At 60.3% G+C, this 41,055-nt stretch carries 34 protein-coding genes, 1 tRNA gene and 6 pseudogenes (1 of these 41 only partly in view); 27 read left to right on the top strand and 14 right to left on the bottom strand.

Annotation, left to right across the window (positions count from 1 at the left end; genetic code table 11):
- Positions 1 to 194 precede the first annotated feature (194 nt).
- Positions 195 to 1,427 (bottom strand): annotated as a pseudogene (locus AC5ZGW_RS09245) (IS1182 family transposase); the annotation flags it as partial.
- 898 nt (positions 1,428 to 2,325) lie between these two features.
- Between AC5ZGW_RS09245 and AC5ZGW_RS09240 the strand changes: the two are divergent.
- Positions 2,326 to 3,327: pseudogene (locus AC5ZGW_RS09240) on the top strand (IS30 family transposase).
- A gap of 148 nt (positions 3,328 to 3,475) precedes the next feature.
- Here AC5ZGW_RS09240 and AC5ZGW_RS09235 read toward each other — a convergent pair.
- Positions 3,476 to 3,712, bottom strand: coding sequence for a hypothetical protein (locus tag AC5ZGW_RS09235; protein ID WP_130229660.1), 237 nt, complete (start codon positions 3,710 to 3,712; stop codon positions 3,476 to 3,478).
- Positions 3,713 to 3,775: 63 nt separating this feature from the next.
- Between AC5ZGW_RS09235 and AC5ZGW_RS09230 the strand changes: the two are divergent.
- The 5 genes and pseudogenes from AC5ZGW_RS09230 to AC5ZGW_RS09210 all read left to right on the top strand — a co-directional run.
- Positions 3,776 to 3,922, top strand: a pseudogene (locus AC5ZGW_RS09230) (integrase); the annotation flags it as partial.
- Between the two features lie 1,613 nt (positions 3,923 to 5,535).
- A complete protein-coding gene (locus AC5ZGW_RS09225) occupies positions 5,536 to 5,805 on the top strand; it encodes a metal/formaldehyde-sensitive transcriptional repressor (RefSeq protein WP_130229661.1) in 270 nt (89 codons plus the stop codon).
- Positions 5,806 to 5,821: 16 nt separating this feature from the next.
- Positions 5,822 to 7,789, top strand: coding sequence for a heavy metal translocating P-type ATPase (locus tag AC5ZGW_RS09220; protein ID WP_130229662.1), 1,968 nt, complete (start codon positions 5,822 to 5,824; stop codon positions 7,787 to 7,789).
- A 50-nt stretch (positions 7,790 to 7,839) separates the two neighbouring features.
- Positions 7,840 to 8,775, top strand: a complete 936-nt coding sequence (locus AC5ZGW_RS09215) for an alpha/beta fold hydrolase (RefSeq protein ID WP_130229663.1) — start codon at positions 7,840 to 7,842, stop codon at positions 8,773 to 8,775.
- A gap of 300 nt (positions 8,776 to 9,075) precedes the next feature.
- Positions 9,076 to 9,423: a hypothetical protein gene (locus AC5ZGW_RS09210; RefSeq protein WP_165435550.1), complete on the top strand. Its 348-nt coding sequence runs from the start codon at positions 9,076 to 9,078 to the stop codon at positions 9,421 to 9,423.
- 326 nt (positions 9,424 to 9,749) lie between these two features.
- Here the strand turns inward: AC5ZGW_RS09210 and AC5ZGW_RS09205 are convergent, their stop codons facing one another.
- Both AC5ZGW_RS09205 and AC5ZGW_RS09200 read right to left on the bottom strand, forming a co-directional pair.
- Positions 9,750 to 10,745: a hypothetical protein gene (locus tag AC5ZGW_RS09205; RefSeq protein ID WP_130229670.1), complete on the bottom strand. Its 996-nt coding sequence runs from the start codon at positions 10,743 to 10,745 to the stop codon at positions 9,750 to 9,752.
- 93 nt (positions 10,746 to 10,838) lie between these two features.
- Positions 10,839 to 11,777: a metal ABC transporter substrate-binding protein gene (locus tag AC5ZGW_RS09200; protein WP_245475055.1), complete on the bottom strand. Its 939-nt coding sequence runs from the start codon at positions 11,775 to 11,777 to the stop codon at positions 10,839 to 10,841.
- A gap of 314 nt (positions 11,778 to 12,091) precedes the next feature.
- Between AC5ZGW_RS09200 and AC5ZGW_RS09195 the strand changes: the two are divergent.
- The 6 genes and pseudogenes from AC5ZGW_RS09195 to AC5ZGW_RS09170 all read left to right on the top strand — a co-directional run bounded on the left by AC5ZGW_RS09195 (position 12,092) and on the right by AC5ZGW_RS09170 (position 17,406).
- Positions 12,092 to 13,064: pseudogene (locus AC5ZGW_RS09195) on the top strand (CobW family GTP-binding protein).
- Between the two features lie 10 nt (positions 13,065 to 13,074).
- A complete protein-coding gene (locus AC5ZGW_RS09190) occupies positions 13,075 to 13,281 on the top strand; it encodes a hypothetical protein (RefSeq protein ID WP_130229665.1) in 207 nt (68 codons plus the stop codon).
- A gap of 131 nt (positions 13,282 to 13,412) precedes the next feature.
- Positions 13,413 to 13,799, top strand: a complete 387-nt coding sequence (locus AC5ZGW_RS09185) for a hypothetical protein (protein WP_130229666.1) — start codon at positions 13,413 to 13,415, stop codon at positions 13,797 to 13,799.
- A gap of 155 nt (positions 13,800 to 13,954) precedes the next feature.
- Positions 13,955 to 14,590 (top strand): DUF1007 family protein, encoded by a 636-nt coding sequence (locus AC5ZGW_RS09180; protein WP_130229667.1) that lies wholly within the window; start codon positions 13,955 to 13,957, stop codon positions 14,588 to 14,590.
- A complete protein-coding gene (locus tag AC5ZGW_RS09175) occupies positions 14,587 to 15,711 on the top strand; it encodes a nickel/cobalt transporter (RefSeq protein WP_130229668.1) in 1,125 nt (374 codons plus the stop codon). The genes AC5ZGW_RS09180 and AC5ZGW_RS09175 overlap by 4 nt, the downstream gene beginning before the upstream one ends.
- A 334-nt stretch (positions 15,712 to 16,045) precedes the next feature.
- Positions 16,046 to 17,406 (top strand): annotated as a pseudogene (locus tag AC5ZGW_RS09170) (tyrosine-type recombinase/integrase).
- Between the two features lie 218 nt (positions 17,407 to 17,624).
- On the opposite strand, the gene hemA reads toward AC5ZGW_RS09170, so the two are convergent.
- Together hemA and AC5ZGW_RS09160 are read right to left on the bottom strand one after the other, a co-directional pair.
- The gene (hemA, locus tag AC5ZGW_RS09165) at positions 17,625 to 18,872 is read right to left on the bottom strand and encodes a 5-aminolevulinate synthase (RefSeq protein ID WP_130227184.1); all 1,248 of its coding nucleotides are present in this window, start codon (positions 18,870 to 18,872) and stop codon (positions 17,625 to 17,627) included.
- Positions 18,873 to 18,942: 70 nt separating this feature from the next.
- Positions 18,943 to 19,563, bottom strand: a complete 621-nt coding sequence (locus AC5ZGW_RS09160; RefSeq protein ID WP_130227183.1) for an SCO family protein — start codon at positions 19,561 to 19,563, stop codon at positions 18,943 to 18,945.
- A 178-nt stretch (positions 19,564 to 19,741) separates the two neighbouring features.
- Here AC5ZGW_RS09160 and AC5ZGW_RS09155 point away from each other — a divergent pair, with 178 nt between their 5' ends.
- The 10 genes from AC5ZGW_RS09155 (at position 19,742) to AC5ZGW_RS09110 (ending at position 29,029) form a co-directional block, all read left to right on the top strand.
- Positions 19,742 to 20,467 carry a carboxypeptidase regulatory-like domain-containing protein gene (locus AC5ZGW_RS09155; protein ID WP_130227182.1) on the top strand — a complete coding sequence of 242 codons (726 nt, stop codon included), beginning with the start codon at positions 19,742 to 19,744 and terminating at the stop codon, positions 20,465 to 20,467.
- A 113-nt stretch (positions 20,468 to 20,580) separates the two neighbouring features.
- A complete protein-coding gene (locus AC5ZGW_RS09150; protein ID WP_130227181.1) occupies positions 20,581 to 21,711 on the top strand; it encodes a metallophosphoesterase family protein in 1,131 nt (376 codons plus the stop codon).
- An 11-nt stretch (positions 21,712 to 21,722) separates the two neighbouring features.
- A complete protein-coding gene (locus tag AC5ZGW_RS09145) occupies positions 21,723 to 22,187 on the top strand; it encodes a c-type cytochrome (RefSeq protein WP_130227180.1) in 465 nt (154 codons plus the stop codon).
- A gap of 131 nt (positions 22,188 to 22,318) precedes the next feature.
- Positions 22,319 to 23,749 carry a cbb3-type cytochrome c oxidase subunit I gene (locus tag AC5ZGW_RS09140; protein ID WP_130227187.1) on the top strand — a complete coding sequence of 477 codons (1,431 nt, stop codon included), beginning with the start codon at positions 22,319 to 22,321 and terminating at the stop codon, positions 23,747 to 23,749.
- A 146-nt stretch (positions 23,750 to 23,895) separates the two neighbouring features.
- Entirely contained in the window at positions 23,896 to 25,449 is a 1,554-nt protein-coding gene (locus tag AC5ZGW_RS09135) for a cbb3-type cytochrome c oxidase subunit II (protein ID WP_245474804.1), read from the top strand.
- On the top strand, positions 25,446 to 25,634 hold the full coding sequence (locus tag AC5ZGW_RS09130; RefSeq protein WP_130227178.1) for a hypothetical protein: 189 nt from the start codon (positions 25,446 to 25,448) through the stop codon (positions 25,632 to 25,634). Before AC5ZGW_RS09135 ends, AC5ZGW_RS09130 begins: the two co-directional genes overlap by 4 nt.
- Complete coding sequence (locus AC5ZGW_RS09125; protein WP_130227177.1) at positions 25,594 to 25,797, top strand: hypothetical protein; 204 nt, start codon at positions 25,594 to 25,596, stop codon at positions 25,795 to 25,797. Before AC5ZGW_RS09130 ends, AC5ZGW_RS09125 begins: the two co-directional genes overlap by 41 nt.
- 145 nt (positions 25,798 to 25,942) lie before the next feature.
- On the top strand, positions 25,943 to 26,068 hold the full coding sequence (locus AC5ZGW_RS09120) for a hypothetical protein (protein ID WP_283813279.1): 126 nt from the start codon (positions 25,943 to 25,945) through the stop codon (positions 26,066 to 26,068).
- 58 nt (positions 26,069 to 26,126) lie between these two features.
- A complete protein-coding gene (locus AC5ZGW_RS09115) occupies positions 26,127 to 26,852 on the top strand; it encodes a sulfite exporter TauE/SafE family protein (protein ID WP_130227176.1) in 726 nt (241 codons plus the stop codon).
- A gap of 197 nt (positions 26,853 to 27,049) precedes the next feature.
- Positions 27,050 to 29,029, top strand: a complete 1,980-nt coding sequence (locus tag AC5ZGW_RS09110; RefSeq protein ID WP_496113898.1) for a heavy metal translocating P-type ATPase — start codon at positions 27,050 to 27,052, stop codon at positions 29,027 to 29,029.
- Positions 29,030 to 29,038: 9 nt separating this feature from the next.
- Here AC5ZGW_RS09110 and AC5ZGW_RS09105 read toward each other — a convergent pair whose 3' ends face one another.
- The 6 genes from AC5ZGW_RS09105 to AC5ZGW_RS09080 all read right to left on the bottom strand — a co-directional run bounded on the left by AC5ZGW_RS09105 (position 29,039) and on the right by AC5ZGW_RS09080 (position 33,874).
- Positions 29,039 to 30,202 carry an FAD-dependent oxidoreductase gene (locus tag AC5ZGW_RS09105; RefSeq protein ID WP_463327042.1) on the bottom strand — a complete coding sequence of 388 codons (1,164 nt, stop codon included), beginning with the start codon at positions 30,200 to 30,202 and terminating at the stop codon, positions 29,039 to 29,041.
- A 101-nt stretch (positions 30,203 to 30,303) separates the two neighbouring features.
- Positions 30,304 to 30,684: a hypothetical protein gene (locus AC5ZGW_RS09100; RefSeq protein WP_130227174.1), complete on the bottom strand. Its 381-nt coding sequence runs from the start codon at positions 30,682 to 30,684 to the stop codon at positions 30,304 to 30,306.
- A complete protein-coding gene (gene soxZ, locus AC5ZGW_RS09095; RefSeq protein ID WP_130227173.1) occupies positions 30,684 to 31,010 on the bottom strand; it encodes a thiosulfate oxidation carrier complex protein SoxZ in 327 nt (108 codons plus the stop codon). The genes AC5ZGW_RS09100 and soxZ overlap by 1 nt, the downstream gene beginning before the upstream one ends.
- Before the next feature lie 22 nt (positions 31,011 to 31,032).
- Positions 31,033 to 31,509, bottom strand: coding sequence for a thiosulfate oxidation carrier protein SoxY (locus AC5ZGW_RS09090; protein WP_245474801.1), 477 nt, complete (start codon positions 31,507 to 31,509; stop codon positions 31,033 to 31,035).
- Positions 31,510 to 31,685: 176 nt separating this feature from the next.
- Complete coding sequence (gene groL / locus AC5ZGW_RS09085; protein ID WP_130227171.1) at positions 31,686 to 33,323, bottom strand: chaperonin GroEL; 1,638 nt, start codon at positions 33,321 to 33,323, stop codon at positions 31,686 to 31,688.
- Between the two features lie 116 nt (positions 33,324 to 33,439).
- On the bottom strand, positions 33,440 to 33,874 hold the full coding sequence (locus tag AC5ZGW_RS09080; RefSeq protein ID WP_245474800.1) for an Mth938-like domain-containing protein: 435 nt from the start codon (positions 33,872 to 33,874) through the stop codon (positions 33,440 to 33,442).
- Positions 33,875 to 34,255: 381 nt separating this feature from the next.
- Here AC5ZGW_RS09080 and AC5ZGW_RS09075 point away from each other — a divergent pair, with 381 nt between their 5' ends.
- The 4 genes from AC5ZGW_RS09075 (at position 34,256) to AC5ZGW_RS09060 (ending at position 37,577) form a co-directional block, all read left to right on the top strand.
- Entirely contained in the window at positions 34,256 to 34,984 is a 729-nt protein-coding gene (locus AC5ZGW_RS09075) for an SAM hydrolase/SAM-dependent halogenase family protein (protein ID WP_130227170.1), read from the top strand.
- A 296-nt stretch (positions 34,985 to 35,280) separates the two neighbouring features.
- Positions 35,281 to 35,970, top strand: coding sequence for a protein-L-isoaspartate(D-aspartate) O-methyltransferase (locus AC5ZGW_RS09070; RefSeq protein WP_245474799.1), 690 nt, complete (start codon positions 35,281 to 35,283; stop codon positions 35,968 to 35,970).
- Between the two features lie 369 nt (positions 35,971 to 36,339).
- On the top strand, positions 36,340 to 37,299 hold the full coding sequence (locus AC5ZGW_RS09065; protein WP_130227168.1) for a glutamate cyclase domain-containing protein: 960 nt from the start codon (positions 36,340 to 36,342) through the stop codon (positions 37,297 to 37,299).
- Between the two features lie 131 nt (positions 37,300 to 37,430).
- Positions 37,431 to 37,577: a hypothetical protein gene (locus tag AC5ZGW_RS09060; RefSeq protein WP_165435304.1), complete on the top strand. Its 147-nt coding sequence runs from the start codon at positions 37,431 to 37,433 to the stop codon at positions 37,575 to 37,577.
- 618 nt (positions 37,578 to 38,195) lie between these two features.
- Here AC5ZGW_RS09060 and AC5ZGW_RS09055 read toward each other — a convergent pair.
- Positions 38,196 to 38,278, bottom strand: a tRNA-Arg gene (locus AC5ZGW_RS09055).
- 586 nt (positions 38,279 to 38,864) lie between these two features.
- Here AC5ZGW_RS09055 and AC5ZGW_RS09050 point away from each other — a divergent pair.
- A pseudogene (locus AC5ZGW_RS09050) lies at positions 38,865 to 39,935 on the top strand (tyrosine-type recombinase/integrase).
- Between the two features lie 303 nt (positions 39,936 to 40,238).
- Here AC5ZGW_RS09050 and AC5ZGW_RS09045 read toward each other — a convergent pair.
- On the bottom strand, positions 40,239 to 41,055 hold the 3' portion of the coding sequence (locus AC5ZGW_RS09045) for a Bug family tripartite tricarboxylate transporter substrate binding protein (RefSeq protein WP_130227166.1). The gene runs 155 nt beyond the window's last position; the window shows 817 of its 972 coding nt (coding positions 156-972); its start codon lies beyond the right edge, outside the window; the stop codon is at positions 40,239 to 40,241.

Here is a 41,055-nt window from a genome sequence, read left to right as displayed (position 1 = left end):
GCCTCCGAACGCACACCACGCCCGGAGGGGCCTTCAAGCACCTCAAGCCGGCTGACCGCCCCAACTGACGAGCTGTCCAAATGGACGTCCTTTTTGCCGTCCAATCCCATCCCAAACCTCCGTTCAATCCGGACGCTTCTTCGCACATCTAATCTAACCCCGAACCCTGGGTATCGGCTTAGCGCTTACTTTGCATCAAGGCGCTGCTGCACAGCTTCGAGCAGATGCTCATGCTCCCATCGGGGAATCCGCCGCTCTGGCCCTGTCGTGCACTGCGATTTAAGCGAACAATCTTGACAGGCTGTGGTCCAGTAGCGCCGTAGCCGCTTGCCGTCTTCCTCGCTCGTAAAGCGATATGGCAGTTGCTCCCCAGCTGGACAGCGATAGGCGTCCTCCTCTGGCAAATAGACAAAGTCCTGTTTGCCGAAGCGGCCATCTGACTTGGCGCCCGACGTCTGCGGCTTGGGCAGAGTTACCGTGATGCCGGCCTCGTGGCACGCGAGGATCTCCAGGCTGCTGAAGTAGCCGCGATCGGCAACGGCCTCGAGCGTCTCGGTCTTTAGAACAGCCTTCGCCTGCTTGGCCATATTGGCCAGTTGAGCCCGATCTGAGCCGCTGTTCGTGACCTCATGCGTCACAATCAGATGGTGCTTGGTATCCACGGCGACCTGCACATTGTAGCCGACGACGCCGGAACCACGGCCGCTCGTCGCCATCGAACGGCTGTCGGGATCGGTCAGAGAGATCTGCTGGTCGGGCGAAGCGAGCATCTGCTTCTCGTAAACGGCAAGCTTGCCCATCTCCTCCTTCAGCTTCGTCAGCTTCTCGGTAAGCCTTGTTACCTTCGCCGCCAGCGCCTCCGTCGGTTCCTGTCGATCGGCGGTATCAAGTTGGCTCAGATAGCGCGCGACGCTCTCCTCCAGCTGGGCGCGCCGCCGTTCCACCTTCGCCCGTGTGAAGTTCTTGTCCCGGTTGTTCACGGCCTTGAACTTGCTGCCATCGATGGCGACGCTCGCCGTCGCCAGAAGGCCCATCTCACGACAGAGTTCGACGAAACGCGCACATACCTTGCGTAGCGCCAGGCCATTGTCCTTGCGGAAGTCCGCGATCGTCTTGTGATCAGGAGCGAGCCGACCCAGCAGCCACATGACCTCGACATTGCGTCCGGCTTCTCGTTCGAGCCGCCGGCTCGACTGAACCCGGTTTAGATAGCCGTAAATGTAAAGCTTGAGGAGAACCGCGGGGTGGTATGACGGCCGACCAGTCGCCGCCGGCTCAACCCCTTCGAAGCTCATCTCAGCCAAATCGAGCGCATCGACAAACACGTCGATCCCGCGAACAGGGTTGCTCTCATCAATGAAATCATCGAGGCATTCGGGCAACAGCGTCCATTGCCCTCGATCCGCCTCCTCAACGAAGCGCCTCATCAATTCCCCCGCAGAATCACGAGAGAATCATACCAGCGGTCAGCGTTTTCACACAGCCAGGGTCAATGGACTAAACCGCTCGCGCGGTAGAACGCCGCGGCGGGCGACACGGCGAAGCAATAGGCGACAGGTCATCGTGACGAGCGGTGCAATTAGCCCGTTGGCAATGATCGGATGATCGAGGATCTGCTGATCTGGAAGTTCGTGGCGTAGCACCCCCATTGCACAAGAGCCAACTCGAACCCGGCATTCTCGACCGTGATTGTGTGCACCATCGCGCTCGTTGGACCCAGTCCAGGAATCTCGACGCAAGCAGAGTTACAAATGCCGTGATGCTCTTGACGAGCAACTCAAAACAGTTTCGGCTCAGTAGCTCCGGAGGCTTTCCAGATCGATAGAGATCAGTTTGGCTCATGAGATTCGAATATCGAAGAACTCACGTTTAGATTGTGTGGTGTGGTATTTTTACTACGGCCAAGTCCTTGAAAGTACGAGTGCCGCCAAACATTAAATCCCCATAGACGACCCTATCGATCGTCTGAAGGTTGTTTGACACGACTTAGCTCGATCACGCGGCATCGTCCTACGTCCCCCCAGCGCGGTTTCCTCCTTTGGAGGCTTTCGGACGCCGGCCGCCGAATACGCGGCGCCGTCTATCAAGCGGCCGGCATCCGAAACCCTTCACAAAAGGCGAAGAACTCACGTTGAGCAAATGTCGTCCGCAAAGCCCTCAACAGCGGACATGAGGATATCCGAGTGGGATCGCGAGTCGGCATTTTGTGCATCAACACGCTTGAAGAAAGAATCTCGTTTAGAAGCAGGCTCTTAGCAATCTCACAATTTTGGAAGGGGCTTCGGTTCACGATGCAAGTGCAACACCTGTTAAGGTGTTGTTGCGATGGGACGATGTTATGGCCAGCTCAGCCTTGAAGAGCGCGTTGAGATATACCGCCTGCATGCAGGCGGTATATCTCAAAATCGAATTGCGGCGGCCCTGGGCAGGTCGCCTTCCACCATTAGTCGGGAACTTGAGCGCAATTCCAGGCCAACGAAGGCTTGGGCCGGCGGGTACGAGCCGGTCCGGGCCCAGCAATTAGCCGAGCGACGGAGACGGTGGGATTGTCGCTTCAAGCTGGCGCGCCAGCCAGACCTGCGAAGACGCGTGGGCAAAAGCCTTGCGATGGAACATTCGCCGGAGCAGATCGCGGGCCGACTGGCGCTGAAGCATGGTCGCGTCATCATCAGCCATGAGTCAATCTATCGTTTCATCTATCATCGGACGGCCCAGAAGGATTACTGGTACCGTCTGCTGCCACGTCACAAAAAAATGCGAGGTCGCCGGCGACGGGGAGGCAGCTCCGCAAGCCTCATCGAACAGCGGCGCTCGATTACCGAACGGCCCATTGAGGTCGACAGCCGCCAGACGGCGGGCCATTGGGAGGCCGACTTCATGATGTTCTCCCGATCCGGCCAGGGGCTAATGGTTCTCCACGAACGACAAAGCCGCTTCAGCCTGGTTCACCGCCACGTGGATTGAAAAGCTATTCCCACGGCTCGAGCCATCGCCCGCCAGCTTTGCAAACTGCCACCGGCGATGCGCCAAACCATCAGCTTCGACAATGGGAACGAGTTCGCCGAGCACCATCGGCTTCATAATCTCCTCGGCGTCCAGACCTTCTTCTGTGATCCTCACAGCCCCTGGCAAAAAGGCGGCGTGGAAAACTCGATCGGCCGCTTGCGACGCTGGCTGCCTCGTAAGACGGACCTCAATCTCCTCACAGCGGCCGATCTCAGACGATATGCCCAGCGCCTCAATAACACCCCACGCAAATGCCTGGACTTCAAGACACCCGCGGAGGCATTCTCCCAACTCAAATCAACAGTTGCACTTCAACGGTGAATCCATCGGGTATGCGTTTGGGGATAGTTCCTCGTTACAGATCGTGATGGGCCCGCAGTGTCATCCAATCGGCCGTTACGAGACCCCACGATCACGTTGTAGCACGGATTCCGAATCGCTCGCACTTCGTCCGATATTCCACTAAGCGCTAACTGTTGAACTCGGCAGATGTCTTTTCGGCGCTTCCTCCAAAGGAGGTGATCGCGAGGATCGGCAAACAACTAGATCTCTGCGATCCCAGCGCCCCACTCAGGACGCCCTCGACGAGACCGGTAATGGTCTGGCCGATGAAGCCGAACCGATGCTCATGCGCTGTACTCGCGGCGGCGTGAGCGTCAAAGAAACCCGCGATGGTGTGGACCGCCAGTCCCCACAGCGTCCACATTCGATCAGCCCTTCCATTTGACGGCCTTCTTCGCGCTGCGTGAGATAGCCTTAGCCTGCGCCAGCGAGAGGTCGCTCACGACGCTACACAATTGGACTTCACGGAGCTTGGGTGCCAGAGAGTCCACGCCGAGAGGCAAAGGTGCAACTCGGTCGGGTCGCTAGAGGTGAGGATCCCGTAGAAGATCGACAGCTCGATCACAAGGCGATAGTGTGAAGGGGCATTGAGTTCAAGCAAACTGCCTGCGCATTGGACCGAGATTCACGAAAAGCTGCTCTGGCCCGCTTTCTGAAGAGAGCTTCAGGCACTGACCCAGACGAGGCCGAAGTGGAGCGCCGCCTGGCCGCCTAGTTACTGCACCAAGCCTGTCATTTGATTTCAAACCACCTACGTGAAAGAGCTGCGCGATTTTCAGGGGCTCGGGCCAATCTCGGACGTGAAGAACGGAATGGAGACCGCTCCCGATTGACGGGGGTGGCGACCCGGCCAATCTAGGTTGGTGGCGCTCTCCCGGTCGCGGCGGCACGATATCCTACGCCTGTCTACGATCTACTGCGATCGCATTCGCCCCACGGTAGCGCGCGGCAGAACGGGCGCGACGCGCAGGACGTAGTGCGCATCCTTGCGTTCGGTGTAGGCCTTCAGGAACTTTTGGGCGGCATTCGCGAGCCGAAGCCGACTGAGGAAACCTGTGATCAGGGTTGTGAAAACGCTCTGCCATTCCACAGCAGCCGCGACGTGCAGGAATCTCCGCATCGTATGTTGAGTGTCGCTCGTTCAGAGCGGTCGTCTATGTCGATATCCTGCACCAGGCCGTGCCAGACTTCGCGAGCTTGCCTCCCGTGAGACACGAACACGCGGTGCATAGAGCCCGTTGAACCGCAGACTGCCGCTGACCGCTTACAATAGAAATGGTTGAAGTGAAGCGAGATGAACTCCGTCCCATTTCGCTCCGTTAGGTATGTGAGAAACCCTGTCCAAACGCGCGGCTCATCCTCTCCGCAAGCCCCTTTGCGCCGCGCGAATCGCGGAGCCGACTTGTGGAGGAAGTTGTTCGAGCCTTTCGGCTGAGAGTGTCGACCAATTGCTTCGGACACTCAATGAGGCCATAGCGGCGGCCGAAGAGGTAACTGCCAGAGCCAATAATGCGGCAAGAACGAGCGTCGTCTTCATGTCGCTGCTCCTGTCTTGGCCTTCTGCCCAGACTGCACGACATCTGATTGTTATCGATTATAATACAGGGCTCTTGTTCCGCGGAGGAATGCGAGCGATTATCTGGTTCACTTCAGCGTGTCGGCGAAAGTTGCACGCAAAGTCGCATGCGATTCTTTGTCAGAGTTGGGAATTCTGCTGTCCATGGCTCATCAGGCCTGAGCCAGGGTGGCGCGACCGCGACCCCATTACGAATGTGCCGGGTTGCCTTGCGAGTGTCTGCGTGCCTAACGGCGATGGCAGTTGCGTAGTCAACTAGGAATTCTGGCGGTCCTTGCCCTCGGGACAGCAAATGGGTTCGTTGTCGCAGCCCTTGTCGCCCTCGTTTAGTGGGCGAGGAGAGTGGACGGCCATCGCAAGTCAAACCATCCGCGAAAACCCGTCCCTGCTCGGCGGAACATCGGTCTTTGCCGGTTCATAGATCCGAGCTTCGCACTATCGCCGCCTCTCGTGCTTGGCGCCTGTGTTCTCATCGCGCGACAGCCAGCCGACTTTCGGCGTCGTCGCGGCAGGAATGTTCCAGGCCTCCAGTACTCAGGGTGCTTCGGAGGTTTGCGACTTCGGCACAAATATAGTATACCCCCCTATGTCCACCTTCCGGAGCCTTAAAGATGCACACCGTTCGCGGAAAATCCAAGCTGCTGGGTCGTGTCCGCCGCATCCGCGGGCAGGTGGAAGCGATCGAACGGGCGCTAGATCAGGAAATCGGGTGTGCCGACGTGTTGCAGCTCATTGCGTCTGTGCGCGGCGCGATCAACGGGCTGATGGCCGAGGTGATGGAAGACCATGTCCGCGGACACATCCTTGCGGCCGAGAATGATGCCCAGCGGCGCCACGGCTCCGAAGAGCTCCTTGAAGTGGTTCGCGCCTACCTGAAATAAGAAAGGGAGAAATCGCATGGCTTTGCAGGACAGCCTGCGTCCGATCCTCCGGCGATCGTCAGAGGAACACACAGGTCCTCGCGACGCTGGCCACGCAGCGGAGCAGGATCTGCACCATCCGTACTCCCACGAAGATGATCACGATCATGGGCATGAGCATGCGTTCGAATGGCCCGAAGCGGTTCGCATTGCGATTGTCGCTCTTGCCGCCGGTGCGGTGTGGTTTCGGGTCTGGGAGCCTTACCCCGCCGTCAGCGTCATCGGAGTGCTGGGTTTAGCGATCGGCGGATGGCCGATCTTGAAGGAAGCGTTCGAGAACATCGTCGAGCGCCGCATGACGATGGAATTATCGATGACGATTGCCATCGTCGCAGCGGCCGCAATCGGCGAATTCTTCACGGCGCTTGTCATCGCCCTATTCGTGCTGGTGGCCGAGGTACTGGAGGGGATGACGGTCGGTCGGGGACGCAAGGCAATCCGCGACCTTCTGGAATTTCTGCCGCGCGAGGTCTCGGTACGCCGCGCCGGCTCGATCCGCTTAGTCGGGGCAGAGGCGGTGAAGGTCGGGGACGCCATCTTGGTCGCGCCGGGCGGCCGGATCCCAGTGGACGGCATTGTGCTTGATGGCCATTCATTCGTCGATGAATCCCGCATCACCGGCGAATCCATGCCGGTGGAGAAGACGGCCGGTGTCCGGGTCTTCGCGGGCTCAATCAACCAGTCGGGCGCGCTCGAAATCAGTGTCGAGCGGATCGGCCGCGATACCAGCTACGGACAGATCATCGAAGCCGTCGAGCGGGCTGAAAAATCCCGTGCCCCTGTGCAGCGCCTCGCCGATCGCTTGGCGGGGTATCTGGTTTATTTCGCGCTCGCCTCCGCCGTGCTCACCTTTGTGATCACGCGCGACATGCGTTCGACCATCTCGGTTGTCATCGTCGCCGGCGCCTGCGGCATCGCGGCTGGCACGCCGCTTGCGATTCTTGGAGCCATTGGCCGGGCCGCCCGTCTTGGCGCGATTGTCAAAGGAGGCATCCACCTGGAAACGCTCGGGCGTGTCGATACTGTCGTGTTCGACAAGACGGGAACGCTCACGCTCGGCAAACCGGATGTACAGCAGGTCATGGCCGCGCAGGGAACCTCGGCCAACGCGGTTCTCGCGGTTGCAGCTGCGGCCGAACTGAGATCGGAACATCCTCTGGGCAGGGCGATCGTCGCATATGCCCGCAGGCAAGGATGCGACATCGCGGAGCCGAGCAGCTTCGCTTACGTGCCGGGACGTGGAATTCTCGCGAGGGTCAACGATCACGTCGTTCTTGTCGGTAATCAGGCCTTGCTCTCGGATAACGGTGTCAAGGTTCAAGGCTCGGCGGCTGGCGACGCCGAAGCGGGAGCGGAAGTTTTCGTTGCGCAAGACGGATGCTTGGTCGGCTCGATCGTTGTGGCGGATACCGTTCGTCCGGAGGCGCAGCGTGCGGTCGCGGCCCTACATCGCATGAATATCAAGACAGTGCTTTTGAGCGGAGACACACGCCGCGTCGCGTCTGCGGTTGGCGCTAAGCTCGGCGTTGACGAGATCGAGGCGGAACTTCTTCCCGAGGAGAAACTGTCGCGCATTCGCAAGCTGGTTGCGCAAGATCGCGTGGTCGCGATGGTCGGTGACGGCATAAACGATGCGCCGGCGCTTGCCGAAGCGAGCGTCGGGATAGCCATGGGCTCGGGCACCGATGTGGCACGGGAAAGTGCGGACGTGGTTCTGCTCGGCAATGATCTGGCTCGCCTGGCCGAGACACTCTCGCTCGCCAAGCAGACGAGGGGCATCATCTGGCAGAACTTCGCGGGAACCCTGATCGTCGACACGCTTGGCATCGGCTTGGCAGCGATAGGTGTTTTGGGCCCGCTCCTCGCCGCCTTCATCCACGTAGCTTCGGAGCTTGTGTTCATTCTCAATTCCACCCGCTTGTTGCCAGGGCGGAATCCCAGGTAGCTCCGTCAAAGGCCGTCGCCGACAAGGCCAAGGACCTGGTCGAGAGAAGGATGAACCGCACCAAGTTGTGTGGTTCTTTGCGAGTTCGCATCGCGAGGAGCTCGATGGAACGCCGAATTGATTGTCGTTGGGAAGGAGCAACAGTCACGATCGGGATGGAGGAGGGCGGCAATGGGTCATCTCTCGTGCTCTTGCCCGCTCTAAGTTCGATTTCGACGCGCGCGGAGATGCGCCCGCTCTTTGACCGGCTAAGGTCGGACTTCCACGTAACCATGGTCGACTGGCCTGGGTTTGGCGACCTGCCGCGCCCGCGAGCCGATTGGTCGCCCGATGCACTCTCCGCATTTCTCAATTGGGTTTTGAGCGGGATTTTACCGGGATCACACACTCTCATCGCGGCCGGCCACGCTGCAACCTACGCGCTGTACCACGCCGTTCATCGTCCCGAATCGACCAACTGTCTCGTATTGATCGCGCCGACATGGCGAGGACCGCTCCCGACCATGATAGGAGCCTATCGGCCGTGGTTTGCTCGCGTGAGGACAGCTCTTGATCTGCCGATTGTTGGGGAGTTGCTGTATCGGCTCAATGTGAGCCAGTTGGTTTTGAGAAAGATGGCGCGCGAGCACGTCTATAGTGACCCGGAATGGCTCTCAGGCGATCGCCTCTTGGCCAAACTCGCCGTCGTGCGGGCCCCCGGAGCACGGCACGCTTCGGTACGGTTTGTCAGCGGGTATTTGGATCGGGTCACGAGCCGCGATGGCTTTGTCAGCCTGGCGCAGAACGCGGATAAGCGGACGCTGGTCGTTTACGGGGATGAGATCCCTGCGCGCTCGCGCGCCGAAATCGACTCACTGGCAGCTCTGCCGAATGTTCAAATCAAGCGATTGCCCAAAGGCAAACTGGCTCTCCATGAAGAATTTCCAGATGAAGTCGTTTCTGTCATCCGACCATTTCTTTTCGAGAGAGCAGCGAGCGGAGTCTGATTACGACTTCGACCAAGTTTCGGCAGGTCGATCCATGTTTGGCCTGTACCTTCATGGGTTGACAACGTCTCCGATCACCGCTTAGCGGATCGCAACGATCCAATTCCTTTAGGATGACTCGTAACCGGACCGCGCGTGCGAGGATGCCGTGCAGTGCTGAGTTGAGTACGCTCTCGCTCTCCGGCCATACGATGCTGCCAAAATCGCTGTGCCCTGGATTATGAGAGAAAGGCAAGCGTCCGCCTGAAGTCACCAGCCGCTCATCAGGCCATCCGGCAGCTAGGCCAGCGTCAGCGGTCCATGATCGTCACAATGACCGTTGTGTGGATGATGGAGTCGCCCATTGACAAGATAGTCGATGTGGTCCCCGTGAGGGACTGCCTCATGCCCGCAGCCCGGCCCGTGAGTATGATCGGGGCAGGCGATGTTTGGCGTGCAATGCACAGGGTTGGTTTCGTCAACGGCGATCACATGCTCATCAACATGATTTCCATGCATGTGGTGCAAATGACCGTCGTGCAGGTAATCCGTGTGGGCTTCGTGCCGTACCGCCGTATGCCCACAGCCAGGGCCGTGTTGATGGGAATGGTTGGCGTGTTTCGTTTCAGTGCAAGTCGTCATATTTTACCTCCCATCAAGATGGACTAAAGGTCGGTTGCTACAACGGTAACTCTTGCTGCTTAGCTTCGTTGCGTCAGCCAAAGGGAACTTTGATGGCCACTGAGGTGACGCTCGCGACTGAACAGAAGGAATTGGAACGGCCCAAGCCGGACACTCCGGCGCCGCGCCCGAAAGGCGCGCGCCGCCGGCCGCAACATGCCGGCCGGTCGCGCAAGGCGGCGCGAACGCGCCGTTGGTACCATGATCGTTCGCCGTTTGTTGAACCGCGCGGGCAACCTGATTAGGACCGAGGTGACGAAAAGGGCGGTACCGTCGAAGGATGAACGGTCACTCCAATACGTAAACGAGCGAATTTACCGTTCCTTGCAAATCGGCGTTGGCTGTTGCGCCGGTGCCGGATGATCCTTCTTGTATTGAGCCAGAACTGGCTCGAGGGTTTCCTTTGGCCAAAATTTCGGAGCGCGGATTTCGTTCAAACAGGAAGCGTTCCAATACAGTCCCACGCCGGACAGCGACCGGCCGGCCGCCACCGCTCGCGCGACGGCTTCGATGTCGGCAGAGTCAGGATAGATGTAAAGCGTCGTGGGGTTATCCTTCACCATTGCGATGATTTGGCCGGCATCCGATGGCGACCAACTGGTGCAGCCGTTGCTGCGGCCGCCAGTGTAATCCTCCAGTGTTCCAAAAGGAACGTATCCGTCGTGGTTTGCGTACGGACTGCGTGGATCCTTTCGAAGACAGACGTTCCTCAACAACTCGGCCGGATGCCCGCCGATCTCGCGCTGTCGGGCATTTGCGGTCTCGCCCTCGCCATCAAACTGAACAAACGAGCGTACCAGAACTGCGTCTTGTTTCGCCGAGATACGGTAGTAGCCTTTGAAAGACGTCTTCGTCTCGCCGGTTACATAGGCCCCACCAGTCGTCAGAGTTGAATCCATCGCATTGCCGAAGTTCTTCGCGCAGCGTCTTCCGTTCGCGAAATCCGCGACGCCTTTCAAATCGCGACCGCCGCCGTGACCCGCCGAAATTGCACGAAACAATCGCTCGGATTCGCAGATAACGTAGAACCGACGCCCCAATCTGACGCCGCCTAAATCGTTTGGACGCGTCGCGTCCATCGCGAAATAGCAGGGATTTTTAACCGCGCCTTGGTTCACTTTTTGCTGGTAAAGTGTGCGGGCCCTCTGCAAGACCACTTCTGCAATTTGACCTTCGCCTTCGCCGACATGGGTCCTTAGCCAAGCCGGAACATCCGATGATTGCTGCGTAGCAGAAGACCTTGGCGACGCCAACAAAGCAATGGCGATAGTGAACAAGCCGCAGATCAGAAGGACGGATCTTAACCGCACCGGATTAATTCTCCTGTTCCGAACCGTTTTGCCTACAAGTTCAAGCATCGCAGTGCATTCAATCGTTAGCGCTGGATCACGCGGACAAGCGTGTTACTCCATCAGGGCTCTCGCAATCGTGCTGGTATTGTGCCTGATCATCTCGATGTAGCCCGGAGCCTCGCCGTCCTTCGCCGTCAGGCTGTCCGAATAAAGCATTCCGCCGATCGCTGCTCCAGTCTCGGAGGCAATCTGGCGCATCAGTCTGGGGTCGCTGATGTTTTCCAAGAAGACCGCTGGAATCTTCTCTTTCTTGATCTGCGCGATGACGATTGCGATATCCCGTGCGCTCGGCTCGGCTTCGGTCGAAACGCCCTGCGGCGCCACGAACGCGACGTCGTAGGCAGCGGCGAAATAGCCAAAAGCCTCGTGAGTTGAGAACACCTTGCGCCGCTCGAAGGGGATCGGCGCGAGCGCCTCGCGAACATCGTGGTCAAGCGCCTCCAGCTTGGTTAGATATGCCAATGCATTGGCTCCGTACGTCGCAGCGTTGGCGGGATCGGCGGCTATCATGGCATCGCGGATATTGGCGACATAAATCTCGGCGTTCATGACGGATTGCCAGGCGTGCGGGTCCACTGACCCCACGCCGCGATCACGACTCAGTATCTCACCAGCAGCGATTTTGTGCGGCACAATGCCATGGGTTGCGATGACGGTGGTCGCGTTGCTGCCGGATGATTTGACGAGCCGCGGCAGCCAGCCCTCCAGGCCGAGCCCATTGACGATCACAAGTCTGGCATTCCTGATCGCCTCCGCATCGGCCGTCGCCGGGGTATAGACGTGGACGTCGCCGTTGGGACCTACCAGCGTCGTGACGTCGACCCGATCCCCGCCAACATTCCTGGCGAAATCACCGAGGATCGAAAATGTCGCCACGACCTGTAGTTTGGTCGCATCTTGTTGCGCAGAAGCCGGCAAGATCGCTGCGGCCAGCGCAAGACCAATCAAGATCAGCAGCCGAAGCCGTCGAAAGCAGGCTTTTCGCCACACGTAGATATCGTGTGCCGACCGACGGGCCAAATCGAAATCAAACTGCCGTCGAGCATCGGCATGTACTAGGGTGTCGCGACACAGCCGGAACAAGAGGGCCTCTCGGTTGATGGTCCCTTGTGCCTTCTTTCGACCACATGTAACGTTATAACATTACATATCCGGCCGCAACGGGCTCGGGGGTGGCATTTCGCATCAAGTTGCTGAGGCGTCTTTCCGCTCGATCCGGGCCCGAAACAGACCATGCGCAGATCAGCGATCCCGACGATATGGCGAAAAGCGCCGCCCACGAAGCCCGAGGAGAAAACAACACCATGGCCGATGCTGCACCCCAGATTCCCGTCACGGTTCTGACCGGCTATCTCGGCTCCGGGAAGACCACGCTGCTGAACCGCATTCTCTCCGAAACACATGGCAAGCGGTTTGCGGTGATCGTGAACGAATTCGGAGAGGTCGGTATCGACAACGATCTCATCGTCGACGCGGACGAGGAGATTTTCGAGATGAAACAACGGCTGCATCTGCTGCACGGTCCGCGGCGACCTTATTCGCATTATCGCTGGGTTGCTGCGGCGCAGCCGCGGCTTCGATGGCATTGTCGTCGAGACGACGGGGCTCGCAGATCCCGCGCCTGTGGCGCAGACCTTCTTTGTCGACGAAGACGTCCGCCGCAAGACGAAGCTTGACGCTATCATCACCGTCGCGGACGCCAAGCACTTGGTCGACCAGATCGACCGGACCCCTGAAGCGCAGGAGCAATTGGCGTTCGCCGACATCGTTCTCGTTAACAAGGTCGATCTTGTCGATGCGGGCGGCCTCGCAACGGTCGAACGTCGTATCCGAAGCATCAATCCATATACGCAGATTCACCGAACCGAGCGCTGCGGTATCGATCTCGCCCAAGTATTGGGACGAGACGCCTTCAATCTCGAGCGCATCCTCGAAGTCGAGCCGGGTTTCCTCACCGAAGAACACGAGCACGAACACGATGACAGGATCGCCAGCCTATCCCTGGTCGCGGACCGACCAATGAAGCCCAATAAGTTTGTGTCCTGGATTCAGGATGTCACCCAACGCTACGGGACGGACATCCTGCGCATGAAGGGCATCGCATCAATAGAGGATGACGATCGGCAGTTTGTCGTTCAGAGCGTCCACATGCTCATTGAAGGCGGAAGTCGGCGTCCTTGGAAGGAGATGGAGCCGCGCCAGACGCGGCTTGTTTTCATCGGGCGTGACCTGCCAAAGGACCTGCTTAGGCAAGGCTTTGAGGCTTGCTGTGCCTGAGGGTGAGCTGATGGGCAAGATCGTAGAATTTGTCAGCAAATCCGAGCTCGAGCGACTTCGCCTCATTCGCGAAGCTCGCGCGATATATGACAGCATCTTTCCACCGACCGATGCGGTCGGTGAGCGGCCGCACGACCTAGCCGGCAAGGGTGATGCAACCGGACAGAAAGAGCCTGCTCCCTCGAAAGGAACCATTCGAATGACAGGGCGCTCGTAGCCCCTCGATCGCCATATTTTCCTCGTCCGTTGCAGGTTGATCGCCAATTCAGCACGGTTGCGCGGGTTCGGCCGAAGGCGATAGCTTCAAGGACCTCAGAAGGGAACGGCTCCTTGGCGGGGGCGAAATCGATGTCAGCACGGGTCTTCACCCGGCGATGCGGAGCCTATCTCGCGCTGGCGGCGCTTGTGCTGCAGCTCGCGCTGTCGTTCGAGCACGTCCACAAGCACGATCTCACTTTTTCAAGCTTCGGCCGCACCGACGGCGAGAGCCTCAGGCACGCCCGGCCAACAGGGCAATCCGTAACGCAGCTGCCGGCGCGACTGGCCGATCACGATGACAACTGCCCAATCTGCTTCTCGGGCTTCCTGCTGTCGAACTCCTCACTACCGGATGCGCCTGAAGGTCTGAAAGCGCTCCAATTTGCAGAAATTGATCGCGCGTTAAATTCGGTTTCCGATCGGGTGATTAAACCGCGTCACCCGGCATTCCTGTCACGCGCGCCCCCCGCCGTCTGAAGCCTTGCCGTCACTTCCGTGCCGCAGGACTTGTCTTGCGTGGCGCGAGGCAGGGTGCATGCGTCACCTAGTGCGCTATCACGCTCTGATGCGCATTTGAGATCACCGTCCCCGCTGATGCGGGTCCACTCATTACTCGATTCGGCAGATAGACCATGATCAAACGCTCGTGTTACTCCGCCGCGATTCTTCTCTTGTTATCCGTCAACTGCGCCGAGGCGCACCCCCATGTCTGGGTCACGTTTCACAGCGAAGTCCTCTACGCCGCTGATGGCACCATGACGGGTGTTCGCCACGCCTGGACCTTCGACGACATGTTTTCAGCTTATGCGATTCAGGGCATCTCGCACGCCAAAAAGGGCCAGTACACGCGCGAAGAACTCGCCTCGCTCGCGCAGGTCAACGTGGATTCGCTGAAGGAGTATGGCTATTTCACCTTCGCGCGCGCGGACGGTAAGAAAGTGAAGTTTTCGGACCCCGTCGATTATTGGCTGGATTACAAGAACGCCGCCCTGACTCTCCATTTCACTTTACCTTTGAAGGCGGCCGCCACGGCAAAGGCAATGCAGATTGAGGTCTACGATCCCACGATCTTTGTGGATTTCGAATTTGCCAAGGACAAGCCGGTTTCCTTGAGCGGCGCGCCGCAATGCAATCTGACTTACGATCTGCCGCACCAGCCAACGCCGGCGGAACAGTTGCGGCTCAGTCAGCTCGATAGCGATCCGCTCGATGCCTCCAGCACCTACGGGGAAACCTTCGCGAACAAGATGCTGGTAAAGTGCCCATGACCAGACCGCGCGCCGTCTCCGTCACTGCCCTCCTGGCGATCCTTATCGCCTTTGCAGGCGGCATCGTATCGGCCTGGAGCGCGCCGTTTGGTGCGCCGCATCCCGCCGCAGCCGGCATCTCCGCTTCGGGCGTCAGCGGTTGGATTTTTGCGGAGCAGGCCGCCTTCTACCGTTCGATGTCGGGCTTCATCCGGGCTAGCAAGGAGGATGGGGCCGCGATGTGGGGTCTGTTCGGCATCTCCTTTCTCTATGGCATTTTTCATGCCGCAGGCCCGGGGCATGGCAAGGCGGTCATCTCCTCCTACCTCATCGCCAATGAAGAGACTTGGCGCCGGGGCGTTGTCCTGTCATTCGCGTCCGCGGGCATTCAATCCATTGTCGCCATTATCGTCGTCGCCATCGCCGCCGTTCTTCTCGGCGCTACAGCAAAGGCGATCGGGCTGACGGTCCGTCTCGTCGAGATCACAAGCTATGCTCTCGTCATCCTGATCGGGCTCAGGCTTCTCTATGTCAAAGGTCGCGGTTTTCTCATCGCCTCGCGCGAGCTGACATGGAGGACGGCGCCCGAACTGGCTTTCGCGTCGGTTCCGGTGGCCAAAGGCCAAACTGCGAATACCCTCGGGTTGTCCGCGGGGAGGCCTGCCGCGATCGCCATGCGCGGCGGCCAATGCATGGTCGATGGCTGCACCGTGCACGGCTTTCATTGTCACGATGAGCATCACGCATCGGCCTGGGGTCACGCCCATGGGCCGGAGCCCGCTGAGCTCGCAGGCAGCGGCGGTTGGCGCCGAGGTCTGTCCGCGGTGGTCGCGGTTGGATTGCGGCCGTGTTCCGGCGCGGTCATCGTGCTGATCTTCGCGCTGGCCCAGGACCTGTTCTGGACCGGTATCGGCGCCACCTTGATCATGGGATTGGGGACGGCCGTGACGGTCGCGGCGATCGCAACACTCGCCGTCAGCGCGCGCGGACTCGCAACGCGCCTTGCTCTTACGCGAGCCGGGCTTGGCATGCTCGCGATGCGCGGAATCGAGGCTGGCGCCGCAGCACTTATCGTCGCCTTTGGCACATTGCTACTGGTGGGTTACATGGCCAGCGAGCGACTCTGGATGTTCACCGGGTGAGGGCCAGCCTGTGAGCGCACCGGCGACGATTTGATTGAATTGCTTACTCGGGTAAATGAAGCCGAGTTACAGTTTCGGGCTGGGGCGCGCATGGCGCTGCAAAACGAAATGGCGCGCCCGACACGATTCGAACGTGTGACCTTTGCCTTCGGAGCAAGATAACGTGTCCGTCCGAAAAATACGATAGGGCACGCTATGCGACGCTATCACTCTGAGGCAATTGGATATTCTCAACAACAGAAGCGACGCTCCTATCCGAAAGCTCGCACCGATTTTCTCCCGGCTGCTTACGTGCTGCTTACGCGAGAGATCGTGCCCGGAACGAAGGCACGTCATGGTTAAGATCACAAAGAGGATTGTTGAGGCGGCAGAAGCTAAAGAGAAGGACTACGTCATCTGGGACGACGAACTGACCGGCTTCGGACTCCGGGTCTTCAATTCGGGCAAGCGGAGCTACGTTATCCAGTATCGAACGAGGGGTCGCTCACGTCGCTACACAATTGGGCTTCACGGAGCCTGGGCGCCTGAGACTGCACGCCGTGAAGCGAAGGTGCAACTCGGTCGGGTCGCTGGGGGAGATGATCCCGTCGAAGTTCGCCAGCTCGATCACAAGGCGATCACTGTGAAGGAGCTGTGTGCCCGCTATGTCGCTGATCTCCAGGCCGGGCTCATCCTAGGAAAGGGAGGGCGGCCGAAGAAAGCCTCAACGATCGTCACCGACACTGGCCGCATTGAGCGTCACATTATTCCGCTCATTGGGACTCGGCGGGTCAAGGATCTCACGAAGACGGACACCCACAAGGTCCTCAAGGACATCATGGCCGGAAAGACGCGGATTTCGGTCAAGACCAAGAAGTTACGGGGAAAGGCCATCGTCCGAGGCGGCGCTGGAACCGCCACGCGCACCGTTGGTCTCCTCGGCGGTATCCTCACCTATGCCGTCGAGGCGGGCATTATCCATGGCAACCCGGCCCATGGCGTCCGCAAGCCAAAGGACAACGTGCGAAAGCGTCGGCTGTCCGAGGCGGAGTACCGAATACTTGGTCGGATGCTCCGCGACGCTGCCAAGCAGGAGAAATACACCACCATCGTGGACATCATTCGCCAACTCGCGCTGACCGGCTGCCCGCGCAGCGAAATGATCGCCTTGAAATGGACGGAGGCGGATACCGAGTCGAGTTGCCTGCGGTTGGAGGACAGCAAGGAGGGTGAATCCATCCGTCCCATAGGGCTGCCGGTCATCGAGTATCTTGAGCGACGACGCACCGACAATGTCGGTACATACCTCTTCCCGGGGCAGGGTGAGGACAATGCGTTCGGCAACTTCCCGAACCATTGGAAGCATCTCTTCGAGGACTCCCCGCTATCCGATGTGACTCCCCACGTCCTGCGTCACAGCTTCGCAAGCATCGCCAATGATCTAGGCTTTACCGAGGTTACCATCGCGGGGCCCTCGTCGGCCATGCCAAAGGTTCGGTGACGAGCAAATACATTCATACGCTTGACACAGCGCTCATCATGGCTGCGGACACGATCTCGGGCTACATTCAAGGGCTCCTTGATGGCATTGAGTTCAAGCAAACCGCCTACGCCCTCGACCGCGATTCACGAAAAGCCGCCCTGGCCCGCTTCCTGAAGAGGGCTTCGGGTGGTGACGAAGAGGCGATCGAAGAGGAGCGCCGCTTGGCTGCTTAGGGCATGCATCTATTCACAAGATCACCACTGCAGATCAGGCCACGTTCGATGTCCGATATGGCTCCGAAAGCGGCGCGAACGCAGATATCGTCGGGAGTCGGGCCGGACTCGGACCTCACGCGATGTCGCTTTTCGCGCCGCCATTGGAGGCATAGCCGACGTTGAACGCGTCCCAATCGAGGCGCCCGATTTATAAGCCACGCCCGGGGCGCCGTCTTTCAACCGGCGCTGCGAACCAACTCTTCCGCCAGCGTTTGGCCCTTGCGGGGCAGCGCAAGCCGATCCCAGACGTCCGCGAGCGCCCCAACCAACTGATCGACCAGGATATCGTCGTGATACGGCGTGGGCGTGATGCGCAGCCGCTCGGTCCCTCGCGATACGGTCGGATAGTTGATCGGCTGGATGTAGATGCCGTGGTCTGCGAGCAAGAGGTCGGTCGCGGCCTTGCATTTCTCGGGGTCGCCCACCATGACGGGGACGATGTGGGTATCGCTCAGCATGACCGGTAGCGAAGCTGCGCTGAGGACTCGTTTCACGCAGGCGACCAGCTCCTGCTGGCGCTCGCGCTCCCAGCTCGAAGTCTTGAGATGACGGATTGCCGCGGTCGCTGCCGCGCAGATGGCTGGCGGCAGTGCTGTCGTGAAGATGAAGCCGGGTGCATAGGAGCGGACCGCGTCTACGAGATTGGCCGATCCCGCGATATAGCCGCCGAGGCATCCGAAGGCCTTGGCAAGCGTTCCCTCGATAACGTCGATACGATGCATGGCGCCGTCGCGTGCCGCGACTCCAGCGCCGCGTGGGCCGTACATGCCGACTGCATGCACTTCGTCCAGATACGTCATGGCACCATAGCGAGCGGCAAGGTCGCAGATCTGCCCGATCGGCGCTACGTCGCCGCCCATCGAGTACAGGCTCTCGAAAACAATCAGCTTGGGACGACCAAGGTCGACTGCCGCCAGAAGCTCCTCAAGATGAGCAGCGTCATTGTGTCGCCAGATCCTTTTCTCAAGACCAGATTGGCGGACACCCTCGATCATCGAATTGTGGTTCATCGCGTCCGACAGGATGAGGCAATTCGGGATCAGCCGGGCGATCGTCGAGATGCCCGTTTGGTTCGAAACGTAGCCGGACGTGAAGACGAGCGCAGCCTCCTTGCCGTGCAAGTCTGCGAGTTCGCGCTCGAGCTCGACTAGCGGGTGATTTGTACCGGAAATGTTGCGGGTGCCGCCGGCACCGGTGCCCATCCTGGTCGCCGTCTCGACCATGGCGCCGATCACCTTCGGATGCTGCCCCATCCCGAGATAATCGTTCGAGCACCAGATCACCACATTCCAAGTTCCCTGGGGCGAGTGCCAAACCGCCCACGGAAATCGTCCGGCGATGCGCTCAAGATCCGCAAACACCCGGTAGCGATGTTCATCACGGAGCCTAGTGATCGCATCCGCGAAAAATTTGTCATACATCATGAGTTTGGTCTCACGCGGTGCCAAATCATTCCTAGAGATGACCGGTGCTGCTTCCCGGCATTATCTCACGTCAATGCGGCCTCACTTCCTGTTTCACGAGATGGAGCAGATCGTCGGCGATACGATCGGCGGGCGTGTCGGCGTCGAACGCCTGCACAAACTGGCCCTGCGGGTCCATGACGTAGATGTAGGTGCTGTGGTCAATGAGGTAGTCATCGGCGCCGTCACCGTTTTTATGAGCGACATAGTACGCTCCATAATCATGCGCCACGGCGGCGATCTGCGCCGGAGTGCCCGTGAGTCCGACAATTCTTGGATCGAACGACTGGGTGTATTTCCCCAACACGTCGGTTGTATCGCGCTTGGGATCAACGGTGATGAAGAGCGGCTGGACCTTGGCGGCGTCGGGGCCGAGCGTCTCAAGCGCAGTGGCGATCTCCAGGAGCGTTGTCGGGCAAGTATTGGGGCAGAAGGTGTATCCGAAATACACGAGCAGCCATTTTCCCCGATAGGTCTGATCGGTGACCGTCGTGCCGTCGGGCGCTGTCAGACTGAAAGGTCCTCCGATCGTGACAGACGAGGTGGCCGCGCACGAGGCCGGTTGGCTGGTAACCAGCACTGCTGCGAGGACCGCGCCACAGAGACTGCGCCGGAGAGCCGAAGGATGAATGAGTTCATGGCGGCGATTCATTGAACCTCCGCAATCTCTGGTCGCAGCCTTCAGGCCGCGAAGCCGCTCCTCGGCGCCTGCCCTGCGCCAGTCAAACCATTGACTTCAGATAGGTTTAGGTATGCTATAAATTACTAAGGTGTGTTTCCCCTGGCAAGACGATTGGGTCTTGGCCTTGAGAGAATGGGGAGGCGCCGGGATGAAACCCATAAAATCAGTCATTGTGGCCTCCCTGATCGCCACCGCGATCAGCGGTGTGCCGGCGCGCGCGTACGAAGAGGGCCCCGTCCCCCAGGGCGGAACCATCCAGGGCAAGGTCATCTTTAATGGCGCGGTCGAAACGCGGAAGATCATTCCGAACAAGGATGTCCAGGTCTGTGACGGACCTCGCGACGAGCCCTTGATCGACGTTGGACCTGACAAGGGCGTGCAGAACGCGGTCGTGTATCTGACCCAGGTGGCGAAAGGAAAAGCCTGGCCGGCGCAGGCGGGGCAGGCCAAGACGCCCGAGCTCGTCAATCACAACTGTCGTTTCGAGCCCAAGGTTCAGGTGATCCGCGGGGGACCACTCGTGGTCGTGAATAGCGACCCGATACTGCACAACACCCACGGCTATTACGGGAAGCGCACAGCTTTCAATATGGCACTGCCGAACGAGGGGCAGCGAATTCCCACGGAGCTGACGCGGGCCGGAACCGTGCGCATCGACTGCGACGCACACGGCTGGATGGAAGGATGGATCTACGTGGTGGATAACCCCTACTACGCAATCACCGGCGCCGACGGAAAGTTCAGTATCACTGAAGTACCGCCTGGCAACTATACCCTGGTGGCGGTCCAGTCCCTCACTGGCCCCGTGCAGCAGTCCGTCACCGTCGCGGCCGGCAAGCCGACTGAACTAACGATAGAACTAATGAAGCAATAGACTTTTTCACCGCCGGTAATCGCCGGCAGCACTTGCGCAATGCACACATAACCGCGAGGTCCGGCGACAGATCTCAGACACAGAGAGGAACGATCTACCGGGAGGAGGCGCCTATGTCCGAGCTTGACCGTGAACGGCGTGAGTTGGCGGCGGTTCTCCAACGGCCTGGGGTACATCCCGATCCCTCGCTCCGTATTACTCGGCGCACTTTCATCCACAGATCGTGTTTGACCGGCGCGGCTACAGTCGCTCAGACTTTCGCATGGTGGCCGCTACTCAACACCATCGACGTCGCTTACGCTGCCGAGGAGCCCTTCAAGTTCGCCTGGGTTTCCGACACCCACCTGTACCCGAAGTCTGTCAACACGCGCTTCGTCGAGAAGGTGCAGCGCGCCGCGAGGGAAGTCCAGGCCATGAGCCCGCCGGCCGACTTCATGATCTTCGGTGGCGACTTGGCTCAGCTCGGCAGAGCCAACGAGCTCGAGCTCGGAGTTGAACTCCTGAACGAAGTGAAGATTCGGAAAGTCTTCATCCCGGGCGAGCACGATTGGTACTACGATATGGGCGCGAAGTGGAAGCAGCTTTTCGACAAGCCCAACTGGACCTTCGACCACAAGGGGGTGCGCTTTATCGGGCTCGACACGGTTACCCGCGGACCGGACTACTGGACGGCGCGGAAGATGAGCCCCGAAGAGCGCATGGACCATATGGCAACCCTCGACGGCAGCGTCGCCGGCCCGTGGGCCGGCGTGGGCCGCGACCAGCTCGACTGGATGCAGAAGACGCTTACCGACTGGGACAAAGCCAGGCCGGTTGTCATCTTCAGCCACAATCCGCTCTACGAATACTATCCGCCCTGGAACTTTTGGGTGCGCGACTGGCGTGAAGTTAATGAGGTGCTCAAGCCTTATCTCAACGTCACCAATATCCATGGCCACGTCCATCAGGTGCTCTACAACGAAATCGGAACCATGCGGTCGATCGGCATGCTGGCGACCTCCTGGCCTTGGCCCTATGCCCCCGAGGGCGTGCCCAAGCTCACCAAGCCGATGATCCGCGCCGACCCCGGCGATTTCTACGATGGTGTTGGCTGGGAAACCTTGAGCATGAAGAATGATCGGATCGAGACCGAGTACATTATGTGGGGCCGGAAGGAGGTCTTCGTTCAGTCGCCGCCGGACTCCTCGCTGAGTCAGCCTGAGATCCTGCGGCCGCGGATCGCCGACCAAATCTGGCCGTACTAGGGAGAACAGCCATGACAACCAGAACGACATTGCTGTTCGCTCTTTGCATTGCTTCGCTCGTTGGTCTCTTGGCCGCGCTTGCGGTTCTCGTCGGCCCTGCCAATGCGAACAAGGACCCGGTAACACCTCAACAGTTGAAAGCTTACGAGGACGCCTTCATGGAGCAGGTCAAGAAAGGCGACCTGTTGTTCCATGGCGATGCCGCGACCGCGAAGCAGATGAACGTCGTGCTCAGCAACACCGGAATGGCCTGCGCCATGTGCCATCCCTTTGCCTCCGACACCCACCCGCAGGCGTTCCCGAAGTATCAGGCGAGCATGAACAAATTCGCGACGCTTCGCGACATGATCAACTGGTGTATCGAAAAGCCAAATCAGGGCGAGAAAATCGATTCCGATTCGGATGCGATGAAGGCACTCGAGGCGTACATTTATTGGTCGAACAGCGGCTCGGTGCTGGTCCCCGGCAAGTACTAGCCTTCGGAACGCGAAGAAGCGGGTCCCGTGACGAGCGAGTTCGGACGGAGCAACAAATGCCGCAGTGATGCCTGAGGAGCCGCGCGGCGTGAGGCCGCGATGTCGGCAAAGGGCGCGCCATGACAGAAACATTGCAACTACGAGGCAGGTTCGCTGGTGTCGACCTTGATCAACTGGTCGATTGGAGTGTCGTTCGAACTTGGCTTTACCTGGGGATGTTCTGGCTCATGGTCACGCCGTCGATCGGCGTGGCGCTGTCCGGTCTCTTCAACTATCCCGACTATCTTGGTCCTACCTTGGGGCTGACTTTTGGTCGGCTCCGTCCGGTGCACGTCAATGGCGTCATTTTCGGCGCGTTTTCGACGCTGTTCATCGGCGAGTGCTATTATCTGGTGCCGCGCCTGTGCGGTGTTCGCGTGCCGTGGGGTCAGTGGGGCGTCCCGCTCGCCTGGGTGTGGAGCATCGCACTCCTGGCCGGTCTCGTATCGCTGCCTTTCGGGACGAACCACGGGCTGGAAGCCGGTGAACTCCCGCTCTTCGCTGAAATTCCCATGCTCATCGTAGTAGCCGCCGCGACTGCGCAATTCATCATGACCATCGCACAGCGCCTCGAACCGCAGCTCTATGTCGCGCTCTGGTACCTGATCGCCGCCTTCATATGGACGACGATGAACCTGGTTTTGGGAAGCTTCATCCTGCCCTACACGATTTCCGGAATAAACAGCGCGGCATTCCATGGCCTCTACATCCATTACATCGTCGGCCTCTGGATCACGCCCGCGGGTTATGTGCTGATCTACTACTTCCTTCCTGTCAGCGTGCGTAACCCACTCTACGCTCACAAGCTGTCACTGGTCGGCTTCTGGTCTCTCGCCCTGTTCTACCCGTTTGTCGGCATTCATCACTATCTCTACAGCCCGATCGCCGACTGGGCCGAGACGCTTGCAATCGTCACCTCCATGCTTCTGATCATTCCGGTGTGGACCGTGCTGGTGAACTTCTTCGGCACCGTGAAGGGGCGTTGGGATGGCTTCGGGAAGAATCTGCCCGCGAAGTTCCTGATCATGGGCTCGCTGATGTACCTGGCGGGTTGCTTCCAAGGCTCGGTCGAGGCGCTGCGGTCGATTCAACAGCCGACGCATTTCTCGGACTTCGTCATCTCCCATTCGCACCTCACCGTGTTCGGGACATTTGTTGTGTGGGCGATGGGCGGCCTTGTCTACGTCTGGCCGCGGGTGTGTGGTCGCGAGCTTTGGTCCTTTGCGCTCGGCAATTGGGCATTCTGGCTGATCACGGTCGGCATCTCCACGATGGGCCTCGTTCTGACCGCCGCTGGTCTGCAGCAAGGCTTTGAGTGGATGAACGGCACCGAGTGGGTCGACACGGTGGTGCGGATGAGGCCGTACTGGCTGGTGCGCACGCTCTCCGGTATCAGTATGGATACCGGGATGTCCCTCTTGGTGATCAACCTCATGATGACAGCGTTGACGAGGCCCGCCGAGGCAAGGGAAGTGGCTCCAGCACCCGGCGTGGCCCCCGTTCCTGCGGGAGGGGCGGAATGAACGCGCGATTTGTCGCCCTTGTCGCCGGCGTCGGCTTCTTCTTTCTTGCGGTCCTGACCCAGGGGATCCTGCCATTCGTTGAACCGTCAGCGCGGACCACTACCGTGACCGCGGTCGTTCGCACCGAGCTGGGTCAGCTCAAATGGATGGTGACCGAGGCCACCGACTACACCGCGATGGAGCAGCTCGGCCGTCGCGTGTATCTGCGCGAAGGCTGCTGGTATTGCCATTCCCAATACGTTCGTCCGGTGACGGGCGAGACGCGCCGTTGGGGCCCGGTGAGCGAGGCGGGCGAATACGCCTTCGATGTTCCGCACCTGTTTGGCACGCGACGCATCGGACCGGATCTGACGCGGGTCGGACTCAAATACGGCGACGAGTGGCATCTCGCCCATTTTTGGAATCCGCGCATGCTCACGGAAGACTCGATCATGGCGCCCTATCGGGAGCTATTTGATGCATCCGCGGAGGCAGTGAAGATCGTCGATGATGGGGCAGGCAATCGCACGCTCGATAAAACGACGGAAACCGCAAAGCTGTTCGACTTCACAAGCAAGGAGCAGATCAAGCTCACGCCGAACACCGACGGACTCTTGTTTGTGCCGATGCAAGCGCGCGGCAAGTTTCCGCTCATGTGGACGCCAAACAAGGAATACACGGGCAACACGGTCGAGATTGCCGTCGAGACGGAAGAGCTTCAGGGCCTCATTGCTTATGTCCAGAAGCTCGGCATGAACCGTGGCAAGTGGCGGGATAAGTTCGAGCCGCAAGAGCTGGCGGTGACGGACGCCACCCTTCCACGTTCGAGCCAATGGATCGCGTACGGCAAGGAAGTCTACGAGCGGCGATGTATCGGGTGCCACGGCGTCAAGGGTGACGGCAACGGACCCGCTGCGACTTTCCTGTTCAAGCAACGACCGCGAAACTTCAATGCGGCGGCCTTCAAGTTCCGCTTGACCCAGAAACCGATCCCCACCGACGGCGACTTGCTGCGAACCATCACCCGCGGCGTGCGCGGCACGGCGATGCCGGCGTGGTATGAGTTGCCACTCACGGATCGGCTCGCTGTCATCCAGTACATCAAATATGAGCTTGCGGTCGACCGCTCCGACCCCGCAGCACCCTATGCCTTCTTCACCGAGGAGCCCCCGGGCGCACCATTGTACATTGGAAGGCCGCCTGCGCCGTCCCAACAGCTGCTCGCTCACGGCAAGGAGGTCTGGCAAAGCGCCAAGTGCTGGGAGTGCCACGGCGATACCGGCAAGGGAGATGGTCAGAAAGCCCCGGGCCTGAAAGACGATCTCAACTTCCCGGCGCCGCCTGCGGATCTCACCAGCGGCCAGTTCAAATCGGGGCCGGCCGTGGAGGATATCTTCAGGACCATGAGCACCGGCCTCAGCGGAACGCCCATGCCTTCTTACCGCGATTCGTTGTCGGAGGACGATCGCTGGGCACTTGCCTACTATGTTGTTTCGCTGTCCGCCTTCAAAGACCCGCTCACCCTTCAGCCGCTGTCTATTTCGCCCGCGGATCGCGCCGCGCTCAACGATCCCAAGTTGGAGGCTGCCACGCCGGAAGATGCCTACGTTCTGGGTGGGGGCCGTATGCAGCGCGCTGAATTGTCTGGCGCTGCAACTGGCAAGCCGGAGGGCGTGTCGGCAAGCCGGACTTCCGCCCCGTTGAAGAAGAGTGAACCATGACGGATTTCGAGATCATAGGACCCTACATGGTCGCGTTGCTGATGAGCATCGGTGCGCTGTGTATCTTCATTTGGGGCGTCCTCTCGGGCGCCTTCAGTGGAGCGGACGACGCGGCTCTAAGGTTCTATCGCAGGGAGATGGAAAATGACCGAACCGACGAACCGGTCGAACCAGCCGGCGAGTGACAGTTCAGCCCACGAGATGGAGGAATATGCCGGCGGCTACATCCAGGCGCGGGTCGGCCACATCCCGATTTGGCTGTTGGTCGTCTATGCCGTGCTGTTCATCTGGGGGCTCTATTATCTGGTGAATTACTGGGGCGGGGTAGGCCCGGGAAGGCCGGGATGAGCGGGAGGGGGCGATGACGAGGAATCTGCCGGCGTGGCTTATTGCCAGCATCATCCTCGCGATTGCCGCCGTGAATCTGATTTTCCTGCTTTCCGAGCTCACCATGAATGTTGTTCGGGTCTACTTCGGCTGAAGGGAAAGAACCATGCTGGCGGATCCGATCTTCTCGCTGGCTGAGGCAAGTCCGGAACAGATCGTCGCGTTCATCGGCTTTGCGGTCTTCACGATCGGTTTCTTTGCCTGGGTCGCTTACCTCGTTCGTATGAAATAGCTGCCGCAGAGCAGCGCGCTCGGCGCAATGCGGCCGGGTGATTTGCGGGACATCTGCCGTGGCCTACTATCTCATGCTCTTCGCCGCAGGCTTCGCCGGCAGCTTTCACTGTGTCGGGATGTGCGGCGGTTTTGCCTGCGCGCTAGGCCACGACCCGCACGGTCAGGCGGCAACCGCGTTGCGCCATGTTCTCTACAATCTAGGACGATTGACAACTTATTGCTTCCTCGGTGGACTCGCGGGCACTCTCGGTCAAGTGATATGCACGCCTCAGGGAACGGCCGTCCCGATGTTGAGTGGCAGCCTCGATGCCGCCCAGCGAGGCCTGGCAGTTGTTGCCGGAATGCTCATGATCGCCATGGCGTTGCAATTCTTCGGCCTGCTGCCGCGCTTGCGTCACCTCGCGATCGGCTTCGGTAGCAGCACGCTCGCCGTATCCCTACGGAGCCTACTTGCCGCGGATGGCCACGCGGCACCGCTGGCATTCGGCGTGTTCAACGGCTTTCTGCCGTGTCCCCTGGTCTATGCCTTTCTCGCTGAGGCGGCGAGCACCGCAGGAGCGCTTCCTGGCTTTCTTACCATGGCGTCGTTCGGACTGGGGACTTTCCCGGCCATGCTGATGATGGGTGCCGTTGGCCAGTTTCTTGCGCCAGCATGGCGGCAGCGCGGCGTGTGGCTGGCCGGCAGTTGCATCCTGCTCCTTGGCCTTGTCACCCTTGGCCGCGGCATCCTGCCCTTCGCGGCTCACATGTCACATGGTTGGCCGGGAGGATATTTCGCATGAGCGAACGCGGCGGCATCCTGTGCAGCCATTGTCTGCTTCCTATCGGCGCACGAGCGATGCAGCGCACAGTGAACGGCGAGAGCCATGCGTTCTGCTGCTATGGTTGTTGCATCGCGTTTCAGGTGAAGAACGGCGAGAGCGAGGAATGGGAAGCCGCTTGGCTCCTGATCCGATTGGGCGCGGGTGGCTTTCTCTCCATGAACATCATGCTGTTCAGCCTGCTATTATATGCAGGGGCGTTCACGGGTGTCGATGCAAGGCTGCTTCCCTGGATTCACCTCCTCCTCTGGGTGTTCGCAACGCCGGCTCTGATTATTCTCGGCGGACCATTCCTTGCTGACACCTGGCGTGACGCGGTTGAAGGACGCGTGACGGCCTCTACGCTCATCGTCCTCAGCGTCGGCGCCGCCTATCTCTATTCAGCATTTGCCGTCGTCGAGCGCGGCCCGCACGTCTACTTCGACACCGCCACCATGGTTCTGATGCTGTTCACCGTGGGCCGCTATCTCGAGGCGGCTGGCCGCGCCCGGGCCGCCCGCAACCTCGAACCGCTCTTGGCCGCGGAAAGCGAATGCGCGACCGTGGTCGATGGTAGCGTGGAGACGCGCCGTGCAGTGCGCGGGGTTGGCGTCGGCACGTTGGTCCAGGTGCGGCCGGGAGAGCGCATTCCCCTCGATGGTACGGTGATGGAGGGCGAATCCCACGCTGACGAAGCTGTGATAACCGGAGAAAGCCGTCTCGTACCGAAGGGCGTCGGCTCCCCTGTTATCGCTGGCAGCATCAATTTGGATGGTCCGCTCTTGATCCGGACCACCCGAGCCGGGACGGACACCCGATGGGCCCAGATTTGCCGATCAGTGCGGGACGCGCTGACCCGGCGCAGTCCGACCCAACGCCTTGCTGACCGTGTTGTCGGCATCTTCGTCCCTCTCGTTCTGTCCCTCGGCGGGCTGACGACGCTTTATTGGGCGCAGTGGTTGCCGTTCGATCGGGCGTTGCTCATCGGCCTCGCCGTGCTCGTGATTGCCTGCCCGTGTGCAGTAGGCCTTGCCGCCCCGCTTGCGACCTCGCTCGGCATCGGGCGGCTGGCGCGGCGAGGCTGTCTGATCCGCGAGCCTGGCGCGCTCGAAGAACTTGCGCGCGCACGGCTGCTCGCATTCGACAAAACAGGTACGCTCACGTCGGGCAGAGCGCGTGTTGTGAGGATAGAGACCGACGGGATGGTGGCCGATGAGGTGCTCGCACGAGCTGCCGGGCTTGAGCGCCATTCCGAACATGGCTTCGGGCACGCCATCGCGGCAGCGGCGGCAGAGCGTGGCCTCGACCCGGTGGTTGCAGCCGACGTTCGGATCCTGCCCGGCCGCGGCATCCGAGGGAATGCAAACGGACAAGTAGTGGCGGCTGGCAGCCGAGTACTGATGAGCGAACTTGGCTGGTCGGTCGCGCCGGCTCTCGGCGAACGTGGTCGGTCGCTGGAAGCCGATGGTTACTCCGTGATCTATGTCGGATGGGGCGAGCAGGTGCGTGCCGCGCTGGCGCTCGATGATGCGGCGCTTCCCGAGGTGCGATCGACGGGCGAAGCACTGCGGAGCCGCGGGTTGCATGTGATGCTGCTGAGCGGAGATCTTGCGCATGCGACGCAGCGAGTTGCTGTTGCGGCCGGGATCGAGGATGCACGCTCTGGCCTGGCCCCCGAGGCCAAGCGGGCTGCCCTGCGTCGGCTGCGCCAAAGGTACGATGTGGTTGCGATGGTCGGCGACGGCCTCAACGACGGGCCGGTGCTCGCCGAAGCGGATATCGGAATCGCCGTCGGTTCCGCGACCGATCTCGCTCGCGAAACTGCTGCCGTGGTCTTGCCTCGGGGTGGGTTGTGGATGCTGCCATGGGTCGTCGATGTCGCACGCGCGGTTCGCATGACGATCCTCACCAACCTGCTATGGGCGTTCGGGTACAACCTGATTGCGCTGACGCTCGCCGTGCTCGGCCTGCTGCAGCCAGTCATTGCGGCTGCGGTGATGGCCGGCTCGAGCGTTCTCGTGGTACTGAACTCACTTCGCCTGGAACGGATGCCCGATCCCGTCCCCACGCCGTTATCTGCGGGGCAGCCGAGCGGCGAAACGCAATCTGCGACCGATACTTTTCCGGTGATGCCCGTGTCGGCAATCGAGCAAGGCTGAACGACGGCTTCAGCCGAAAATGTCGTGGGTGAATGCGGCGTACCAGCCGTCTGCCTGGTGCACGGCCTCGCGGCGTATCCAGGCATTGTCACCGACCTTGCTGAGGAAGAAGTCGTTGACCTTGATTGTCTCCGGATCGGCGCTGTAGCTGATCGCGCTCGTCACCGCGTCGTCGGAAGCAAGAACAGTGAAGCATGTATTGAACAAGTGGGGCGCAAATCGCTCGGATCCGGTGAGTGCAGCCAGGATTGCGAAGGCGCAGACCTTGGCTTGGCTGTTCGACGCAAAAGCCGATTTCGCCATATTGCCGGCCTTTGCCGCATCGCCGATGACATGGATGCCGGGCTGCAGCTTCGATTCGAATGTCATCGGATCGATAGGACACCATCCCGATTGATCCACGAGGTGCGCCTGCTGTGCGAGACGGCCGGCCTCCTGTGCCGGGATGACATTGGCGACATCGGCCTTGAACGTGTCCCCGGCCGTTTTGACCAATCGACCTTTCACGTCGACCGCCTTGATCCCACCCGTGAACTGCCCCGGCAGCCACTCGATCATTCCCGGATAGTGGCGGTTCCAACCATCTTCGAACACGTCCTGCGCGAAGAAACTGTCTTTCGCATCAAGGATCAGGATTTTCGCCCGCGGCTTGTACTGCTTGAAATAGTAGGCAATGAGGGAAGCGCGCTCGTAGGGACCGGGTGGGCAGCGGAACGGGTCCGGCGGGACGACGAGTACGAACACGCCGCCGTCCTCCATGCTTTCAAGTTGCTCTCGCAGAATCCTGGTTTGTGGCCCGGCGGTCCAGGCGTGCGGCATGATCTGCGTCGCGGCGTCGTCATAGCCATCGATGGCGCCGACCTTGAAGCCAATACCTGGGGCAAGGACAACGCGGTCGTACGATAGCTTTGCCCCGCCTTCGAGGCTCACGTTCTTGGCCTCTGGATCGATCGCCGTCACGGAGTCATGGACGACCTTGACGCCGTATCTCTGTTCAAGTGTCTCATAGCCATGCGTGAGCGATTCTAGCGAGCGAAGCCCGGCAAGATAGAGGTTGCTGAAGAAACAGGTCGTGTACTGCGCTTTGGGCTCGACCAGTGTCACAGCGAGCGCTTCGGAGCCCAGGGCCAAGTACTTGGCGGCGGTCGCACCGCCCACGCCGCCACCGATCACCAGGACTCGAGCCTTGGCCTGGCCTCGCGCGGTTTGCGGATGGAGCGCCCCTATGCACATCGCTCCGGCCAAGCAGCCAAACTGACGACGCGTCCAACATGTCATCGCCGCTGCGTTTCCTTTCCTCGTGCCGCGAAATAGCGCGCTAGGATCGCGATTTCTTCGTTGCTGAGGGAGCGCGCCACCGTGCGCATGATCGGACCGGAACGCTCGCCCGACTTGAAGGCCATCATGAGGGTGACAAACTGTTCTTCGCTCAGTCCGACAATCGACGGGATACCCTTGTCATGGCCGTCGAGGCGATGACAGGCTGCACATGTCGCTGCCAATTGGGCACCCTGGTCACTGTCTGCCGCGAAGCCGCGCTCCGCAAAGGAGACAACCAGGCTCGCGACCAGCAAAAGTGCAATGATCTGATGGAGGCTCCACGCACTTCGGCGGGGCCCCGCGGTTGCCGAGACAGCGGTCGAGCCGCCCGGCATCAGCCGACCGTGAGTTGGTGGGTCAGCGCGTAGGTGTTGCCGCCATCCTCCTCCCAGATGAACTCCAGCCGACCGCTCTCTGTCGCGCGCAGGTAGAACTCAATATAGGGGTTGGCCGCCATGGCCTCGTGCAGATCGACGTCGAAGACGACAACGTCGCTGTAGCGACAGGCAAACTTGTTGATGATCTTGCGCGGGATCACGTCGCCCTGGGGGTCACGGCGCAGCCCTGTTTCCATCTGGTGGCTGATCAAGGCCTTGACCTGAAAGATTTCGCCCTTCGCCGCAACGTCTGGTACTTGCACGCGTGGTATCGGGATGAACATTCTTTCCTCCCTCCGGGAGATCTCAGGCGCAGCCGTTGGTAGCCACCTCGACCCAGGTCTTGGTCATCAGGAGTGCAACGTCGTTCATTTCCGCCACCGCCACGACGTATTGCGGTTCGGCCAGACGAATCCGTGTCGACACTCTCGGCTCGCTGTGCCCCGGCACAAAGTGAAAGCGAGCAACCTCGATGAGTGGGTTGCGCGGCGCGAAGACGCGGACATGACGCACGTGGTCCGCTTCAGTCATTGGGCTATCGATCTCGAGAGAGAGAGGCACGGTATAGCCGTTTGGGAACGTCCTCGGCATCACGAGGTGGACGCGATCCGACTCCACGGGAATCATTCCAGTGAGTTGCTTGACGATCGCAACATCATCGTCGCTGTCACTCGCGTCCAGCGGCGAAACGAGGGCGCTGCCCGCAAATCCAGCCCCCGCCGCAGTTGCGGCCGTCAATAACGCCCGTCGCGTTAAGCTCGGTGTCTTGGCTTCTTCCACCACGCCAACCTCCTCATGCCGACGTGGACTACCGACCATAAGATACTATCCCACGTCCGCGCGTGCTCACAAGGCGAAGTTAATGCGCTGGCGTCACTGTGACGGCGGTGCTGCGTTGACTGCCGGGCAGGCGTGACGCCCCCCGCTCGACGAGCGTCGCTTGTGCAACGCAGCGCCACTCAAAAGTCGATGTCGGCCCCATGGGGCGGATGCGGGTGGCCAAGCGGCGCCGTATCCTTGCTCGGCCGCTCTGCGACCATGGCTTCCGTCGTGATCAGCAGGCTTGCAATCGACGCGGCATCCTGCAAGGCCGTTCGAACCACCTTCGTCGGATCGATAATGCCCTTGGTCACCAGATTGCCGAATTCACCGGTCTGGGCGTCGAAGCCGTAGGCGTAGGTCTCGCGATCCAGGATCTTTCCGATGACGAGCGAGCCGTCCTCGCCGGCATTGATAGCGATTTGACGGGCCGGCCAACCCAAGGCCTTCCTGACGATCTCGATCCCGCGCTGCTGATCCCCATTTCCGCCTTTGAGCTTCCCGAGCGCCTTGGCCGCACGAAGCAGCGCAATCCCACCGCCAGGCAGAAAGCCTTCTGCGACCGCAGCGCGGGTTGCATGCATCGCGTCATCCACGCGATCCTTCCGCTCCCTGACCTCGATTTCGGTCGCCCCGCCGACGTGAATCACCGCTACGCCGCCGCCGACCTTGGCGAGCCGCTCCTCAAGCTTCTCACGATCGTAGTCGGAGGTCGTCTCCAGGATCTGTGATTTGATCTCCGCGATCCGAGCCTCGATGTCGGCCTTCTTGCCGGCGCCGCCAACGATCGTGGTGCTCTCCTTGTCGATCAACGCCTTCTTGGCGCGGCCGAGCATATCAAGCGTCACATGTTCGAGCTTGATGCCCACATCCTCGGCGATCACGGTGCCCCCGGTCAGGATTGCAGTGTCTCGGAGGATCGCTTTGCGTCGGTCGCCGAAATCTGGCGCCTTGACGGCAGCGACCTTCAGGCCGCCCCGGAGTTTGTTGACGACAAGCGTCGCGAGAGCTTCGCCCTCGACATCCTCCGCGATGATGAGAAGCGGTTTACCGCTGTTCACGGCCGTTTCCAGCAGCGGCAGCAACTCCTGCAGTCCCGACAACTTCCTTTCGCAAACCAGAATGTGCGGGTCTTCAAATTCGACCAGCATCTTTTCGGCATTGGTGATGAAATAGGGCGAGATGTAGCCGCGATCGAACTGCATCCCATCCACCACCTCAAGCTCCGTCTCGAGCGACTTTGCCTCCTCGACGGTAATGGCGCCCTCGCTGCCGATCCGTTCCAAGGCATCCGCGATGAGCCGGCCGATCTCCGTATCGCCGTTGGCCGAGATCGTGGCAACCTGAGCCATCTCCTCACTCGAGGCCACCTTCCTCGACTTTTCCTTGAGGTCGTCGACAACTGCATCGATTGCCAAGTCAACCCCGCGCTTCACGTCCATCGGATTCATGCCCGCGGCTACAGCCTTGGCCCCCTCCTTGACGATTGCCTGGGCAAGCACGGTTGCCGTCGTCGTACCGTCGCCCGCCAGGTACGACGTCTTTGACGCGATTTCCTTGACCAGCTGCGCGCCCATGTTCTCGAACTTGTCGTCAAGCTCGATTTCCTTCGCAACAGTCACGCCATCTTTGGTGATCCGCGGCGTCCCGAACCTGTCGAGCACGACGTTACGGCCCTTGGGACCCAGCGTGACCCGCACGGCGTCGGCGAGGATGTCGATGCCGCGCAGCATCTTTCCGCGCGCCTCGGTTGAGAATTTGACGTCCTTGGCCGCCATCGTGTTTCTCCCTGGTCAGCTTCTTGTGCTCATGCTCTCCGTTGATTAACTAGCAACCGCCAGGTGCCCGCTCTCCCGCTTTCTATTACGACACGCCTATTTCGCCTTCCGCAGGGTCAACAGGTCACGTGAAAGAGCCCGATCCTCCTTGCGCGCGACCGGTTGAACGTCTGGATCGCTTCGGGTGTCGGCTTCAATAAGACCTCGCAGCCCTTTCTCTTGAAATAGGCTTCAGCTTCCGGAGACAGGTGCACGTTGCCCATCTGACCCGAGCCAATGACGATCTGGTCGCACCCCCTTTCGAAGAGGAACCTTGCCTCGTCTTCTGAAAGCACGTGCGAAGTGCCATACAATTTCTTTGATAGCTTCTTTTTCCGCTTCACAACCTCGCCGGAAAGGCGAACGATCACGTCGTGCTCATAGGTTTCTCCGTCAATCGTAATCGTGCCAAATGTGGTGCTGTCAATCTTCATCGTGACCTCCTCCCAAACGGACTCATGCTCCAACACGCGGCAGTGAGGCGCCTCGCCGCCGGCAACATCGTTGCTCACGCGCGTTCCCGTTTGCCGATCCGGATCGGGACGCGCCGCTGCCCCCAACTGCGAACAAGCCGGATTGCGGTAGCGCAAATACCGCAGCGGCCGTCGCCTGTGAGCCGCAAAGTGGTGCTTCCAAACGTGCAAGTTCGGTCATAGAGTTCGCGGTGTGGATCACTGGGCAATTCCCAGTTACTTGCCGACGGCGGGACGGAGAGTTGCGGACGATGTCCAGCTGGGGCTCGCCTGCGGGCACGAGTGCCCGCGGCGTCCGCATTCTACTCCCTGTCGGACGAAGATCGTAAGCCGATCCGTCGATAATCTCGGCCGCTGAGGTCCGCGAGCGCTCGCACCGTAAACTTGCGGCGCGGGGGACCACGGGAGCAAGCTGATAACATGATTGTGCTATTCACGGATTTCGGGCTGCACGGCCCGTATACGGGTCAGGTGAAGGCAGCGCTGCACCAGAAGGCGCCGGGCGTTCCCGCTATCGACCTCTTCGCCGATGCGCCCGCGGGTAATCCGAAGGCGTCAGCGTACCTCCTGGCGGCTTATGCCGCCTGGTTTCCGGTCGGAACCGTCTTTCTCTGCGTCGTCGATCCCGGCGTCGGCGGGACACGCCCGGCCATTGTGCTTGAGGCCGACGGCCGGTGGTATGTCGGCCCCGGCAACGGCTTGTTTGAGTTGGTCCTGCGCCGCGCCAAAAAGACGCGCAGCTGGGACATCGACTGGAGGCCGCAGCGCCTCTCGGCCAGCTTTCACGGGCGCGACCTTTTCGCACCGGTCTCAGCCATGCTGGCGAACGGCGAGCCTCCACCCGGACAGCCGCGCAAGGATGGCGCGGATCGCCGGACAGACTGGCCGGACGACCTTTGCGAGATCGTTTACGTCGACCACTTTGGCAATGCCATGACCGGGTTAAGGGCTGCCATGCTGCCGCCCAACGCCGGGCTTGCCGCGGCGGGTCGAATATTGGAGCGCGAAAGGACCTTCAGCGATCGGCCGCCCGGCTCGGCCTTCTGGTACAAGAACTCGAACGGGCTCGCCGAAATCGCTGTCAACCAGGGGCGCGCGGACCGCGACCTTGGACTCGCGATCGGCAGTCCGGTCGAGATCGTCTCTTGAAGGCAGGCGGTTCCCTCACAACCCTGATCTGGACGATGTGCATGCCAAGAAAACAGAGCTCGAGAACGGATTGGCCGAAGCCCCGAAAGCGCCACGTCAAGCCACCAGCGACTGGCAACAAGCGACTGGCCGATCAGGCCCGCAAGATTCTCGGCAGACACTATGCGAGCAAATATCGGGTGCAGTAATCGCGATCATTTTGAATCCCAGTCCCCCGATCAGGAGGCGGGCGAGGCACATCGAGGACCAGAATGTTGTGGTGCCGACAAGTTCTATCGTTCGGGGTGTTCGCCATCTTGGCCAGTGCCGTGCTGGCTACGGCTTGCACGGCGCAGCAAGACGCCGCCGATCGCCAGCGGATGGTCGAGCAGATCGACGCAATGCTCGCGTCGGCCGGGGGAACCGGCGGTGTGGCTCGGCTCAGTCCGCGTGTGCGCGCCGCAATGATAGAGGTGCCGCGACACGAGTTCGTGCCGCCCGAGTACAGGTCCGCAGCTTATAGCAACTCACCGCTGCCGATAGGCCGCGGCCAGACGATCTCGCAACCGCTGATCGTCGGCCTGATGACGGAGCTGCTGCAGCTGGCGAAGACGGACAAGGTCCTGGAGGTGGGCACCGGGTCGGGATACCAGACAGCGATCTTATCCGCGCTCGCAGACGAGGTTTATACGATCGAGATCGTACCAGAACTTGGCACTATGGCCCGTGCCAACCTCGAACGTCTGGGCTACATAAATGTTTCGACCAAGATCGGGGATGGCTACCAAGGCTGGCCGGAGCATGCGCCCTTCGATGCCATCATCGTGACCGCAGCTCCTAACCACGTCCCACCGCCGCTGATCGCGCAACTAGGGCCTGGTGGCCGCATCGTCATCCCGGTTGGCGGTTTCGATCAGAAGCTTGTGGTGTTGGCAAAACACGCCGACGGAACGGCCACAACCACGATCGTAGCGCCGGTCCGGTTCGTGCCTTTGATCCGTGAGTAGCGTTGCGCGTCTCAGTGCTCCGCACTGCAGCATTTTGATCTCGCAAACCGACTGTCCCACAGCCTCGCGCCTCTTGACGATCAGGGCTATTCTCGGCGAACCGCATGAAGCTTTGGCCCCGGTGGCGGCTCCCGGGTGCACTGCACGGTTTCGTTGGCGATCAAATGACACATGGCGGCCAAAAGGGTTTCGGCATGACCAAGCACGGGCGATCGGGGCACGCGACCCCGTCGCCGCGTTTCCGTTTCCTGCAGAAGCTCGAGGCCCAGAAGAACGATCGCAAGGACCGCTCTTGCATCAAGGACCCGAAACAGTCCGTCGAAGAGCTATTCCATCCCCGGAAGCCAACACGAACCTGACGAACTATCCGTGGACGCGCTGCAAGTCGAGGTGGAGACAGTGAACGAGTCCGTGGCCCGGATCGAGGCGATCATCGGGCGCAGAGTCAAACGCGACATCAGCCAGATGACCGCGTGGGCAAAAGGCAATCTCGCCCGCGCCGCAGAGGCGATCGTGAACACGCCCAACGCGCACGTTGGCATCGTCACCGGGTTCTATATCCAGCACGCGGAGCCGCCTTCTCCGGAAACGGATGGGCTCGGCGGGATGGCCCATCTGGCCGCGGGCCTCGCAAATGCGGGGATTCCGGTAACGGTCATTACCGATGCGCCGTGTGCAAAGGCGGTGTGGGCCGTAGTCGATGCGCTGCCGGCGCCAGTAAATCTTGAGGTCGTGTCGACGACGGAGAGTTCAGTTCTCCGCCTACGACAGTACCTGGAAACGGGCGATCGGCCGATCACTCACTTGATCGCCATCGAGCGGGCTTCTCCGGGTTCGGATGGAAAGCCTCATCGGGAGCATGGATGGGATATGTCGCGCGAAACGGCGCCGCTCCATCTTCTCTTTAGCGACCCCGCCGCGAAGCGTCGCTGGCAGACGATCGGCATCGGGGACGGCGGCAATGAAATTGGGATGGGATCCCTGCCCAAGGAAATCATCGAACGCGGAATTCCCAACGGCGAGATGATCGCAGCAACGACCCCGGTCGATGTGCTCATCGTCGCCGGCGTGTCGAACTGGGGAGCTTATGGGCTCCTTGCTGCAATGGCCTGCACCAAGCCGGCGTTGCGGGACGCTCTTCTACGCTATTTCAATCGCGATATGGATCACGTGTTCCTGTCGGCGGCGGTGGAGACCGGGCAGGCGGTTGATGACAGCCGGGTCGACAATCCCGGGCGACCGCAGATGAGTGTCGATTGCATACCCTGGGAACAGCACGCGACGCTTCTTGACGAGATCTCCGCCGTCGTGGCGTCGCAGCCGAGCTGATGTTAGGGCAAGCACTCAAAAATTGATCATGTCCGTTCGACCCCCAAGAGCGACGCAAAGGCAGATAGGCCAATATCGGGGAATGGCCCATAGGCGGACAAATATGCCCGTGCCGCCTTCTCACACCCAGTGTGACGATCTACGAGCTGTGCGGCGAGCGCGGCGCGTCGGAAGCGTCCTTCTGCGAGTGCTGGGACGCCGTCTATGCATCGATCCAGCGTGAGGAGCCTGCCGCTGCCCTGCTCCGGATCTCCGACTTCCTGGCCGAATATCCCTAGGACGGCGTCGCGCAATACCACGCAGCGCGGTTGCGCGACCGTCGTCCAGCATCAGCGGCTACACGGTCCGTCGGCGTACCGAAATGAGCAATGATTCGCGCTCACCGCAGCGGATGATCGACCGGCGGCAATTCCTGAACGGCGCTGCCGGGCTTGTGCTCGGCGCGGCCGCGCCCGCCATCGATCTGAGACCCTCCGTGGGACCGCTTTGGACGGCGATAGATCGCGCACAAGCGGCGGCTTTTTGCGGACCATCATGACGCTGCCTGCCGAGCTAAGCTGCGCGCCGATAGGAAAACAGAGCTTGTACGATAATGGGTATCGCGATGTAGCGGACCCCCCGCTACCACAGGCTAATACGCCGAACCATGATTTCGCACGGTGCTGTACTCCTTACGGTAGCGGTCGAATCCTGGCGGCCGCCTGTGTGAGCGCCGGCCTGCGAGGACAATCCTATCCTGCCGCTTCTGACGACGATCGGCTCTCAGCCGGGAGCGCGGTTCACTGCCATGCTATCCGCGCTCCCCACAATTTTCATTCATTTGCTTACTCGCGCGAATGACGCTGGAGCAGCGGCTTCGGTTTGGACGCGCATCGCTCTCCAAAACCAAGCGAAATTGGCGCACCCGACACGATTCGAACGTGTGACCTTTGCCTTCGGAGGGCAAAAGCGCAATTTTTCAACCCGTTTGGCGACTTGCTGCGGGAAGCATCCAACAGACTAAAGAATCACGCTCAATCACTGCTCAAGAATGGTGAGCCATGATTGCACGTGCAGTTGGGCTGCGAGTGGCATTGTTGTGAATCAGCAGATTCAAAGCGAAACTTCCCGAGAAAACAATTATTTGCGCGGTGCTGAGAAATGAATGGGGTATGGGTCGGGGATCGGTTTTCTATGCTTGATCGTGACAAACCCGGGTAAACACACGGAGTCTTTGCCAGCAATTGACGATCATATCAGATCACGGATTCCGAATCGATATCTATCCTCGTCCCATCCATTGCCGAGGTGTTCGAGACCTTTGCGCATTTAGTTTCGCGTGACCGACGATAGCACTGATTACTCACTCGCCTCTTCAATTAGGGAACGACCTGCACGGTCGACAGACGACGAGGTTTCTGCGATCCCAACGTTCGAGTTCCTCGAGAGGGTAGAGAACGGCCTTGCCGAGCTTTAGGAACGAGGGCCCAACTCTCATGGAGCGCCAGTTGCGCAAGGTGCCCCCGCTGATCCGGCCACGATAGCGGTCGATAACCTCATCAAGCGTCAGGAACATTCGATCGGACATGTCTACCTTCCCCGTTGCCGGCATTCTTACCTATGCGGTCGAAGCAGGCATTGTCGAATGCAACCCAGCCCACGGCGTCCGCAAGCCAAAGGACAAGGTGCGAAAGCGTCGGCTATCGGAGGCGGAGTACCGAATATTGGGTCGGATGCTTCGGGACGCTGCAAAGCAGGAGAAATACACCACTATCCTGGACATCGTTCGCCAGCTGGCGCTGACCGGCTGCCGGCGGAGCGAGATGATCAGCTTGAAATGGATGGAGGCGGACACTGAGGCTAGCTGCTTGCGATTGGAGGACGGTAAGGAGGGGAAATCCATCCGCCCTGTTGGCTTGCCCGTCGTTGAATATCTCGAGAGACGGCGCACCCGCAATGTAGGCACATACGTCTTCCCGGGGGCAGGGTGAGGACAACGCATTCGGCAGCTTTCCAAACCATTGGAAGCACATCTTCGAGGACTCCCGCTATCCGATATTACTCCCCACGTCCTACGTCATAGCTTCGCGAGTATCGCCAACGATCTCGGCTTTACCGAGGTGACCATCGCGGCGCTGGTAGGCCATGCCAAGGGTTCGGTGACGAGCAGGTACATCCATACACTCGACACGGCGCTCATCATGGCCGCGGACACGATCTCCGGCTACATTCAAGGGCTCATTGATGGCATCGAGTTCAAACAAACCGCCTACGCGCTGGACCGAGATTCCCGGAAGGCCGCGCTAGCGCGCTTCCCGAAGAGGGCTTCGGACGGGAGCCTAGAGGAGGTCGAAGAGGGAGCGCCGTTTGGCCGCCTAGGCGGTGCGCCAAGTCCGTTGCGCAATTTCAAACGGCCAAAATGTCCTTATGCTCTCGATCGCGTCAGCCGCGGTGCGCGCGGCCGCCACGACATCTCCCAGCCGAAGTTTGTCGCGAGCGGCGCTTCCCAATCTCGGGCAGTCTCCAGGTCCCGTCGTGCGTCGCGAACGATCGCCCAGGCGGAGTGGAGGAAAAGGCCTGACCGCGCTCCATTGACCGACGGCAACGGCAGCAGGGTAGCCTCGAATCACGGCTGGTCGCAATCTTGGCTACGATAGCGCGGTCTCGCGTACGACATCATAGCGCTGCGGCGAAGCAATAGTGCCCATCTTCATCGGCCGTGGTGCGCCACTTCGCCAGAGTACGCTGCCTTAACCGCATGCCGCCAAAGGCGCGATGTCTTGCTGCGGCATCCGCCGGCGAGAGCATGTGAGCGAAAGCGCCACTCTAAGTGGCTCGCTCGACTCCGCTCTCGCAGCCTCGACACGGATGGACCACTGACGGACGGGTTCCCGCACACGCGGTTGGCTCGCCGAGCTGCTGTTCGACGACATATCGGTCCGTTGCGGTGTCGCACGCTATCAGATGCGCTCGATATTGGCGGTCTCGACGATGCTGGACCATCTCTCTACGTCCGCAGCGATCCGCGCTTTGAATGCGTCGGGACTGGAGGATATCGCATCGTTGCCGAGCGCTCTGAGGCGTTCAACGATGGCAGGCTCCGACAGAACCGCCGCCGCCTCGCGGCTCAGCCGGTCGACGATCGGTTGCGAAACTCCGGCGGGCCCAACGAGCCCTTGCCATGAGGTGACGACATAGCCGGGAAGGGCCGCCTCGGACACCGTCGGAACTTCGGGCATACTAAAAAACCGGGAGGCTCCCGTTGTCCCGAGCGCACGCAGCCTACCATCCCGCACGAATTCAATCATGAGTGTGGGAGGATCGATCATAAAATCGATCCGCTTGCCGATCAGATCGGTCACCGCTTGCGCACTCCCGCGATAGGGAACGTGCTGCAGTTGAATGTTGGCCATTCTTGCGAGAAGCTCGACCGACAAGTGATGAACCGACCCAATTCCGGGGCTGCCGTACAGCAACGGCGTCTGCCGGTGGCGAGCCAGACTGATGAGATCGTCCATCGTTTGCATCGCGTGCCCGGAATACGTTACGAAGACGAAAGGATACTCCGCGGTCATGCTGATCATGGAGAAGTCATCGATTGTCCGATAAGGAAGCCATCTATACAGGGCCGCGGCTGTTGCATGGCCGCCCGGAATAGCAATCAGCGTGTAGCCATCGTGCGCGGCGCGCGCCACTTGTCCGGCTGCGGTTGTACCGGACGCTCCTGGCCTGGGTTCGACCACAACCTGCTGTCCTAGACGCCGCGACAATCCCTCT

Source organism: Bradyrhizobium sp. Crot121, assembly GCF_059512385.1.
The sequence above is the reverse complement of the archived record's forward strand: the minus strand, read 5'-3'. Positions and strand labels throughout refer to the sequence as shown.

Coding starts and splice junctions, on each gene's coding strand:
- AC5ZGW_RS09110 (WP_496113898.1), top strand. CDS start 27,050: ATGAACATCATGCTGTTCAGCCTGCTATTATATGCAGGGGCGTTCACG.
- AC5ZGW_RS09235 (WP_130229660.1), bottom strand. CDS start 3,712: ATGTGGACGCTGTGGGGACTGGCGGTCCACACCATCGCGGGTTTCTTT.
- AC5ZGW_RS09075 (WP_130227170.1), top strand. CDS start 34,256: ATGATTGTGCTATTCACGGATTTCGGGCTGCACGGCCCGTATACGGGT.
- AC5ZGW_RS09150 (WP_130227181.1), top strand. CDS start 20,581: ATGTCCGAGCTTGACCGTGAACGGCGTGAGTTGGCGGCGGTTCTCCAA.
- AC5ZGW_RS09155 (WP_130227182.1), top strand. CDS start 19,742: ATGAAACCCATAAAATCAGTCATTGTGGCCTCCCTGATCGCCACCGCG.
- AC5ZGW_RS09190 (WP_130229665.1), top strand. CDS start 13,075: ATGGGCAAGATCGTAGAATTTGTCAGCAAATCCGAGCTCGAGCGACTT.
- AC5ZGW_RS09185 (WP_130229666.1), top strand. CDS start 13,413: ATGTCAGCACGGGTCTTCACCCGGCGATGCGGAGCCTATCTCGCGCTG.
- AC5ZGW_RS09175 (WP_130229668.1), top strand. CDS start 14,587: ATGACCAGACCGCGCGCCGTCTCCGTCACTGCCCTCCTGGCGATCCTT.
- AC5ZGW_RS09125 (WP_130227177.1), top strand. CDS start 25,594: ATGACCGAACCGACGAACCGGTCGAACCAGCCGGCGAGTGACAGTTCA.
- AC5ZGW_RS09160 (WP_130227183.1), bottom strand. CDS start 19,563: ATGAATCGCCGCCATGAACTCATTCATCCTTCGGCTCTCCGGCGCAGT.
- AC5ZGW_RS09135 (WP_245474804.1), top strand. CDS start 23,896: ATGGTGACCGAGGCCACCGACTACACCGCGATGGAGCAGCTCGGCCGT.
- AC5ZGW_RS09145 (WP_130227180.1), top strand. CDS start 21,723: ATGACAACCAGAACGACATTGCTGTTCGCTCTTTGCATTGCTTCGCTC.
- soxZ (WP_130227173.1), bottom strand. CDS start 31,010: ATGTTCATCCCGATACCACGCGTGCAAGTACCAGACGTTGCGGCGAAG.
- AC5ZGW_RS09225 (WP_130229661.1), top strand. CDS start 5,536: ATGCACACCGTTCGCGGAAAATCCAAGCTGCTGGGTCGTGTCCGCCGC.
- AC5ZGW_RS09210 (WP_165435550.1), top strand. CDS start 9,076: ATGATCGTCACAATGACCGTTGTGTGGATGATGGAGTCGCCCATTGAC.
- AC5ZGW_RS09100 (WP_130227174.1), bottom strand. CDS start 30,684: ATGCCGGGCGGCTCGACCGCTGTCTCGGCAACCGCGGGGCCCCGCCGA.
- hemA (WP_130227184.1), bottom strand. CDS start 18,872: ATGATGTATGACAAATTTTTCGCGGATGCGATCACTAGGCTCCGTGAT.
- AC5ZGW_RS09120 (WP_283813279.1), top strand. CDS start 25,943: ATGCTGGCGGATCCGATCTTCTCGCTGGCTGAGGCAAGTCCGGAACAG.
- AC5ZGW_RS09215 (WP_130229663.1), top strand. CDS start 7,840: ATGAACCGCACCAAGTTGTGTGGTTCTTTGCGAGTTCGCATCGCGAGG.
- AC5ZGW_RS09220 (WP_130229662.1), top strand. CDS start 5,822: ATGGCTTTGCAGGACAGCCTGCGTCCGATCCTCCGGCGATCGTCAGAG.
- groL (WP_130227171.1), bottom strand. CDS start 33,323: ATGGCGGCCAAGGACGTCAAATTCTCAACCGAGGCGCGCGGAAAGATG.
- AC5ZGW_RS09130 (WP_130227178.1), top strand. CDS start 25,446: ATGACGGATTTCGAGATCATAGGACCCTACATGGTCGCGTTGCTGATG.
- AC5ZGW_RS09180 (WP_130229667.1), top strand. CDS start 13,955: ATGATCAAACGCTCGTGTTACTCCGCCGCGATTCTTCTCTTGTTATCC.